At 43.4% G+C, this 57,671-nt stretch carries 56 protein-coding genes, 8 tRNA genes and 1 other annotated feature; of the genes, 43 read left to right on the forward strand and 21 right to left on the reverse strand.

The genetic code is table 11. The annotated features are described in order from the left end of the window. Window positions 1–3 precede the first annotated feature (3 nt). The 8 genes from FFM84_RS00005 (at window position 4) to FFM84_RS00040 (ending at window position 759) form a co-directional block, all read left to right on the forward strand. Window positions 4–76, forward strand: a tRNA-Val gene (locus FFM84_RS00005). Window positions 77–128: 52 nt separating this feature from the next. Next, a tRNA-Phe gene (locus FFM84_RS00010) sits at window positions 129–201 on the forward strand. Window positions 202–206: 5 nt separating this feature from the next. Next, window positions 207–289: transfer RNA gene (locus FFM84_RS00015), tRNA-Tyr, on the forward strand. 8 nt (window positions 290–297) lie between these two features. Beyond that, window positions 298–371, forward strand: a tRNA-Trp gene (locus FFM84_RS00020). A 5-nt stretch (window positions 372–376) separates the two neighbouring features. Continuing rightward, window positions 377–449 (forward strand) — tRNA-His (locus FFM84_RS00025). A 7-nt stretch (window positions 450–456) separates the two neighbouring features. Beyond that, window positions 457–528, forward strand: a tRNA-Gln gene (locus FFM84_RS00030). Between the two features lie 22 nt (window positions 529–550). Then, window positions 551–621: transfer RNA gene (locus tag FFM84_RS00035), tRNA-Cys, on the forward strand. A gap of 53 nt (window positions 622–674) precedes the next feature. Next, a tRNA-Leu gene (locus FFM84_RS00040) sits at window positions 675–759 on the forward strand. A gap of 172 nt (window positions 760–931) precedes the next feature. Here FFM84_RS00040 and FFM84_RS16360 read toward each other — a convergent pair. The 5 genes from FFM84_RS16360 to FFM84_RS00060 all read right to left on the reverse strand — a co-directional run bounded on the left by FFM84_RS16360 (window position 932) and on the right by FFM84_RS00060 (window position 2,950). Then, window positions 932–1,066, reverse strand: coding sequence for a hypothetical protein (locus FFM84_RS16360; protein ID WP_263854330.1), 135 nt, complete (start codon window positions 1,064–1,066; stop codon window positions 932–934). A 159-nt stretch (window positions 1,067–1,225) separates the two neighbouring features. Beyond that, window positions 1,226–1,432: a hypothetical protein gene (locus tag FFM84_RS00045; RefSeq protein WP_130846130.1), complete on the reverse strand. Its 207-nt coding sequence runs from the start codon at window positions 1,430–1,432 to the stop codon at window positions 1,226–1,228. Between the two features lie 152 nt (window positions 1,433–1,584). Next, complete coding sequence (locus tag FFM84_RS00050; protein WP_130846129.1) at window positions 1,585–2,061, reverse strand: hypothetical protein; 477 nt, start codon at window positions 2,059–2,061, stop codon at window positions 1,585–1,587. Between the two features lie 124 nt (window positions 2,062–2,185). After that, on the reverse strand, window positions 2,186–2,545 hold the full coding sequence (locus FFM84_RS00055) for a hypothetical protein (RefSeq protein ID WP_130846128.1): 360 nt from the start codon (window positions 2,543–2,545) through the stop codon (window positions 2,186–2,188). A 90-nt stretch (window positions 2,546–2,635) separates the two neighbouring features. Then, window positions 2,636–2,950, reverse strand: coding sequence for a hypothetical protein (locus tag FFM84_RS00060; RefSeq protein WP_130846127.1), 315 nt, complete (start codon window positions 2,948–2,950; stop codon window positions 2,636–2,638). A gap of 119 nt (window positions 2,951–3,069) precedes the next feature. Between FFM84_RS00060 and FFM84_RS00065 the strand changes: the two genes are divergently transcribed. Further along, window positions 3,070–3,549, forward strand: coding sequence for a hypothetical protein (locus FFM84_RS00065; protein WP_130846126.1), 480 nt, complete (start codon window positions 3,070–3,072; stop codon window positions 3,547–3,549). Between the two features lie 18 nt (window positions 3,550–3,567). On the opposite strand, the gene FFM84_RS00070 is transcribed toward FFM84_RS00065, so the two are convergent. Continuing rightward, a complete protein-coding gene (locus FFM84_RS00070; RefSeq protein ID WP_130846125.1) occupies window positions 3,568–4,089 on the reverse strand; it encodes a GNAT family N-acetyltransferase in 522 nt (173 codons plus the stop codon). 109 nt (window positions 4,090–4,198) lie between these two features. Continuing rightward, complete coding sequence (locus FFM84_RS00075) at window positions 4,199–5,038, reverse strand: metallophosphoesterase family protein (protein ID WP_130846124.1); 840 nt, start codon at window positions 5,036–5,038, stop codon at window positions 4,199–4,201. A 584-nt stretch (window positions 5,039–5,622) separates the two neighbouring features. On the opposite strand from FFM84_RS00075, the gene FFM84_RS00080 reads away from it, so the two are divergent. The 6 genes from FFM84_RS00080 to FFM84_RS00105 are packed head-to-tail and all read left to right on the forward strand — an operon-like array spanning window position 5,623 to window position 11,729. Then, window positions 5,623–7,098 carry an MFS transporter gene (locus FFM84_RS00080; protein WP_130846123.1) on the forward strand — a complete coding sequence of 492 codons (1,476 nt, stop codon included), beginning with the start codon at window positions 5,623–5,625 and terminating at the stop codon, window positions 7,096–7,098. Then, the gene (gene aroC, locus FFM84_RS00085) at window positions 7,091–8,263 is read left to right on the forward strand and encodes a chorismate synthase (protein ID WP_130846122.1); all 1,173 of its coding nucleotides are present in this window, start codon (window positions 7,091–7,093) and stop codon (window positions 8,261–8,263) included. The genes FFM84_RS00080 and aroC overlap by 8 nt, the downstream gene beginning before the upstream one ends. Next, window positions 8,263–8,811, forward strand: coding sequence for an amino acid biosynthesis protein (locus tag FFM84_RS00090; protein ID WP_130846121.1), 549 nt, complete (start codon window positions 8,263–8,265; stop codon window positions 8,809–8,811). The genes aroC and FFM84_RS00090 overlap by 1 nt, the downstream gene beginning before the upstream one ends. Then, window positions 8,799–10,109, forward strand: a complete 1,311-nt coding sequence (aroA, locus tag FFM84_RS00095) for a 3-phosphoshikimate 1-carboxyvinyltransferase (RefSeq protein ID WP_130846120.1) — start codon at window positions 8,799–8,801, stop codon at window positions 10,107–10,109. Before FFM84_RS00090 ends, aroA begins: the two co-directional genes overlap by 13 nt. Beyond that, the gene (locus FFM84_RS00100) at window positions 10,106–11,203 is read left to right on the forward strand and encodes a prephenate dehydrogenase (RefSeq protein WP_130846119.1); all 1,098 of its coding nucleotides are present in this window, start codon (window positions 10,106–10,108) and stop codon (window positions 11,201–11,203) included. Before aroA ends, FFM84_RS00100 begins: the two co-directional genes overlap by 4 nt. Window position 11,204: 1 nt before the next feature. Next, window positions 11,205–11,729, forward strand: coding sequence for a shikimate kinase (locus FFM84_RS00105; RefSeq protein ID WP_130846118.1), 525 nt, complete (start codon window positions 11,205–11,207; stop codon window positions 11,727–11,729). Between the two features lie 415 nt (window positions 11,730–12,144). Here the strand turns inward: FFM84_RS00105 and FFM84_RS00110 are convergent, their stop codons facing one another. Further along, window positions 12,145–12,348, reverse strand: a complete 204-nt coding sequence (locus FFM84_RS00110; protein WP_130846117.1) for a hypothetical protein — start codon at window positions 12,346–12,348, stop codon at window positions 12,145–12,147. A 179-nt stretch (window positions 12,349–12,527) separates the two neighbouring features. Next, window positions 12,528–14,321, reverse strand: coding sequence for a glycerophosphoryl diester phosphodiesterase membrane domain-containing protein (locus FFM84_RS00115; protein WP_130846116.1), 1,794 nt, complete (start codon window positions 14,319–14,321; stop codon window positions 12,528–12,530). Window positions 14,322–14,588: 267 nt separating this feature from the next. Between FFM84_RS00115 and FFM84_RS00120 the strand changes: the two genes are divergently transcribed. Continuing rightward, window positions 14,589–15,983 (forward strand): hypothetical protein, encoded by a 1,395-nt coding sequence (locus FFM84_RS00120; RefSeq protein WP_130846115.1) that lies wholly within the window; start codon window positions 14,589–14,591, stop codon window positions 15,981–15,983. Window positions 15,984–16,442: 459 nt separating this feature from the next. Here the strand turns inward: FFM84_RS00120 and FFM84_RS00125 are convergent, their stop codons facing one another. Together FFM84_RS00125 and hemH are read right to left on the reverse strand one after the other, a co-directional pair. Next, entirely contained in the window at window positions 16,443–17,768 is a 1,326-nt protein-coding gene (locus FFM84_RS00125) for an Nramp family divalent metal transporter (RefSeq protein WP_130846114.1), read from the reverse strand. After that, window positions 17,761–18,714 (reverse strand): ferrochelatase, encoded by a 954-nt coding sequence (gene hemH, locus FFM84_RS00130; protein ID WP_130846113.1) that lies wholly within the window; start codon window positions 18,712–18,714, stop codon window positions 17,761–17,763. The genes FFM84_RS00125 and hemH overlap by 8 nt, the downstream gene beginning before the upstream one ends. 212 nt (window positions 18,715–18,926) lie before the next feature. Here hemH and FFM84_RS00135 point away from each other — a divergent pair, with 212 nt between their 5' ends. After that, window positions 18,927–19,676 (forward strand): sulfite exporter TauE/SafE family protein, encoded by a 750-nt coding sequence (locus tag FFM84_RS00135; RefSeq protein ID WP_130846112.1) that lies wholly within the window; start codon window positions 18,927–18,929, stop codon window positions 19,674–19,676. 81 nt (window positions 19,677–19,757) lie between these two features. Here FFM84_RS00135 and FFM84_RS00140 read toward each other — a convergent pair whose 3' ends face one another. The 3 genes from FFM84_RS00140 to FFM84_RS00150 form a co-directional block, all read right to left on the reverse strand. Next, entirely contained in the window at window positions 19,758–20,582 is an 825-nt protein-coding gene (locus FFM84_RS00140) for a hypothetical protein (protein ID WP_130846111.1), read from the reverse strand. A gap of 120 nt (window positions 20,583–20,702) precedes the next feature. Then, entirely contained in the window at window positions 20,703–22,373 is a 1,671-nt protein-coding gene (locus tag FFM84_RS00145) for an acetolactate synthase large subunit (RefSeq protein WP_130846110.1), read from the reverse strand. Window positions 22,374–22,375: 2 nt separating this feature from the next. Beyond that, window positions 22,376–23,755 (reverse strand): amino acid permease, encoded by a 1,380-nt coding sequence (locus tag FFM84_RS00150; RefSeq protein WP_130846109.1) that lies wholly within the window; start codon window positions 23,753–23,755, stop codon window positions 22,376–22,378. A 106-nt stretch (window positions 23,756–23,861) separates the two neighbouring features. Between FFM84_RS00150 and mmuM the strand changes: the two genes are divergently transcribed. The 3 genes from mmuM to FFM84_RS00165 all read left to right on the forward strand — a co-directional run bounded on the left by mmuM (window position 23,862) and on the right by FFM84_RS00165 (window position 25,955). After that, window positions 23,862–24,788 (forward strand): homocysteine S-methyltransferase, encoded by a 927-nt coding sequence (gene mmuM, locus FFM84_RS00155; RefSeq protein WP_130846108.1) that lies wholly within the window; start codon window positions 23,862–23,864, stop codon window positions 24,786–24,788. 16 nt (window positions 24,789–24,804) lie between these two features. After that, the gene (locus FFM84_RS00160; protein WP_130846107.1) at window positions 24,805–24,990 is read left to right on the forward strand and encodes a hypothetical protein; all 186 of its coding nucleotides are present in this window, start codon (window positions 24,805–24,807) and stop codon (window positions 24,988–24,990) included. A gap of 149 nt (window positions 24,991–25,139) precedes the next feature. Beyond that, window positions 25,140–25,955, forward strand: a complete 816-nt coding sequence (locus FFM84_RS00165; protein WP_130846106.1) for a diacylglycerol/lipid kinase family protein — start codon at window positions 25,140–25,142, stop codon at window positions 25,953–25,955. Between the two features lie 521 nt (window positions 25,956–26,476). On the opposite strand, the gene FFM84_RS00170 is transcribed toward FFM84_RS00165, so the two are convergent. Further along, entirely contained in the window at window positions 26,477–27,196 is a 720-nt protein-coding gene (locus FFM84_RS00170; protein ID WP_130846105.1) for a hypothetical protein, read from the reverse strand. 318 nt (window positions 27,197–27,514) lie between these two features. Here FFM84_RS00170 and metK point away from each other — a divergent pair, with 318 nt between their 5' ends. The 3 genes from metK (at window position 27,515) to FFM84_RS00185 (ending at window position 31,049) form a co-directional block, all read left to right on the forward strand. Continuing rightward, window positions 27,515–28,699 (forward strand): methionine adenosyltransferase, encoded by a 1,185-nt coding sequence (gene metK, locus FFM84_RS00175; RefSeq protein WP_130846104.1) that lies wholly within the window; start codon window positions 27,515–27,517, stop codon window positions 28,697–28,699. A gap of 123 nt (window positions 28,700–28,822) precedes the next feature. Beyond that, window positions 28,823–30,340, forward strand: a complete 1,518-nt coding sequence (locus FFM84_RS00180) for an MDR family MFS transporter (protein WP_130846103.1) — start codon at window positions 28,823–28,825, stop codon at window positions 30,338–30,340. After that, window positions 30,324–31,049 (forward strand): alpha/beta hydrolase, encoded by a 726-nt coding sequence (locus FFM84_RS00185; RefSeq protein WP_130846102.1) that lies wholly within the window; start codon window positions 30,324–30,326, stop codon window positions 31,047–31,049. Before FFM84_RS00180 ends, FFM84_RS00185 begins: the two co-directional genes overlap by 17 nt. Window positions 31,050–31,118: 69 nt before the next feature. Here FFM84_RS00185 and mnmM read toward each other — a convergent pair whose 3' ends face one another. Next, entirely contained in the window at window positions 31,119–31,688 is a 570-nt protein-coding gene (gene mnmM, locus FFM84_RS00190) for a tRNA 5-(aminomethyl)-2-thiouridylate-methyltransferase MnmM (RefSeq protein ID WP_497707022.1), read from the reverse strand. An 11-nt stretch (window positions 31,689–31,699) separates the two neighbouring features. Continuing rightward, complete coding sequence (locus FFM84_RS00195) at window positions 31,700–32,353, reverse strand: phosphatase PAP2 family protein (protein WP_130846100.1); 654 nt, start codon at window positions 32,351–32,353, stop codon at window positions 31,700–31,702. A gap of 131 nt (window positions 32,354–32,484) precedes the next feature. Then, window positions 32,485–32,693 (forward strand) — a binding site (T-box leader). 229 nt (window positions 32,694–32,922) lie between these two features. Between FFM84_RS00195 and leuS the strand changes: the two genes are divergently transcribed. The 5 genes from leuS (at window position 32,923) to FFM84_RS00220 (ending at window position 40,898) form a co-directional block, all read left to right on the forward strand. Further along, on the forward strand, window positions 32,923–35,346 hold the full coding sequence (leuS, locus tag FFM84_RS00200; protein ID WP_130846099.1) for a leucine--tRNA ligase: 2,424 nt from the start codon (window positions 32,923–32,925) through the stop codon (window positions 35,344–35,346). A 154-nt stretch (window positions 35,347–35,500) separates the two neighbouring features. After that, on the forward strand, window positions 35,501–36,250 hold the full coding sequence (locus FFM84_RS00205; protein ID WP_130846098.1) for a hypothetical protein: 750 nt from the start codon (window positions 35,501–35,503) through the stop codon (window positions 36,248–36,250). Window positions 36,251–36,435: 185 nt separating this feature from the next. Then, window positions 36,436–38,106 (forward strand): putative polysaccharide biosynthesis protein, encoded by a 1,671-nt coding sequence (locus tag FFM84_RS00210; protein WP_130846097.1) that lies wholly within the window; start codon window positions 36,436–36,438, stop codon window positions 38,104–38,106. Between the two features lie 7 nt (window positions 38,107–38,113). Beyond that, entirely contained in the window at window positions 38,114–38,848 is a 735-nt protein-coding gene (locus tag FFM84_RS00215; protein ID WP_130846096.1) for a 16S rRNA pseudouridine(516) synthase, read from the forward strand. A 202-nt stretch (window positions 38,849–39,050) separates the two neighbouring features. Further along, on the forward strand, window positions 39,051–40,898 hold the full coding sequence (locus FFM84_RS00220; protein ID WP_130846095.1) for a GGDEF and EAL domain-containing protein: 1,848 nt from the start codon (window positions 39,051–39,053) through the stop codon (window positions 40,896–40,898). Between the two features lie 58 nt (window positions 40,899–40,956). Here the strand turns inward: FFM84_RS00220 and FFM84_RS00225 are convergent, their stop codons facing one another. Next, complete coding sequence (locus FFM84_RS00225; protein ID WP_130846094.1) at window positions 40,957–41,784, reverse strand: NAD(P)H-hydrate dehydratase; 828 nt, start codon at window positions 41,782–41,784, stop codon at window positions 40,957–40,959. Window positions 41,785–41,906: 122 nt separating this feature from the next. Here FFM84_RS00225 and pepV point away from each other — a divergent pair, with 122 nt between their 5' ends. The 7 genes from pepV (at window position 41,907) to FFM84_RS00260 (ending at window position 49,005) form a co-directional block, all read left to right on the forward strand. Beyond that, window positions 41,907–43,310, forward strand: coding sequence for a dipeptidase PepV (gene pepV / locus FFM84_RS00230; protein ID WP_130846093.1), 1,404 nt, complete (start codon window positions 41,907–41,909; stop codon window positions 43,308–43,310). Window positions 43,311–43,333: 23 nt separating this feature from the next. Next, complete coding sequence (locus FFM84_RS00235) at window positions 43,334–43,840, forward strand: universal stress protein (protein ID WP_130846092.1); 507 nt, start codon at window positions 43,334–43,336, stop codon at window positions 43,838–43,840. Window positions 43,841–44,050: 210 nt separating this feature from the next. Beyond that, window positions 44,051–45,160: an ABC transporter ATP-binding protein gene (locus FFM84_RS00240; protein ID WP_130846091.1), complete on the forward strand. Its 1,110-nt coding sequence runs from the start codon at window positions 44,051–44,053 to the stop codon at window positions 45,158–45,160. Beyond that, window positions 45,135–46,103 (forward strand): carbohydrate ABC transporter permease, encoded by a 969-nt coding sequence (locus FFM84_RS00245; RefSeq protein WP_130846090.1) that lies wholly within the window; start codon window positions 45,135–45,137, stop codon window positions 46,101–46,103. Before FFM84_RS00240 ends, FFM84_RS00245 begins: the two co-directional genes overlap by 26 nt. Continuing rightward, entirely contained in the window at window positions 46,103–46,948 is an 846-nt protein-coding gene (locus tag FFM84_RS00250) for a carbohydrate ABC transporter permease (protein WP_130846089.1), read from the forward strand. Before FFM84_RS00245 ends, FFM84_RS00250 begins: the two co-directional genes overlap by 1 nt. Continuing rightward, window positions 46,945–48,297, forward strand: a complete 1,353-nt coding sequence (locus FFM84_RS00255; RefSeq protein ID WP_130846088.1) for an ABC transporter substrate-binding protein — start codon at window positions 46,945–46,947, stop codon at window positions 48,295–48,297. Before FFM84_RS00250 ends, FFM84_RS00255 begins: the two co-directional genes overlap by 4 nt. 21 nt (window positions 48,298–48,318) lie before the next feature. Beyond that, complete coding sequence (locus FFM84_RS00260) at window positions 48,319–49,005, forward strand: glycerophosphodiester phosphodiesterase (RefSeq protein ID WP_130846087.1); 687 nt, start codon at window positions 48,319–48,321, stop codon at window positions 49,003–49,005. Between the two features lie 69 nt (window positions 49,006–49,074). Here the strand turns inward: FFM84_RS00260 and FFM84_RS00265 are convergent, their stop codons facing one another. Continuing rightward, on the reverse strand, window positions 49,075–49,722 hold the full coding sequence (locus tag FFM84_RS00265) for a deoxynucleoside kinase (protein ID WP_130846086.1): 648 nt from the start codon (window positions 49,720–49,722) through the stop codon (window positions 49,075–49,077). A 99-nt stretch (window positions 49,723–49,821) separates the two neighbouring features. Beyond that, entirely contained in the window at window positions 49,822–50,205 is a 384-nt protein-coding gene (gene mscL / locus FFM84_RS00270) for a large-conductance mechanosensitive channel protein MscL (protein WP_130846085.1), read from the reverse strand. A gap of 214 nt (window positions 50,206–50,419) precedes the next feature. Between mscL and FFM84_RS00275 the strand changes: the two genes are divergently transcribed. The 7 genes from FFM84_RS00275 (at window position 50,420) to FFM84_RS00305 (ending at window position 56,084) form a co-directional block, all read left to right on the forward strand. After that, entirely contained in the window at window positions 50,420–51,619 is a 1,200-nt protein-coding gene (locus FFM84_RS00275; RefSeq protein ID WP_130846084.1) for an MFS transporter, read from the forward strand. After that, entirely contained in the window at window positions 51,619–52,329 is a 711-nt protein-coding gene (locus tag FFM84_RS00280; protein WP_130846083.1) for a histidine phosphatase family protein, read from the forward strand. Before FFM84_RS00275 ends, FFM84_RS00280 begins: the two co-directional genes overlap by 1 nt. Further along, window positions 52,326–52,811 (forward strand): hypothetical protein, encoded by a 486-nt coding sequence (locus FFM84_RS00285; protein ID WP_130846082.1) that lies wholly within the window; start codon window positions 52,326–52,328, stop codon window positions 52,809–52,811. Before FFM84_RS00280 ends, FFM84_RS00285 begins: the two co-directional genes overlap by 4 nt. 430 nt (window positions 52,812–53,241) lie before the next feature. Next, window positions 53,242–53,916 (forward strand): hypothetical protein, encoded by a 675-nt coding sequence (locus FFM84_RS00290; RefSeq protein ID WP_130846081.1) that lies wholly within the window; start codon window positions 53,242–53,244, stop codon window positions 53,914–53,916. A 249-nt stretch (window positions 53,917–54,165) separates the two neighbouring features. Then, complete coding sequence (locus FFM84_RS00295) at window positions 54,166–54,675, forward strand: SRPBCC domain-containing protein (protein ID WP_130846080.1); 510 nt, start codon at window positions 54,166–54,168, stop codon at window positions 54,673–54,675. 5 nt (window positions 54,676–54,680) lie between these two features. Then, entirely contained in the window at window positions 54,681–55,514 is an 834-nt protein-coding gene (locus FFM84_RS00300) for an SDR family NAD(P)-dependent oxidoreductase (RefSeq protein WP_130846079.1), read from the forward strand. A gap of 63 nt (window positions 55,515–55,577) precedes the next feature. Further along, on the forward strand, window positions 55,578–56,084 hold the full coding sequence (locus FFM84_RS00305; protein WP_130846078.1) for a MerR family transcriptional regulator: 507 nt from the start codon (window positions 55,578–55,580) through the stop codon (window positions 56,082–56,084). 61 nt (window positions 56,085–56,145) lie between these two features. Here the strand turns inward: FFM84_RS00305 and FFM84_RS00310 are convergent, their stop codons facing one another. Next, the gene (locus FFM84_RS00310; protein ID WP_130846077.1) at window positions 56,146–57,024 is read right to left on the reverse strand and encodes a DMT family transporter; all 879 of its coding nucleotides are present in this window, start codon (window positions 57,022–57,024) and stop codon (window positions 56,146–56,148) included. A gap of 401 nt (window positions 57,025–57,425) precedes the next feature. Here FFM84_RS00310 and FFM84_RS16365 point away from each other — a divergent pair, with 401 nt between their 5' ends. Beyond that, window positions 57,426–57,554, forward strand: coding sequence for a P-loop NTPase family protein (locus FFM84_RS16365; protein ID WP_263854334.1), 129 nt, complete (start codon window positions 57,426–57,428; stop codon window positions 57,552–57,554). The last annotated feature ends 117 nt before the right edge of the window (window positions 57,555–57,671 follow it).

Consider the following 57,671-nt stretch of genomic DNA (forward strand, 5'->3'; position numbering starts at 1 on the left):
CATGGAGGATTAGCTCAGTTGGGAGAGCGTCTGCCTTACAAGCAGAGGGTCACAGGTTCGAGCCCTGTATCCTCCATATACTGATATTACATCAGTAATAGTTTAATATGTTACATCATGAGTGTAATGGCTCGGTAGCTCAGTCGGTAGAGCAATGGATTGAAGCTCCATGTGTCGGCGGTTCGATTCCGTCCCGCGCCATTTATGGAAGGGTAGCGAAGTCTGGCTAAACGCGGCGGACTGTAAATCCGCTCCTTCGGGTTCGGTGGTTCGAATCCACTCCCTTCCATTTTTTATAGGGATATAGTTCAATGGTAGAACAACGGTCTCCAAAACCGTCGATGTGGGTTCAACTCCTACTATCCCTGCCATGATGGCGGTATTGGCGAAGTGGTTAACGCACCGGATTGTGGCTCCGGCACGCGTGGGTTCGATTCCCACATACCGCCCTTTGATTGGGTTATAGCCAAGTGGTAAGGCAATGGACTTTGACTCCATCATGCGCTGGTTCGACCCCAGCTAACCCAATTTGCTTGGGCAATAAAATGATGGCGGTATAGCCAAGTGGTAAGGCAGAGGTCTGCAAAACCTTCATCACCGGTTCAAATCCGGTTACCGCCTTTCCTGTGACGGTTATCATCCTGATCAGTAAGGTTCCAAGTTTTTAATGTTATGCCGGCGTGGCGGAATTGGCAGACGCGCTGGACTCAAAATCCAGTTCCCGTTGAGGGAGTATCGGTTCGACCCCGATCGCCGGTACTAAGAGATTCATCAGAAGCTCTAAGTACCTTGAGAAGTCTTCATATCATTGATATGGAGGCTTTTCTTTTTGCCTACAATCTACATATGACAACAGGATCAAGCCATCAAATGCAGAAAATCCCTCGTGCCCTGGTAAGTAGCAGTGCTTACTAAGGACGAGGGACCTTTTTTAGTTCTCTTTTTCAAGTTCAATCATTTCATCTAACACTTGGCCAGGTGTTTTTTTTAATACTTGTGCAGTTGCTTTTAGAATACGACCAGAAATACTATTGGTGCCACCCTTAGAATCACTAACTCGTTGCAAGGTAGAGGCTCCAACAGCGTCTCTTTGGTAATCTGGTAACGTGTAATCTCGTGTTGGCCTAAGTACTTTTGAAAAATACTCATTAAAAATGGTCTCCTTAATATTACAATTATCGAGTTAGCCATTCTAGTAGTGCAATGCTCAATACGTTATATGATGCTATTTGATTTCAGTCTCGTTTTGGTCATTCAACAGTTGTTGACGGTCAGAAATTAGGGACAAAAAATCTGTCAAGTCATCTTTAGTGGCCTGCTTTTTAATGAAATTGCGAGCAGTAGATCGTGAATTAATGTAGCGCATACGTTCTTTGTGTTCTGTATCCCATTTCTTGTTGGCACGCTTCTTTGCCTCGGTATATTCAGCCATATAAAAAACCTCCTGATTAGTTTACATTATCAAAGATAATTCAAATGATCAAAGTGCTAATTGCGACATAATTAGTATATTTCTTAGTTATGTCGCAATTAGGGTAGCTTTGTTTAAAAATGTGATAAAAAACAGAAAGCTTATTAAGCTAGTCATTTGTATTGATTTTCCATCTGAATCTCACCGGATGTTTCCATGGAATCTGGGGTAGCTTTTAGTGCTTGTTCTTGAGTCATACCATCGTGTTCCATCTTGTAAGCAGCAGGTGACATTCCATATTTATTCAGAAAGCCCGTCAAAGTAGTTGGTTCAGAGTTGGCTGATGATTGAGATTGACTTGCGGCTACTTGTTTACTACTTTGTTGTGCTGCGATTGACGAGCTGGCGGCACTGGCAGAACTTGCTTTATCTTCAGAGTGTTTTTTTGCAATTGAGGACGCTTTGGTCTTGCGCTCAATCTTCGCCTTACTTTCAGATATGGCTTTACTAGAATCTACCGCTTTTTTCTTGTTGTTAGCAACTAAGCTACTGGACTTGGTATTGGCGTTATCTTTACTTTGGGTACTACTGCATCCTACCAGTAAAAGACCGCTTAATAAAATGCCGGCCAGGATTAATCCTTTGTTCAATTGACTCACTCCAAAAAAGTCAGCTTTTAGAGACTTCAGTATTTGGTCGATGGTGCATCTTAAATACATCATAAATAACTAAAAACACGGCGTCTAGCTTAAATATGCTAGATGCCGTGTGTCATTACTTAGTCAACCAACGACTATTCAGTCGGTTCGTCACCCAAAAGTAGTGTTGATTGGTGGTTAAGCCGTGCCCTTTAACAACCCAATGCCAGCTGGCACCACCATTAATTGCCTCAATTGTAGTTCCAGGTTTCAAATAGACCTTAGCTACAAAATGATCCTTATAGGCTGGGGTCATGACCTTAACTTTATAGGCCCAGGTGCCCTTGCGAATCCGGACACGATGAAAATGATACCAATAACGTGAATTGCCGGCTGGTAAGCTAGCAGCGTTTACTATGCTCGGCTGTGCTAAGGCTAGAGTCCCCATACTTAGCATTAAGCTGACTAATCCCAATAATGTTTTATTAATTCGCATCTTAAAACGCCCCCCATACATAAATAACTGGATTTATTATGCGCTATTTTTAAAATAATACAACTGATCAGATTAGGGTACAGTATTGATCTAGTATTTGAACCAGTGTGTGCTATTAGTTCGTGCATAGTAAACAGTACGACCATGGCCTTTGACATGCAGCATATAGCCATCTTTTCCCATATGATAGAATGCCGCCAGCGTAATTGAACGACCACGTTTTAAGTGTAGACGTTTGCCAAGCCGATTATCTGCAAAACAATCACCTTGAATAAACCGATAAACGGTCGTTGGTCGGGTGACGTAGGCATGACGATAGTAGCTGGCCTGTGCGGACAAGGAACCAGCAGGTAATAATAAGCCAAGTGCTAAAACTGCAGTTAAAAGTTGATGCTTGAATTTCAAAATGTTCCCCTCCAAAGTAAAGTGATCTGTAAAAATAATCCTTTTTCAATATACGCTAACCTTGACGCAACGGGAAGGGTATACTAAAAATAAGCTTATTTTGAACGAGGAGCGACGTCATGCCAACAATTCAAAGTTTATACGATCCTAATCGACCAACGTTATTATTATCCTTACATCCAGAAAACACGCAAGCCATCCTGACGCAAACTAAACGATTCGAATATCGCCGACGGTTTTATCAGGACGCTTTTCAGGCTTTCGTTTACACAACTGGGCCAAACGGTGGGGTCGACTTATTTATTCAATGTGAGACACCGATTCGGGGAACTGCCGATGAACTCGCCCAACTTGAACAAGCTGATCCTGAATCATTACGGCAATACTTTGCGGGCTTAGAATCCGGTCTCGCAATTCCAATCAGCAAAGTTGTAGAATTACCCAAACTCAGTTTAGCAACGCTTAAAACGCGTTTCTCGAACTTTGTGGCGCCACGCAGTTATGTCTTTTTAGATCGACCAGCGCGTCAAGCACAATTTGCCTACTTTTTTCAACAACCGGTTAGTCGAATGATGGTCAACGAAAAAAAGCCCCGCTAATTAGCGAGGCTGACGAACTTACTTAATTATTTTTTCATAGACGTAGCAGACGTCATCTTGATGATAAACGCCGACCATTTCGCCAACTTGTTCGAATTTCATTTTACCGATTAAATGTTGCATTGGGAGATTATCCGCATGAGTATCAATCCGAATACTTTTAATTTCAGGATGACGGCGGATGATGTGATCAATAATCTTTTCGAATAATTGCGTGGCGTAGCCGTTACCGGCATGATTAGAATGGATCGCCACACGATGAATTACCATATAAGGTTCAGTGGTATTCAACCATTTGGCATTAGCCGTGTCGTAAGTGGCATCAGGTGATGGTACAACCGCAACGGCGCCGACTGTGGCTTGATCATCGGCGTGGAATAAGTATGCTGAACCATTCATAATATCTTCAGTAATTTGGTTACGGGAAGGGTAATCGCCTTGCCATTGGTTGACCCCGGCTTCGGCTAATTGGTTACGACCATCGCTCAAAATATCGATGATCGTGTCTAAATCATTTAAAGTGGCTTTTTCAAAGTACATGTGACGTAACTCCTCTCTTAAATCCTCAACTTGGCTTGCAAGCTGACTTAAACAGTATACAGAAAATTCGTTAAATTGAAAGAATTTGACCTCAAAACTTAGAATATTTTTATTGTCCGATTTTTCGTAAAATTGCCGCAGCTTGGGCATCTAATTGATATTTGGCATTGTAAGCGGCTACGGCTGATGGATCGTATTGATAAGCGCCAGTTGATAGTGTTTGTTCATAGAATGGCAAGTAGGGCAGCTTGTGGTCACGGGCAATTTGGATGGCCTGTTGCCAATCAAAAGGCACTTGGCGATAATCAATCTGTTGCAAGCCATTTTCATCAATCGTCAATAATAAATACATGGCTTGATGTTGACGTAAGGCCGGTCGCAGCGCAGTTGGTAAGCCGACGGTACCGGCATTTAAGATCAACTGACCATCACTGGAATAGCGCATTAGGGGTTGGTGAGTATGCGCGTAGATGATGACGTCAGGATTACCCGTCGCAGCTTGATCAAAGTTAGCTTGCGGGGCGGTCGGTGCTAGCGTGTGACCACTCGCAAAATTTGGTAAAACATGTTGCAAACGAAAGGTTAAACGGCCAACTTTTTTGGTCACGGTTAAGGGTAAATGCATTAATTGTTCAAAATGCGCCGACGACAATTGTTGGCGATCATAAGCCGTTAAAATGGTCGCCATGACTTGTTTCGGTTTAGTAAAGTTTTCCGGTGTTGCGGTTAAAACTTTCTGATAGTTCTGTTCATGATTGCCTAACACGTAAGCGCTGGGGGCAACGGTTTCTAATAATTGTAAGCAACGTTCAGCTTCAGGACCACGGACAGTAATATCGCCGACTGTCCAATAATCGGTCACTTGTTGGGCTTTAGCATCGGCCAAAACGGCAGTTAGGGCAGTGGCATTGCCATGAATGTCCGACAAGACAGCGATTCTTTGTAACATGTGATAACCTCCAATTAATCCTTAACTAATTATTTACAGACTTAAACATTTCTTCTCGATTTTGTTAACCGGCTGTAACTGGTCTGCAAAGTTTACGCAACTTAACTTTGTTACGCTATTGATTGGAACGAACGAAATATATCAGCACGTATATTCAAGCCAATTCGTTTCAGGCCGTTGTCATCCGAACGATGATAACGGCTTTTATTTTACCGAAAAATACGACAAAACTAAATTAAAATAGAATTAGGGTTGACAGTGCAAAATGAGAATGCTTTAATATAAACATCAACTTAACGGAAAGGAAAGATAATTATGACTCAACTACTCACCACCAACGCGTATTATTTTGGCTTTTATTACTTTAGGTAGCGTTCGTATCAGTTTCTTAGATGCGGACGGTAAACACGTTCGTGTCTAAGGTGAGCAAAGTCATTTTTGTCTTTGACCAGCTAGACACCAGAAGTCTAGCTGGGATAAAATCCAATTATTCCATCGTGGTTTTTTAAGCCAGCTAGATTTCTAAATCTAGCTGGCTTTTTTGTTTTTCTAATTCGTTTTTAATCATCTAAGGAGTGACCGCGATGCAACGTCGAACATTATCTTTAAGTTTATACCTCAATTACTTAGTACACGGGATTGGGCTCATTATTTTGACCCAAAACATGCAAGCCTTAAGCCAACATTGGCAAACGCCAATCGCCACCGTTTCTTACGTGGTTTCTGGGATCGGGGTTGGGCGATTATTAGCCTACTTCTTATTCGGAAAATTATCTGATCGTTATGGCCGAAAGTTATTTATCAATCTAGGGATGGTCAGCTACTTGATCTTCTTCATCGGTATGGCGTTTGTGACCAACATTCAAGTCGCATACGGGTTAGCCATTTTAGCTGGGATTGCCAATTCAGCTTTAGATTCAGGGACATACACAACGTTTATTGAAATGGGTGGCCGTCAAGGGTCAGCTAATGTCTTAATCAAAGCGTTCATGTCCGCTGGTGAATTCATCTTGCCATTGTTCATTGCTAGCTTAGAAAGTACCAATCAATGGTACGGCTGGTCATTCTTACTAGCTGCCGTTATTTTACTCGTTAACTTGGTCTTACTTAATCGGCAAACCTTCCCAGTACGGAATCAAACCGATGCTAGTGATACTGCCCAAACACAACCATTACCAAAATGGCGGCGGGGTGTTGCCAGCGTGAGCTTAGCCGGTTACGGTTACACGTCAATGGCGGTCATGATCTTGTACACCCAATGGATCAGTTTATTTGTCACTAGTGAAATGGGTTACTCACGGGTCTTGGCCCACTTATTGCTATCGCTTTACAGTATCGGGTCCATTACCGGGGTGTTAGTGACCTTCTGGTTGCTACATCGCGGCATGGCTGAAGGTAAATTATTAGTCACGATGAATGCTAGTGCGTTAGTGGCGTTACTCGTGGTTTGCTACACCAACTGGTCATGGCTATCAATTATCGCCTCCTTCATGTTTGGTTTCACCGCTGCTGGTGGGATGATGCAAGTTGGTTTGAACTTATTTATCCGTTTATACCCACGTGCCAAAGGGACGGTTACTGGCATCTTCTTTACATTTGGCAGTATCGCCGCCTTCACGATTCCAATTGTGACTGGCTGGTTATCCAAACAAAGTATTGGCGCAGCGATGCGTTTTGATTTGATCATTGGCTTAGCTGGCGTCATTTGTGTGGCAACCGCGGTTTGGGCTTTACGCGCAACTAAAACGCTTGACCACGAACGCCAACAAATTAACCAGATTGATCAACAAATTATTCACTTACTCAATCAACGTTTTGACACGGTCACCACGATTGGTGAACTCAAACAGGCGGCACAATTACCCGTTTTAGATGCGAGTCGCGAAGCTGTTGTCCTAGATCGCGTGGCGCAAAAGAGTCAAGCGGCAGCCCACACACCATATTTACAAGCTATTTACGAAGCCATTATGGCCAATTCACGAGCTTATCAAACCGCTCGAAAAACGACTGAAACTCAAGTAACGACCACCGCGTCGAAGGAGGAACTATCACATGATTAATTACGTCACTGCAGGAGAATCACACGGTCCACAACTTACTGGGATTTTAACTGGAATTCCCGCTGGTTTAACTTTAGATATTGAGGCGATCAACGCTGGTTTAGCGGCTCGTCAAGGGGGCTTTGGCCGTGGCAATCGCCAACAAATTGAACATGATACGGTGACGGTTACTGGTGGGTTACGACATGGCGTGACACTTGGCTCACCATTAGCATTAACGATTCAAAATCGCGATCATGCGCATTGGTCAGATATTATGAACCCAACGAGTCCGGCGACCCCAGAAAATACCTTGCGACAAGTTACCCGCCCACGTCCGGGCCATGCCGATTTAGTCGGTGGGATGAAATACGGTCATCGTGATTTACGAAACGTTTTGGAACGCTCATCGGCCCGTGAAACGGCGATGCGCGTGGCGATTGGGCAAGTTTGTAAACAACTCTTAGCGCAACTTGGCATTGAACTCGTGGGTTACGTCCAACAAATCGGGTCAATCACCGCCGATGCCACAGAAGCGAGTGTTACGGTCGCTGAATTAAACGATGCCATTACGACCAATGATTTACGAATTACCGATCAAACGAAAGTTGATGAGATTCATGATCTGATTACCGCCACGAAAAAGGCTGGCGATACGTTGGGCGGCGTGATTCGCGTCGTTGCGACCAACGTGCCAGCGGGATTAGGCAGTTACACCAACTGGGACACTAAGTTAGACGGGCAATTAGCCGCCGCAGTGATGGGTGTGAATGCGATGAAAGGTGTCGAAATTGGAGATGGCTTTGCCGCTGCCGGGAGTTATGGAAGCCAAGTGATGGATGAAATCGATTGGCATGCCGAAGACGGTTGGTCACGATTGACGAATCACCTAGGCGGTTTTGAAGGTGGCATGACTAATGGAATGCCAATTATTGTCAAAGCGGCGATGAAGCCGATCCCAACGCTATACAAACCGTTACAAAGTGTTGATATTCAAACGAAAGCGGTCCAAAAAGCCAGTGTTGAACGATCAGATACCACGGCAATTGTGCCAGCGTCGATTGTCGTTGAAAGTGTGGTCGCCATCGAATTGGCGAAGGCCTTAACGGCAACCTTTGATGGTAGTAACTTAGCACGTTTGCAAACGACTATCCAAACTTACCGCGACGAATTGCAGGCCTACTAATGCGGTTGCATACGTTAGGTCCGGCGGTGACCGATAGTTACGCGGCGGCCCAATATTACAACGAAACTGCCTGTGAGGGCCAAGCTGAAATTATCGGGCATCCGAGTTTTGAAACGATTTTAACGCATTTAACAGCCTATGCCGGCGATTGGCTCATTATTCCAGCGGCGTTTCAGTCGCCAAGTTTACAAGCCAGTTGGGGTGATATCCATTACGCGTTACTTAGTCAGATGACCTTGACCACTTGTTTTATGACTGAACTCGATCCATTGGTCGTGGTTGCCCGAACCGATGCTGATAATCGAATCGGGTATACGCACGCCGCGACCGCCCAATTATTAAAACGAACGGTGAGCAATGTGGTCGTTCAAACGGCGGCCAGCAAGTTTTTGGCTTATCAACAATATCAAGAAAATCAAGCCGGCTATGTGTTGACGAATGAAAAAAACGTCACTTTGTCGGCCAACGAAAAAATACTAAAACGGCTCACGCCATCGATGGTGTGGTGCGTTTATCAGATTAAGGATGATGACACATGCAAACATTAACGTCACGCCCCGCCACGGGGTTACAAGGAACATTAACAGTGCCGGGGGATAAAAGTATTTCCCATCGTGGCCTAATGTTAGGGGCAATTAGTATGGGTCAAACGACCTTAACCAACTTTTTACCAGCTGATGATTGTTTATCGACATTAACGGCGCTGCAACAATTAGGTATCGACATTAATCGCGATGACACTACAGTCACGATTCAAGGACGCGGCTTACATGGCTTAACGGCATCGGCTCAACCACTCGATATGGGCAATGCTGGCACCGCGACGCGTTTGATGGCTGGGTTATTAGCCGGACAAACTTTTGACAGTACGCTAGTTGGCGATGCCTCGCTCAGTCAACGACCGATGGCGCGGGTCCAACAGCCGTTAGCGACAATGGGGGCGGAGATTGACTTAACCGATGGGCATTTGCCGATGCATATTCATGGGCGATCACTAATGGCGGCCGATCATTACCCGTTACAAGTCGCCAGTGCCCAAGTCAAAAGTGCCTTAATTTTGGCAGCAATTCAGGCACCAACTGCCAGTACAATTATTGAAAAGTTACCGACCCGCGACCATACAGAACGGCTGTTAAACGCGTTTGGTGGCGATGTTCAAACCGCCGCCGATGGTCGAACGATTACGATTCAACCGCAACCTAAGTTGCAAGGACAAGCGGTGACGGTTCCGGGCGATATGTCATCAGCGGCTTTCTTCATGACTGCTGCCAGCATTGTTCCTGGGTCTAACATACGTTTGACCCAAGTTGGGCTTAACCCTACGCGAACTGGGTTACTCAATGTTTTACAAAGAATGGGTGGCGATGTGACGGTAACTTCGGCAAAAAGTGTTGGTGAACCACTAGGCACGGTAACTGTAAAAGCCGCATCATTAAACCCAATTGATTTAGGGGCCGAAGATATTCCAGCGGTGATTGATGAATTACCATTAGTAGCCTTGTTAGCTGCGACCGCCGATGGGGTGAGCCATATTACAGGGGCCGAAGAACTACGCTTCAAAGAAACAGATCGGATTGCCACCATCGTGACTGAATTGCAGAAATTAGGTGTGGCTATTACCGAACAACCGGATGGCTTCACGATTGATGGTCGTGGTGACTGGCAGCTTCAAACGCCAGTCTTTGACAGTCATGGTGATCATCGAATCGGCATGATGATGGCGGTAGCGGCTTTGCGATTAACTGAAACCACAACGTTAGCTGATGAAGCTGCGATTAATATTTCTTACCCACGATTCTTTACAGATTTACAACACTTACTACCAACGGAGGTGAGCAACGCATGACACAAGTCTTAATCAAAGGGTTCGGCTTAATTGGGAGTTCGCTCGCGTTAGCCATTCGCCAAGCACATCCAGATGTGACAATTGTTGGTCAAGACGTGCAATCAGCCAGTTTAACTTATGCGTTAGATCACCAGCTAATTGATGCAACGGCGACAGAATTAACGACGGCCGCCCCACAAGCGGATGTGATTATTTTAGCGGGGCCCGTCAGTGTGATTTGTGACGACTTAGCGATCTTAGCCACGTTGCCATTAAAACCACAAGTACTCATTACCGATGTTGGGAGTACCAAGCAAACGGTCTTAAAAGCAGCCCGACCGTTGCAACAACGAGGATTTACGTTTGTCGGTGGTCATCCGATGGCCGGCTCACACAAAGCTGGTGTTCAAGCGGGGCGGGCGGATTTGTTTGAAAATGCCTACTATTTCTTAGTTCCCGGTTTAGCGCCGCAAAGTGCCTTGGATAACTTACAGACCTTATTACAAGCTACTCATGTTAAATGGTTAACGGTTACGCCCAAGCAACATGATCGCTTAGTGGCGCAACTGAGTCATTTACCACACATTGTGGCTGCCGCGTTAGTGAATCAAACCCAAGCGGCCTTGGCAGATTCACCATTGGGCCTACGGTTAGCAGCGGGTGGGTTTAAAAGCATTACCCGAATTGCCTCAGCTGATCCCACCATGTGGACCGCCATTTTACAAAACAATGCCGATTTGATTATCCAACAGTTGCAGGCTTATCAAGCTGAATTGGCTGAGATTCAAACGGCGATTGCCGCTCAAGATACGGCGCAATTAACGCAATTCTTTGCGGCTGCGAAAACGACTCGGGATCATTTGGGACCTGAACATCTCGGCAGTTTACCGAACTTTTACGATTTATTCTTAAACATTCCTGATCAAGTCGGGGCACTCGCCGATGTGACGCAACGGTTAGCGGCGGCTGAGTTGAGTTTAGTGAATATTCATATTTTAGAAATTCGCGAAGAAGTCGATGGCGTCTTACAAGTGACGTTTGGTGATGCCGCTACTCGCGATCAAGCCGCAACGTTATTACAAGCAGCGGACTACCAAATTGTTAGGAGAGATTAGGATGCAAGCAATTTTAATTGGATTCATGGGCAGTGGTAAAACGACGGTCGGCCAACTCTTGGCAGCACAAACTGGGACGGAACATGCGGACTTAGATGATTTGATTGTGAGCAGTGCCGGTCAGGCGATTACGACCATTTTTGCGGAAAAAGGGGAAGGTTACTTCCGGCAATTGGAACAACAGACGTTAAGAGCGGCTTTGCAACAACCCGGTATTTTATCCACGGGTGGCGGTACGCCGACAATCGCGGCCAATGCGGCGATTTTAACAGCGAGTGCGGTGCCGGTGATTTTATTAGACGCCAGTGATGAGACGACGCTGCAACGAGTGATGGGCGATGCGAGTCGGCCATTAGTCAATGATTTGGATACGGATGCGTTGTTATCCTTAAAACATCGCCGGGCACCGTTATACGAAGCGACGGCTGATTTAGTGATTTCAACAGACACGTTGACGCCACAACAAATTGTCACGACGATTCAAGACTGGTTAGCGAAGCCCGCACAACAAGTGGCACAAGCTTAGCAATATTAGCTTGAAAACAGATTAAATCCCATGGTAGAACCGAGTCAGGTTCTGCCATGGGATTTGGTCTGTTTTTTTATGATGTGGTGAATGCGGCTTATTCATAGATGTCGTAGGAAAGTTTATCGAAGTCTGGCTCATCGACTGGGTCGGTTATTTTGCCGATTTCGATACTTTCGGTCAGCAACTCGTTGAAATTAGCCGACATAATTTCGTGGTGTTTCCGTTGAAAGTTGGTTAGACTTATCCAGGATGTTTGATCGTCTTCACTAATCACGCCATCGAGCTCCTCAGCTAAGTGTGCAACTAAGTTATAGAAGGCTTTTTGATTGAATGGTAGTTCAAGGGTGAATTCAGAATATACGACGACTACATTTTTGTTGTGTGTTTCATGAATATAAATATATGCTGCATCCTAATGAACCTTGACCTTGTTCCATTCTTTATTGAGGTCTGAAGGCATGATACCAAAGCCAAAGTCTGATAACGCGTTTAAGGCCTCGTTTGAACCCAAATGGTTTACCCAAGGATCAGGAGTTTTAATTTCCCAGATTCTTTGAGCTAATTGTTGGTAATCATCTTGTAGATCATGTTTTTTAATCTTAATAAACGCTCGCAAGCTAATTCCTCCTCGTAAATCTACCTTTATTGACATAGGACTATAGACCGCGGTGGCTGATTTTAAAAGGTTAACTATTCATTAGCGTATTGACCTAATAATTGAATTTAAAACATGATGCTAATACAAAAAGCCAGTCCTGAGTTGGTATTATCTCAACTCAAGGCTGGCTTTAATATTTAATCGTTCGATGTCAAACTAAGCTCATTCATAAAGGTTAACAATAATTTAGCGTAACCAGGATGATCGGTGTTGCTCTTAGCTTCTGCCTGCATTTCATGAAGGTTATCCGTAATGATACCGGTGACGCCCATGAACATCATCTGATCCATTTGATCAGTATCATCGATATCCCAAGCATAGACCGTCTTATGGTGACGATCCGCTTTATCCACGAATTGATCGTTTAGAGTGGTGACTTCCATCGTGTAACCGTTGGCCTTTGTATATGGGAAGGTCAAGTTATAGGGCATGATATAGCTGACAAATTGTTTTGAATCTAATGTTTTTAAGTCGTTCATGACTTTGTAACTCAACGTATGGACTTGCTCATGATTGGCTAGTAATTTCTTGCCATACCACTTGATAAAGTTTTTGGTATCTTGACGTCGATAAGCCGATGACGTCTTGATTTCAACGAGCAATTTTTGATGATGTTTAATGGCCGCGTTGAGATATTGGTCAAAACTTGGAATCTTGGCTTGATGGCCGTTTTCACGGACCGTGATCTTCTGCAATTGCTTCAAGGTAAGTTGGCTAGGCTTTTTATTGATCCCAGCTAAATTTTTGAGGCGCGTATCATGCATGACCACGAATTTATGGTCTTTAGTGACCTGAATATCCATCTCAACGTAGTCCGGCTTTTCACGGCTCGTTTTGATTAACGCTGGAATCGTGTTTTGAACGCCGTTGCCATCATCCACGCCACGATGAGAAATCATGAGTGGTTTAGAAATGGCTAAACCGTTTAAATAAACTAAATTGAAAACCACTAATAATCCACTAACTAACGTTAAACCAATCACCACGCCACTCCGAGTTAACCGCCGTAATCGTGGGGCTTCATTGAAATGTAATTGGTCGGCACTTGGTAAGCTAAGATCTTGGCGGTAACTGGCAATAATCAACATCATAAAAATTGCGGTTGTGTAGCAGATAATGATTTCGGTGATGACTTCCATGATGAATAAATTCACCGTAGCGGCCGCTATCCCAAAATTAGTGGTATCAAAATAAAGCTGTGCTAGGTATAACGCGGCATAGATGACTGTTACTAGCACGGTCACCATCCCTAAAATGATGATTGAATGCCAAAAGTAACGCCAGACCCGATGACGACTCTGCTGCCAACTTTGTTTAACCGCCACACGCCATGGCAATTGATCGATGATCATTAACGGTAGTAACGTCATTAGTCGTAACCCCAGATAACCGACAACTAAGTAGAACACAACGAGTGCCACAGCCATCCATGGTTTTTCTAACAAGAAACTGACAATAAATGCTGGAATCTTGGCTTTATTGAGCAGTGGGGTGGTGAATAGGTAACTCCCAAACGGTAAAATAACAATAAAATAGCCGATAAAAAAGATAAACGTACTAATGGACGTGTCATGCAAACTTTGAATGGTCTCTTGCATGACTGCTCGAACCGTTTTGAGCCGACCATTTAAAATATTGGTAATCCCGAGTAATAAGAACGCAAACTGCCAATAAACTAAAATAATAATGGCCAGTAAGATGACGAGCATGCCAAGCGCCGCTAAGGGATGCTTGACGATGATATTACCGAAATTTGTATAGGATACATAGGCTACGCCTTGGGATTTGAGTAACATTTCCAAAGCCCAATTAAAAAATGGAATTGCTAAATAACTGATGACTAGGTTAGTGCCAAAAATCAAGGCTACATAACTGCCCCAGTGTTGATAAAAGCGGCGGGTGCCAGCCCACCAAAAACGCCATGCCCCCATGGATAAGCCCCCTAAAATTGATTTAGTTATAGTTTAGCATATTCAGGTTAATGACTTCGGAAAAATTTAGTCATGTTAGGCAGGCGAATATTTGGATGATTGCACTAGACCAATACAAAGAAGACGCTGATTGTTTAATCAAGATGCGAATAAACGATGAAACTTTAATGCTGTTTTCATAATTTACTTACATCAGTGATCATGACGGTGTATAACAAAGTTAGGTAGACCAAAACACTAGATGATAGCTAAAGGAGCGTTTTAACTATGAATAAAACTAAACGAAATTTAACCATTGCTTTAACAAGTACCGTATTAGTCGGTGGTGTGGCTGTCGCACCGCAATTATTGCAGCATCAACAACCCAACACAACTGTCCAGGCCGCAACTAAAGCAAAGCCAAGTGGCACCAAGGCCCCTGGATCAACGAGTGGCAGTGGCGCTAAGTTGGCTGGTAAAACAACCGTTACCGGAACGAAAACGCTTAGCAATCAGACCATTAGAGCCACGACTGCGAATCAATCGGCGGTCTACGTCAAAAATGGTGGCAAGTTAACCTTAAACACAAGTAAGTTAACTAAAACGGGTAGCACAAGTAGCACTGATAGTAGTAATTTTTATGGGCAAAATGCCGGATTACTAGTCACCAAAGGCAGTCAAGCAACCGTCAATAAGTTAACTGAGACTACTCAAGCCACTGGTGCCAATGGGATCTTCGCAACTGGTAAGAATGCTAAAGTGACGGTGAAAAATTCAACAATTAAGACAACCAAATCCTCGTCACGTGGTCTTGACGCGACTTATAAGGGTAAAATTACGGCGACAAATACCAATATTTCTACCAAGGGTAGTCATTCAGCCGCGTTAGCGACCGATCGTGGCGGTGGTACGGTTAGCCTGACTAAGGGGACGTTGAAGACTGCCGGTGATGGCTCGCCAGTGATTTATTCTACTGGTGCGATTACGGCTAACAATGTGACTGGGACGGCAACTGGCGCTGAAGCGGCGGATATTGAAGGGTCAAACAGCATCACTGTCAAAAACTCGACTTTAACGGGGACTAAAAACAACGGGGTGATGTTGTATCAAAGCATGTCAGGTGATTCTACCGTTGGGACATCAGTCTTTACGATGACGAATGGACACTTAACGTCTAAAGTTAAGAGTGGTACTAAAGGAACGACCAATCATACTGGTGCGTTATTCTACGTAACGAATACCACGGCTAAAATTAATTTAACCAAGGTGAAATTAACGAATGCCTCGAACACGTTAATTCGATTAGCCAGTGATCGTTGGGGAACTAGTGGCAGCAATGGTGGTAAATTAACCTTTACGGCTAAGCAACAAACACTGAAGGGTAATATTTTAGTGGCTAAAGGTAGCACATTGAAGTTGAACTTAACAAGTGGCAGTAAATTTACCGGTGCCATTAATAGTGCTGACACAGCTGGCAAGACGACCGTGACCTTAAAGGGGAGTAATCAATGGTCAGTAACCAAAAACTCTCATGTGACGGCGTTGATTAGCACGAAGGCGGCTTTGAAGCATATTAAGTCGAATGGACACAATGTTTACTATACTAAGAGCAACAGTGCCAATAAATGGTTAAATGGTAAGACCTATAAGTTAGCTGGTGGTGGCAAGTTGATCGCTGAATAACTATAGTTGGAAAGCTAATTATGGTGATAGAAGTTGTATCGGAACTGGCTTGAGTAAGGCTAAATGAGCCACCTGCGCCAGTCAGTGATTCTGCCGACTGTGGGGACCGGTTCCAGCCAAAATGCGGGCTTCCACCTCGCTTTTAAGCCTAGCTAAAACCGCTAGTCTCAAAAGTCGTCCACATCGTAAGTCCGGGAAAACCACCCAGACTAACGATGTTTTCACGGTCGGCGCCATCACTGGCTGGCTTCGGTTATATTGCGAATACCAATCGCTACCATAACCGAGAGTACCTCCAAATTGAGCCTAGCCGTGGGAGCACTTAGCGATTTAGACTTAGAGTCTGGCGCTTTTGAAACACGTGCTTGGTGGATCAAAACGATGATTCAGATTTTAGCCGGATTAGTCAATAAAATCCTGATGAAACGCATTACTGCGGATCATCAGGATTTTTTTGGGTCAAATTAACTGCCAGATTAAGTTTAAATTTAATAAAGTAATGATTGTGGTTAAACCGTAGCCTAACCAAGTGACGATTGGGCGATTAACGTGAGTGCCCATCAGCCGAGAATTACTAGTTAGTGCCACCATTGGGTATAGCGTAAAAGGAAGGGCGATGCTCAAGGCGACCTGGGCATAAATAATTAAATTTTCAAAAGCTTGATCGGTAAACCCAACTGCCCAGCCAATGATGAAAATCGGAATTAAAGTGACCAGTCGAGTTAACAGCCGTCGTTGCCACAAAGGAAGTCGAATGTGTAAGTAGCCTTCCATCACGATTTGTCCAGCTAAGGTGCTGGTGATTGACGAAATTAGCCCAGTAATGAGTAAGGCAAAGGCGAACAAGGTGCTCATAAGCGGACTAGCTAAATGACCGACAATGGCGGGAGTCTTCAAGCCGCTGAAGACCGCTGCTAAACTAGCTAACTGATGATCGGTATGAAAGAACAAGGTACCACCAAGAATAAGTAATAATGCGTTGATAATAAAGGCAGCGATTAAATGGACCGTAGAATCCCACTTGGCAAAGCGTAACGCTTCATTGACTTGGGCGGGATTATGTTGATCATAGCGTCGACTCTGGGCCAACGAAGAATGCAAATACAAATTATGTGGCATGATCGTGGCACCTAAAATGCCTAAACTCAATACTAATGCAGCGTGATTCTTAAAAATCAAGCTAGTAGGGATGAGGCCAGTTAAGATGGCACCTGTTTGTGGTTGTGCACGGCCAACTTCAAGACCAAAGATGATGCCAACTGTTAGGATAGCCGCTAAAACAATGAATTCAATGCGACGAATGCCAAAGCGTAAGAAAACTAGTACAACTAAAACATCGGCAATCGTTAACAAAATGCCGGCAACAAGTGGCAAGTTGAATAGGAGTTTCAAGGCCACGGCAGTTCCAATGACCCCAGTCATGTCCGTTGCCATCATCGCAATTTCGTTCAATAACCATAAGCTGTACCGGACTGGTCGTGGCAACGTGACCGCGATGGCCTGAGCTAAATCTTGGCGTGCAATCACGCCCAATTTAATGGCGAGTGTTTGCATAAACATGGCCACAATAATGGCCATCAGTAAAACCGCTAATAAATGATAGCGAAACTGGCTGCCGCCGGCTAATGAGGTTAACCAATTACCTGGGTCCATATAACCAACGGCGACTAGCGCCCCTGGGCCACTGTAAGCTAAGAATTTTTGCCAAAAAGCCGATTGCGTCACATCTGGAACCGGCACACTTTGATTGATTTCCGATAAACTTTTTTGCGTCTCTTTAAGCATGGGTCGTCACCGCCAATTGTTGGCTTGCTAAATGGGCTAAGAATTGACTGAAAGTGGTGTCATCGTTCATCGGTGGGACGAGATCTAAGCGGTCACCACCGCTGGTCTTAAACGTTTGGTAGTTTTGGACGTAGTCTTCTTCCAAGGTTTCCAAACAATCGACAACAAATGATGGCGTGGCAATCAACACGTTTCGTTTGCCCATTTCAACGAGTGACATGAGTTCATTTTTTAAATATGGTTTTAACCATGGCATCGGGCCAAACTTTGATTGATAGGCGGTCATCACTTTGGCGCGTGCCGTGGGACTTAATCGTTCACAAATGGCTTGCGTGGTTGCGTCACACTGTTGTTGGTAAGGATCGCCGTGATGAACCATGGCCGTTGGAATACTATGGTAACTCATAATAATTGCATCGTAGTGGTGTTGATCGTAGCATCTTTGAATCTGATCAGCTAACAAGTCTTGGTAGATCGGTTGATCGTAAAAATGGGTGATAAATTTAAACGAAATCCCGGTCGCTTGGGCCTGTTGTTGAATACCAGCGTGAGTACTTTGGGTATACTGTGGGAAGAGCGGTAAGACCACGATATCAGTGTCGCCTCGTGCGTGCATCGCCGTCATGGTTTGATCGATGGCGGGGTCACCGTAAGTCATCGCTAACTGAACATCCCAGGTTGGTAACTCGGCTTGCACGAGTCGCTGAATCGCCTGTGAATTGACAATTAACGGGGAACCTTGTGGCAACCAACTGTCGCGATAAAACGTGGCTGAACGCCAAGCCCGCATTGGCAAGATAATCCCTCGTAAAAGTGGCTGCCAAATAGCTGGTGGCATTTCAATGACATTTTGATCACTTAGAAACGTTTTTAAATATGTTTTGACATCCTGAGTCTGCGGTGAGGCTGGGGAACCGAGATTAACTAATAATAAACCAGGTTGCATAGTCAACACTTCCTTATTTAAAGGTTCAAATTTATCTTCGCACAAACATTCGGCAAAAAGTAGTTAAAACGATTGATTTATAGCGATTATCACTTGATAAATAGTGCACGAGTTGGTGAGTTCACTTAATTTGAAAAGTTAACGATGGTAAAAGTAGGGCAGCAAGCTTACACTGAAAAGATAGAGAGTGAGTGAGGATTATCAATACGTTAATGATGAGTTTATTACTGTTAGTTGTGGGAACTGTTGCTGGGATTGTCAGCACGGTGGGCGGTCTAGCGTCGCTAGTGTCTTACCCAGCCCTATTGGCGTTAGGGCTACCGCCAGTAACGGCCAATGTCACAAATACGGCGGGATTAGTTTTTACGGGAGTCGGTTCGGCGGTCGCGTCACGGCGAGAATTGAAAGGCCATGGTCGCGATTTGATTATGTTACTGCCCTTGACGATTGTTGGGTGTATTGTGGGATCAATTTTATTATTTGTGATTCCAGCAGCGACCTTTCAAAAAGTGGTGCCGTTTTTTATTCTAGCGGCGGGTATTTTAGTGTTGATCCCTCGGCATATTCAAGTGAGAACGAGCGGTGAACCTGCCACTTTTTCTTGGCGAACATTGGGTGCTTGGATCGGTGTTGTGTTAGTTGGGGTTTATAGTGGTTATTTTGGTGCAGCTGGTGGGGTGTTGATGTTATCGATGCTTTCTGTAATTAGCACGGCATCTTTTGCGGAATACAATGCCCAGAAAAATTTAACAATGGGTGCGGTTAATTGTGTCTCAGCGGTCATGTATGCCTTTCAGACCACGATTCCGTGGCATTTAGTTTGGCCACTTGGAATTGGGTTTTTAGTCGGTGGCTTAGTAGGTCCACAAATTGTGCGCTGGTTACCCGATCGGTTGACGAAGATTGTTATTGGGATTGGCGCGTTAGTTTTGGCTGGGAGTTTGTTTATGCAGGCTTATTAATCGAAAGTGGTTATGACTGCCGCCAGTGGTTGAACGTATTTTCATCACGGCCAGCCATCAGCCAAATTAATTTTTATTTAGCTAAGAAAGAGCACTAATTAGTGTTTTTAAAGTGCCAATCCGAGTCTGAATCGCTTCAATTTGACGTTGGATTGATGGAAATGGTATCTGTTTGTTTAATTGTTCTAGTTTAGTACGGCTAGCATTTAACTTCTGTTCTAATTCGGTAGCAAGTGATTTGAATTCAGTCGAGTTTGTTTGAGCGGCTGCAAATTGTGCCGCTACTAGCTGTGAAGTATATTTTTGAATTTCTTGAACAGTTTGGTCACATTCATTGGTTAATTCAATAAATTTAGCGTAGTCGGAACTGTTTAGAATAGTTTCTAATTCACTTTGATACTCACTAAGTTCAGCTTGATAACCGGCAATTTTAGTCGCCAATGCTTGTTGTTTAGCTGTTTCGGCGGATACGATAGGGGTAGTGGTATCAGTATTATTGCTGGTCGAAGTCGGTTGATTAGCAGTGGTTGATTTAGTGATAGGTTGTTCCTTAGTAACCGACTGTGTCATCTTTTTGGCAATTTTGGCGTGTTTAAACGTACGGGTACGATAACCTGCTTTAGTTGCTTTAATAGTAAAGGCCAAATTTTGATAGCTCTTTCTAGTTTTCAGTTTGAAAGTCCCTTTACGGGTAGTTTTGGTTTTGGTAACTAATTTTTGATTGGCATTGAACATTTTAATGGTTGCCTGCTTAGTTGTTTGTCCTGAAACTTCGTGTTTGGTCACCCTAATCTTTGTGATCGCAGCGACCATTTTTTGCTTGGCTTGACCTGTGATATTAGCGGTGTTTAATGCTAATCCTAGGATAGCCAATGTGGTCATTACCCACAGTAATATTCTTTTCATAATCAAAAACTCCTTTTATAATTTCCCCCTCTAAATAGAGTATCCGATAACGGGTTTAATTTCCACGAAAAAAACGTGATTTGAATGATTAACAGTCCATTCAAATCACGTTTCTAATGATTACAATCGAATCGTTGTATTGCCTAACTTTTCAATTAACTTCATATTTTCGCGGTAATCAACGGGAACGGTAATAATGTGTACACCCGTTTTAGCAGCAACGGCGGCTTTGAGAATCGGTTCAAATTCATCAGCTTTAGTAACTCGATAGCCTTTAGCGCCAAAGCTTTCTGCGTATTTAACGAAATCAGGATTGCTGAAATCAACTTCATCGTGATGTTGTAATTCCATGTCCATCTTCCATTTGATCAAGCCATATGAAGCGTCTTCCCAAATGACGATCACGAGATGTAAGTGATTACGCATCGCAGTTTCGATTTCTTGGGAGTTCATCATGAAACTCCCATCACCCATGACCGCCACAATTGTACGATCGGGGTAAGCCAACTTAGCACCAATGGCCCCAGGTAAGGTCCATGACATTGTCGATAATCCATTATCGATTAGGCACGTATTAGGTAGATAAGTTTGATACAATCGGGCCATCCACATTTTAACCGCACCTGTATCCACAAGCACGATCGCGTCATCGGCTAAAGCTTCGCGGGTATCGTTGACCACTTTTTGCGGCAACATTGGGAAAGCCTCACTAGCGGCACCCATTGCCAATTCTTTTTGGATCATCTGCCGAATCATTGGTTTACGGTTATCGAATTGGATTTCTTGCGCTTTCAACGCACTAATCAATGCCGCTAAGCTAGGGCGAATATTGGCAATGATGTTCAAAGTCACGTCATAATGACTATCTGTATCTTGGCGGAACATGTTGATATGAATGATCTTTTTGTCACCACGAGGATTGATCTTTTTCGGATCAAATTGTTGAATCGAAAAGCCAATCGCAATGATTAAATCAGCATCGTCAAAAGCAAAGTTTTCGTAATCTTTACGCATAAAGCCAACGACACCTAAGGCATGTTTATGCCGATCTGAAATGACCCCTTTACTCATAAAAGTGGTGGCGACTGGAATATTAAGCAACTCACTCAACTCACGGACATATTGTTCGGCGTGCTTCCAAGTGACCCCATCACCGGCTAAAATGACTGGATGTTTGGCAGCGGCAATTAATTCCACCGCTTTTGCAATATCACTGGCTGTAGGTTGCGTGACTGAGATTGGGGCAATAGGTAATGGTTGGCTATCTGGATCAGCTGAGGCCATTTCCACATCTTGTGGGACTGACAAGTAAGTTGCACCGGGTTTGTCACGTTTTGAAATGGAGAATGCTTTTCGGACCATTTCGGGTACCGCGCGTGGTGTGAGAACCATGTTGGCGTATTGGGTCACCGGTTTGAACATGGCAACTAAATCAATTACTTGATGGGATTCTTTGTGCAATCGATTTAAGCCACCTTGCGCACTAATAGCAACGAGTGGGGTGGATTGGGTTTCAGCATCAGCGACGCCTAGCAGCAAATTAATTGCACCGGGACCTAAAGTGGCGACGCACACACCGGGATTCCCCGTTAGTCGACCATAGACGCTAGCCATAAACGATGCCCCTTGTTCATGACGCGTTAAAATGAATTCAATTTGAGTTGATTGTTTAATTGCATCTACCAGATGAATATTTTCTTCACCAGGAATGCCGAAGACGTATTTGACGCCTTCATTTTCTAGACATTCTACTAATAGTTGCGCAGTATTACGAGACATTGTTGTCGACATGCTTAGACTTCCTTACGTTGTTTAAATTTTTGACTAAGATAATAACCGAGATAACAAATGACCACAAACGGCACGGTATAATATAGCGCAATTCGCTGGTTAGGATCAAACCAAATCAACAAACACGATAAGCCGCTTAAGATAAAGGCTAGCCATGGGACGACCGGGTAACCAGGCGTTCGATAAACCAAGTCTTTCGGATCGTTGCCAGCTTTGAGATAAGCTTTACGAAAGTTGATTTCAGATAAGGCAATCGCCATCCAAACGATAACGACTGCTAAACCGGAGATTGACACCAGCACTAAATAAACTGAACCGGCCGCATAAACACTAGACAGCAATGCTAAAATCCCGCCGAGCATACTGGTTGCGAGCGCAATCAGTGGGACGTCACGTTTAGTGGTACGTTTGAATACTTTGGGCAAGGTGCCTTCGTTAGCTAATGACCACAACATCCGAGTTGACGCATATAGCCCAGAATTTGCGGCCGACATGATCGCGGTTAAGACGACAAAATTCATCAAATCGGCTGCGTATGGGATACCAATTTCGTTAAAGACTAGCACGAATGGACTTTGGGTGACGCCGGCTTGTTTATAAGGAATTAATGCCGCCATCACGAACATACTCCCCACAAAGAAGATAATGAGACGCCAAAGCGTCGTCCGAATGGCAGTCGGAATGGTGTGGGCCGGATCTTTAGTTTCGCCGGCGGTAATACCGATCAGCTCAGTGCCAGAAAAGGCGAAGTTAACCGTGAGCATTGTGGTGAAGACGCCACCAAAACCATTTGGAAACCAGCCATTTTTCGTATAATTGCTTAAAAATGGCGCGTGATCATGGCCTTGTAAGTGAAAGACGCCGACCATTGCTAGGCCGCCAAGAATAATAAAGGCAATAATGGCGACTACTTTGATGCTGGCAAACCAGAATTCAGCTTCCGCGAACCAACGAACCGAAAGCGCGTTGATGGTAAAAATGACGACCATGAACAGTAAGCTCCAGATCCAAGTCGGGACGTGGGGAAACCAATGTTGCATAATCAGGCCGGCCGCGGTAAATTCCGAACCAAGCGCAATGGTCCAAGTGAGCCAATATAAAATCGCCACGGTAAAACCAGTTCCGGGGCCAATATACTTTTTGGCGTAGACATGAAAAGCGCCGGTATAGGGCATAGCCACAGCTAACTCGCCGAGACATAACATAACCAAGTACACCAAAATGGCGCCGATGGTATAGGCAATTAAAGTCCCAATTGGGCCGGCTTCATGAATGGTGTAACCGGAACTTAAAAAGAGACCGGTACCGATGACACCGCCAAGGGAGATCATCAACACGTGCCGGGATTCCATTTGGCGGTTTAAATGGGTTTGTTTAGACATAAATATGAACGGCCTTTCTGGTGTTTTTGAATTAATTAGAATAAAATGAGTAAATCGTCAATGCAATTAGAATAACATAAGTTTAGGGTAGAAAGGAACTTGATTCATGTCAGTTAATGAAATTAAACGCTTACTTGCCCATGGCCCAATCGTCAGTGATGGTGCCATGGCAACCGAACTAGAAAAACGGGGTGTCGCGACCGATAGTGCGTTGTGGTCGGCCACCGCGATGCTAGATCAACCAGAAGCAATTACGGCTGTTCATCAGAGCTATTTTGCGGCCGGTGCTCAAATTGCCACTACCAACACGTATCAAGCAAATGTGCCCGCGTTTGTTCAAGCTGGAATTGAAGCCCCAGTGGCACGCCAATTGATTCAAAAAGCGGTCACCTTAGCCCAAACGGCCCGTGATACGACTGCGCCGGCTGGCTTGGTGGCGGGAAGTATCGGCCCATATGGGGCTTATTTGGCCGATGGTAGTGAATATACCGGTCATTATCAATTAGATGATGTGGCGTATCAAGAATTTCACCGTGAACGGCTCCAACTCGTCACTGAAGCTGGTGTGGATTTGTTGGCCTTAGAAACGATGCCAAATTTTGCGGAAGTACAGGCTTTAGTTAAGTTAGTGACGATTGATTTTGCGGATACGCCTTACTGGGTCAGTTTCAGTATTGAAGATCCCAACACGTTATGTGATGGGACGTCATTAGCTGAGGCGGCAAAATGGGTCGCACAACAACCAAATGTCGTGGCAGTTGGCGTTAACTGTACGCGGTTAGAAAATATTGAACCAGCCTTAAAAACATTACGACAAGCAGTTGAGATCCCATTAATCGTTTATCCAAATTCAGGAGATCAATATGATCCCGTGACAAAGACCTGGCAACCAACAGCGGCATCTGAGCAGTCGTATGCGGATTGGGTGCCTAGTTGGTTAGCGGCCGGCGCCCAAATTATTGGCGGTTGTTGTCGAACCACACCAGCCGATATCGCTGCGGCAGCACAAGTGATAAAAGCTAGCCACAATTAAACTGGAGGACAACGGCATGATTTTCTTAGGATTAGCAATTCTGATTTTGATGGTATTAAGTTGGGGGCTATTTACCTTAGTTTGGCGTTGCCGGTCTAATTGGGGTTGGTTGATACTTTGGGGAACCTTAGCAATTGGCTTAACGTTAATTAGTGCCGCTTGGCTATACGTGATCATCGGCATTGCTTTAACGGCTGATTAATACTGAGTACCGTGTTGAATGGCGCTAATATGCCAATCAGCACGGTACTTTTGTGTTGTTGGTTTAATCGTCTGAGCGAATCACTGGTGTTGCACCAATAAAAGCTTATGATAAACATAACGATATTATAAGATAAGGGGACGGTGACGATGCATTACGGGATATTTTATAACGCCCAAGCAGGGAGTGGTCAGGCCGCAACGGTGGCCAAACAATTAGCGTCACAACTAAAAAAGCATCAGCATACGAGTGAGTATTTAGTGGCGACGAGTGCCAAGCGGGCAATTCAGACCGTTAGTCAGGCAGTTCCAGCACTAGATTGTTTGGTGATTATTGGTGGTGATGGCACGCTGAATGTCGGATTAACGGGAATGTTGCAGGCTAAACATGCGATACCGTTAGGCGTGATTCCGATGGGGACGGTGAATAATTTTGCCAAGCGATATCAGATTCCACAAGATCCAAATGAAGCCATCGACGTGATCGTGACGGCGGCAAATCAACGTCAAGTGGGTATTGCGCTGGTCAATGATCAGCAAGTAGTGGTCAGTTCGCTCACGGTCGGCCATTTAGCAACAATTGCGAATGATGTTCATCAACGTGATAAGCAACGTTGGGGACGCTTAATCTACTTAGGTAAGTTGATTCAACATTTTGGCAAGCGACATTTAATGAAGATCCGCTATCAGCTAGACCAACAAGCGCCGAAAGTACGAACGACGCGGCAAGCGTTATTGACGACGACAAAATCAATTGGTGGTTTGCCTTATAAACGATCGGTTGCCGGAAAGATGAATTTGACCATTGTTGGTCGCTGGCGTTGGCGTCAATTTGAATTGCGGCAAGTACGCCTGCTTCCGGTTGACAAGCAAACGGTGACGACGCGCATTGACGGTGATGTCGGTCCTAAGTTGCCGATCAATATCCGGTATGCGCCAGATTGGTTAACACTCTTGATTCCATAAAAAATGCGTGACCTTAGCAAAAATGACTAAGGCCACGCATTTTAAGTGTTAATAGACTAAAGGTCGAATGTTGTTTTTTAACAATAACCGTTGATTAAAAATAGATTGCTTTGCCACCTGCCGTTCGCCCACCTTGAGCCGAAACGCTGTGGGCGGACCGGTTCAGCCGAAAAGTGGTCTGAACCATCGTTTTGAACCACCAAACCCGTGTTTCAAAAGCGCCAAGCTCTAAACGATAAATCGCTAAGAGCTTCCCACGGCTGGGCTCAATGTGGGCTCACTCTCGGTTATATTAGTGATTACTAGATTAGTGTCCACGATATAACCGGAGTCAGCCAGTGATAGCGCCGGCCGTGAAACCATCGTTAGTCCGGATGGCTTTCCCGGGCTTAAAAGCGAGGTTGAAGCCTGCACTTTGGCTGGAACCGGTCCCCACAGCCGGCAGAATCACTGGCTGGCGTAGGTGACTAATTTAGTCTAACTCAAAACGTTTCTGTTAAAGATTCACTCACGACTTTTAGTTAATAGAGTAAAAACATTAACACGAATTGAACGAGGGTATTGATGAACAAGTGTTGACGCAAACGACCAAATGCCTGTTGTGAAAACCATATGGCAATAGTGATCACAATTGCTAAAATGGTTTGCCACGTCATGGGTTGTAAGAAGATGGTGACAACTAAAACGAAGCCCATAATTGCTGAAATTAACTGATTAATTTGACGCTTTTGGCTAAACGTTGGCACATATAAAAAGCCGTAACTAGCTGCTAGTGGAGCTAACTTCCATAAGAACGTCGTGGATAAATATTGATTCTGTAAATAGAAGACTGCCACTGGAATGGTAAAGGTCATGACGATACTGAAAACAACCAGACCGAAGTAATTTTGCATACCGAATCTTGGAATGGCCATGATAAATAGCCAAGCACTAGCGGTTAGCAGTAAATATAATAGCTCAGACTCTTGGGCGATGATATTGGTGAAAGCCAAGGCAATGGCAATCCCAATCGCAATCAAACTCCATTGAGTCGGAATTTGGCGATCTAAAATAATGAAAACAGCAGCTGTAATCGCGACAGTATACCCAATTAAAGGCAATTGGGTGGTCGAAAAGGTCGCTGTTTGGAAGGAACGACCGTAATCAAGTGCCGCCCACCAACAGATAATACTTTGTAAGATTACATACAACACCAACTGCACATAATCCCGATTTAGTTTTAATTTTCCAATTCGAAGCATCGACTCAACATCTTTCATAAGTTAATGTTTTAATCCTACCGATAAGCTGTCGTGGGGTCAATAATTAGGTCAGATTCTTTAAAAAATTTGATGATTGTGTTAGAGTAATACAGTTATGAGCAGTTCCCGAAAGGATAAGAGGCACGCCTCAACTATGCTGAAACGTGCACTCACAAACTGGTGGCTGTGCCTAGCTACGCTTAGCAATTACTGCCAAACCCGCAGTCATTACCAAGCTAGGCTATGCGCGCCACCAAAACGTTTGTGAGCACACTCTTAGATGCCTTGTAACCGAAATATCTAAGGGGGAATTTTAAAGTGAGTGAAAGACACCTATTTACATCTGAATCAGTTTCTGAGGGCCATCCCGATAAAATCGCGGATCAAATCAGTGATTCAATTTTAGATGCTATGTTGGAACAAGACCCAGAAGCACGAGTTGCCGTTGAAACATCAGTGACAACTGGGTTAGTGCTGGTCTTCGGTGAAGTATCAACCAAGGCCTATGTAGATATTCAAAAAGTAGTTCGTAATACCATCAAATCAATTGGGTATACGGACGGCCAATACGGTTTTGACGGTGACAACTGTGCCGTTCTGGTTTCGTTGGACGAACAATCACCTGATATCGCGCAAGGGGTCGATGATTCCTTGGAAACTCGTGAAGGTGACGGGGACCCATTGGACCAAATCGGCGCCGGTGATCAAGGGATGATGTTTGGCTATGCCATCAACGAAACCCCTGAATTAATGCCACTACCAATCTCATTGAGCCATCGCTTAATGCAAAAGATTGCCGCTTTACGTAAGGATGGGACCATTAAATGGTTACGTCCAGATGCCAAGGCACAAGTTACGGTTGAATATGATGAACAAAATCAACCACAACGCGTAGATACGGTTGTGTTATCAACGCAACATGATCCTGATGTTGACTTGGAAACGATCCGCCAAACGGTGATTGACCAAGTTATCAAGGCCGTTATTCCAGCTGACTTGTTGGATGATAAAACCAAGTATTTGGTTAACCCAACTGGTCGTTTTGTTATCGGTGGTCCTCAAGGGGACGCTGGTTTGACTGGTCGGAAAGTCATCGTGGATACTTACGGTGGTTTTGCCCATCATGGTGGTGGAGCCTTCTCTGGTAAGGATGCTACTAAGGTTGACCGTTCAGCAAGTTATGCGGCCCGTTACATCGCGAAAAACGTGGTGGCAGCTGGGTTAGCAGACCAAGTTGAAGTTCAATTGGCTTATGCTATTGGGGTTGCTGAACCTGTATCGATCGCGGTGGATACTGCCGGTACTGGTAAGGTTAGCGATGAAGCTTTGATTAGTGCTATTCGCAAACATTTTGATTTACGCCCAGCTGGGATTATTAAGATGTTAGACTTACAACGCCCAATTTATCGTAAAACAGCGGCTTATGGTCATTTTGGCCGAACTGATGTGGACCTTCCTTGGGAACATACTGATAAAGCAGCGGCTTTGAAAGCTGAATTTTAAATAAAAAACGGTGACGATGCCAACGGATCGTGCCGGTCTGTAGGTACTCGACGCTAAAAGCGACCTCTCTTTGAGGTTGCTTTTTTATTATGGCAAGAAATAAAAAAGTGAGGGAATTGTTTTATGCAACAACGAAAAACCAACGTTTTGGCAGTTACAATAGCCATTTACGTGGCGACGTTTATGAGTGCAATCGAAGGGACGATCGTGTCAACGGCGTTACCGACAATTGTCGGAGATTTACATGGGGTCTCGTTAATGAACTGGGTCTTTTCGATATATTTATTGACGAACGCAATGATGACGCCGATTTATGGGAAATTGACCGATTTAATTGGCCGTAAGCCGGTGATGCAAGCGGGGTTAATTATTTTTATCATTGGGTCCATGATGAGTGGACTATCGAACTCGATGCCGGTTTTGATTTTCTGGCGGGCCATTCAAGGAATTGGTGCTGGGGCGTTGATGCCAGTTTCGATGACAATTATTGCGGATATTTATTCGTTTGAACGCCGGGCTAAAGTTTTAGGCTTTAACAGTTCGGCCTGGGGAATTGCGTCCGTTTTAGCGCCATTAATTGGGGGCTTGATTGTCGATAAATTAAGCTGGCACTGGATCTTCTTCATCAATGTGCCAGTTGGCCTGATTACGTTAATTTTATTCCAAGTTTATTTACGTGAACCTAAACGTCACAGTGATGTGAAGGTTGATTATTTAGGTAGTTTTTGGTTAATGCTATTTTTACTTGGCCTAATGTTAAGCTTCCAATTATTAGGCAATACGACGATCAACTGGGCAATGGTCATTTTAGCTTGGGTTGTGAGTGTCTTGAGTCTCTGGCTATTTATTCGGCGTGAAGGTCGGACGAGTGAACCGGTTATTTCACTAGACTTATTTAAAAATCGGACTTTCGTGATTCAAAATGCCGTGGCCGCGTTAATTAGCGGGTTTCTAATGGCCGTGGAAGTTTACATTCCAACTTGGACACAAGGTATTTTAGGGGTACCTGCATCTTTAGCTGGCTTTGCGGTCACACCTAGTTCGTTAATGTGGATTATTGGATCGTTTGTGACTGGTCGGTTATTGGCTAAATGGGCACCACGCCGGATTATCTATTTGAGTCTGGCCTTTATCGCGGTGACTGGTCTTTGTTTAGCACTCATCCCGGTATCGACACCGTTTGCCTGGTTCTTCTTAATTACCGCTGTTGGTGGGGTTGGTTTCGGGATTGTGATCACCGCAACGACCGTGACCTCACAACACTTAGTCTCACCAAAAACGGTGGGGGTCGCGACTTCATTTAATACGTTGAGCCGGACTATCGGCCAAACGTTGATGATTTCAATCTTTGGGATTGCACTCAATGTTGGCATGAATCAAGGTATTCAGACCCATGCCGGCACTAACATGGCGATGATGAATAAATTAATTAACCCACAAACGGCAACTGAATTGCCGACTAAATTGTTACCAACATTGCGTGGTATTTTATATAACGGGTTACATGGAGTTTACTTGATTGGGCTAGGCTTGCTAGTCTTAGCCGTAATTGTGAATAGTCTAGATCGTGGTCCACAATTAACAGCGGCGCAACATGCGGCTAAATTGCAACGGGGGTCAGCCCATGAAACGACGGACTAAAGTTTTATGGTCACTGTTAGTTGTCATTTTACTAGCTTTAGGGATTGGTTACGGTACGGTTAAGTCTAAGATTCATCAGCCAAGCGTCGCAGCCACCACAGCATTAAAGACGGCGACTAGGACGACTAGCAAGTATACGTTTTTTAAAGGTGACGGTAAGCACAAGCAACCTGCGGTGATCTTTTATCCGGGTGCGTTGGTGGAACCAGGTAGCTACAGTATTTGGGCGCATCAATTAGCGCAAAAAGGGTATAACGTGTACGTGATGCATTTTCCATTAGACTTAGCGGTGTTAGCTGGCAATCAGGCTAATGCAGTACCGACTAAAGTGCGGCACAACTATGTGATTGGCGGTCATTCGTTAGGCGGGGTGATGGCGAGTCGCTATGCGGCTAAACACACCAGTGGTCTTAAAGGTGTCTTTTATCTAGCAAGTTATCCTGATAAAAAGGGCCGACTAGATCAAACTAATGTGAAAGGCTTGTCAGTAACTGGCAGTCGTGATGGTGTGCTGAACTGGTCAAGTTATCGCAAGAGTAAGACTTATCTGCCAAAATCAACGCAGTTTGTCACATTGAAAGGTGGTAATCACGGTGGCTTTGGGAGTTATGGGCATCAAAAAGGCGATCGTCAAGCAACGATTAGTCAGGCTAAGCAACAACGATTGATTAGCACAACCTTGGCTAAGTGGTTAGCACAACTCAACTAAATTATGACAAGACTTAAAAAGACCTAGACGCCGATTGATTAGCGTTTAGGCCTTTTTGAGTCTTGTCGATTAGCGCTTTTGAATGGCTAACAGATAAGGCGGTGTATGAACTTGATTGATGAAGCCATACTGTAAAACTTGAAACTGATGTTGATCTAACTGAGTCATATGATCCAGCACCGCTTGGGCCTCTTTGTCGCCACCGGGATGTCCCGCGTAAACGAGTAAAATAATGACCCCGTTAGTCGCCAAACGAGCTTCTAAAGCTTGAATCGCGGCTAGGGTGGTCGTCGGTTTGGTAATAATCGTTTTGTCGCCACCAGGTAAATACCCGAGATTAAAAATGGCACATTTAACAGTGGTGGCTTCAGGTAAAACTTGAGCGACAGTTTCATGTCCGGCATGAGTTAATGTGACTTGATGATCTAGCCGTTCAGCCTGGAGCGCTTGTTGTGTATGCTCAATGGCTGTTTTTTGAATATCAAAGCCATAAACATGACCACTCGGGCCAACTAATTTGGCAAGATAAACCGTGTCATGGCCGTTACCAACAGTGGCATCGACTACGGTATCACCTGGATCGACACTTTGATTGATAAGCGTATGACTGAACGCTAGTGCAGAACTAAGTTGAATGATCGTTCACTCCTTTATTGATGTTGCGGTTTTAACGGGCCGGTTCGATAACCAGTCGTCAAACGGGTACTTAAATATAATAAACAACTCCCCAACATGAAGCCGCCCAAGGTATCACTAGGGTAGTGAACACCAACGATGATTCGGCTCATCATCATTAATAGAATTAAAATGAGACCAATGCCCAGTAACCACCATTTGGTAGTTGATTTGGGATATAGTGTCCAACCGATAACAATTAAACTCCCAATCAGCATTGTGGTTGATGTCGAATGCCCACTAGGATAACTGAAACCACCGATTTGAACGAGCCGCCAGGCAGTGGGGCGCGGGCGTTCAATGATTTGTTTGACAAAGTAATTCCCGTAACCGCCTAAAATCCAAGTGTTAATCCATAGAAACAAGGTTGCACGGGGCTGACGAAAAAGCCATAATGCCCCACCTAGAATTAGGGTGATGATGGTAATACTATGTGGATTGCCAAGTTTGGTGTAGCCGACCATCAATTGTTGAAACCACTGTGGACTATGGTGAAGTGGTAAGGCAATCGATTGATCAAATAAGTGGATAATACCGGCTGATTGGGCTACTAAGACGGTCCAAATGAGCCACAAAATGAATAGACCCAGCATCCAAGTATCGGATGCGCGCCATTTAGCGTGTGTCATCGCCTCTCCTCCGTTCAAATTAATCTCCGACTATTATAGCATTCAATGATTTTGGCGGGCAAATAATCGCAAAGAATCCCGAGCAATGCTTGAATAATCCGGTGGGGTTTGCTACCATGATAACTAATAACTTTGCGACTCTGACAAGGACTAGTAGTCGGCGATGATTTTCAGAAACCCCGTGGTTGTTGCAAACGGGGATTCATGGCCAACGAACTCACCTTCGAGTCTTCCGGCTGAAACAAGTAGGTTCGGACGTGGTTTCGCGTTAAGATTCCCAAGAAGCCACGATTATCGTGGAATCATAGGTGGTACCGCGGAACCTCGTTTCGTCCTATAAGCGCTTTTTGCTTATAGGCGTTTTTTTGTCTAGAGTGTGAAGGACAACGGGTTGCGGTTGAGCATTGCCTAGCTAAAGCCTGGATGCGGATTTTGCATTTAGGCTTTAGCGTAGCAAGCGGAAACCGTAGTTGTCCTGAACATGTTTCAAAAAAGCAGTCGACACTAGTCCAAAGTTAAGGTCAACATTGCTAGCTACATAGCAGGCACAAGAAAGGGGTACTTTATTCATGGCATACAACCATCACGTCATTGAACATAAATGGCAGCATTACTGGAAGGTCAATAAGACTTTCAAAACATTAGACGGCACCGATAAGCCTAAATATTACGCATTGGACATGTTCCCTTATCCATCTGGTCAAGGGTTACACGTTGGGCATCCTGAAGGGTACACTGCGACAGATATCATGTCTCGTTTGAAACGGATGCAAGGTTACAATGTATTACATCCAATGGGGTGGGATGCGTTTGGCCTTCCCGCTGAACAATATGCGTTAAAGACCGGGCATAACCCCAAAGACTTTACCGCTAAAAATATTAAAAACTTTAAACGCCAAATTCGCTCACTTGGGTTCTCATATGACTGGGATCGCGAAGTTAACACCACTGATCCTAGCTTCTACAAGTGGACCCAATGGATTTTTGAGCAATTATACAAAAAAGGATTAGCTTACGAATCTGAAACGTTGGTTAACTGGGCCCCTGATATGATGGGTGGGACCGTGGTTTCTAACGAAGAAGTGATTGACGGTAAGACTGAACGAGGCGGCTTCCCAGTTTATCGAGTGCCAATGAAACAATGGAGCTTGAAGATTACGGCGTATGCTGATCGTTTGATCGATGACTTAGATGACATCGACTGGCCTGAAAGCATTAAAGAACAACAACGTAACTGGATCGGTCGGTCAATCGGGGCAGCTATTCGCTTTAAGGTTGCCGGTGCTGAAGATCATCAAATCGAAGTCTTCTCAACGCGTCCAGATACGTTGTTTGGGGCTAGCTACTTAGTGTTGGCACCTGAACATGACTTAGTTGAAAAATTAACCACACCAGAACAAGCTGAAGTGGTTAAGGCTTATAAAGAAAAGATTTCAACCAAGTCTGACTTGGAACGGACTGATTTGAATAAAGACAAGACTGGGGTCTTCACTGGGAGTTACGTCATTAACCCCGTTAATGGTGAAAAACTACCAATCTGGATTGCCGATTACGTTTTAGCTTCTTATGGGACTGGGGCCGTAATGGGTGTGCCTGCTCATGATGGTCGGGACTTTGAATTTGCCCACAAGTTTGATTTGCCAATCAAACCAGTAATTGCTGGTGACAACGATTATGACAAGCAAGTCTACACCGAAGATGGCGAACATATTAACTCTGGTTTCTTGGATGGCATGGCAACTAAACCGGCTGTTGACAAGATGGTTGACTGGTTAGTTGAACATGGTGCTGGTGAAAAGAAGGTTAACTACCGTTTACGGGACTGGATCTTCTCACGTCAACGTTATTGGGGTGAACCTATTCCCGTTATTCATTGGGAAGATGGCGAAACCACATTAGTGCCTGAAGACGAATTACCATTGCGTTTACCAGCGACTAAGAACTTGGAACCATCCGGGACTGGTGAAAGCCCATTAGCCAATATTGACGATTGGGTCAATGTGGTTGATGAAAACGGTCGTAAAGGGAAACGTGAAACCAACACGATGCCACAATGGGCTGGGAGTTCATGGTACTTCTTACGTTACGTTGATCCTCGCAACAGTGAAGCTTTAGCCGACTACAAGAAGTTGAAGTATTGGTCACCAGTTGACTTATACGTCGGTGGGGCGGAACATGCCGTCTTACATTTACTTTATGCCCGTTTCTGGCACAAGTTCTTGTATGACTTAGGCGTTGTACCTAATAAGGAACCTTTCCAGAAGTTAGTTAACCAAGGGATGATCTTGGGTGACAACCACGAAAAGATGTCGAAATCACGTGGGAATGTGGTTAACCCCGATGACATCGTGGACCAATATGGTGCCGATACGTTACGGCTCTATGAAATGTTCATGGGACCATTGGAAGCGTCAATTCCTTGGAGTACCGAAGGCTTGCATGGTGCTAACAAGTGGATCGAACGGGTTTGGCGTTTAATCATTGACGAAAATAACCACGTTCGTGATCGCGTCACAACTTTCAATGATGGTAAGTTGGACAAGATCTACAACGAAACGGTTAAAAAAGTCACCGAAGACTACGAAGCGATGCGCTTTAATATTGCCATCTCTCAAATGATGGTCTTCGTGAACGAAGCTTACAAGGTAGATGACTTACCAGTTGTTTATATTGAAGGCTTAGTGAAATTATTAGCCCCAATCACGCCACATTTATCTGAAGAATTATGGTCATTATTAGGCCATGAACACACGATTTCTTACGCAAGTTTCCCAACTTATGATGAAAGTAAGTTAGTGGAAGATACCGTTCAAATCGTGCTTCAAGTTAACGGTAAAGTCCGCTCACATGCGGAAGTTGCGGTTGATATGGGTAAAGAAGACTTAGAAAAATTAGCCTTAGCTGATGAAAAGGTCCAAGAATTTATCGAAGGCAAGACGGTCCGTAAAGTGATCGCCTTACCTGGTAAATTGGTCAATATCGTCGCTAACTAAATTAGCTTGATAACGAGCGTCTGCAATCTACTGGATTGTGGGCGCTTTTTTTGTGAGCTTAGCCACATTGTAAAGGTGTTAAGACTTATTTAAACGTTGTTGCGCAGTTTATAATGATATGATTAGGTTATCAAAAGGTTAATGAGGTGTAAGAATGAGGAAATGGATTAAATGGCTATTAGTGGGGTGCTTACTCCTTTTGCTTGGGGTAGGAGCAGTCTATGAGCATGCGCAACAAGGGACCTCAGCCCAGGCTAAGACGAAAGCATTACCCAAGAATGAAGGTAAAGTTATTGTTTATTATCGGTATGGTAAAAAGGGCAGTTCACACAAATCGGTTTATGAGACAAAGACATTAACTGGAAAAGTTGGGACGACTTATCACACATATGCTGCTGACCTGTTGAACAATTATAATTGGATGGTGTTGCATAGTCATTCTAAAAATGTAACGGGTACCTATACTCATAAAAAAACAACTAAAGTTTATTACGATTATTGGGATGTGGTTGAAAAGAATTATGAGTTTAAACATGGCGCGGATTTGTTACTAGAATTAACTGCTGATCATCGAATTGGTGGTTTTGATCGTAACTTGCAAGATGGTGTTGAAATGGTGGCACAACGACCAAGTTTTAAGCAATCATATTATGAAGTTACCTATTCTGAGCGTGGGGATACGAGTGGTGAGGGTAAAAATGATAGTGGTCTGAAAGAATTCAGGTATCGATTAGGCACAACTCATCGCTACAAAGATCCTAGAAATGGCAACATTTATACGCTGGTCATTACGAAAAAAGGTGGCATTACTTTCCATGCAGTTGCCACTAAGGGTAGCACGATGGATGAATTGGTCAAGGTCAATGCACGTGGTAAATTAGTTAAAGCGGAGATTAAAAAATAAGATAGTTATTTGGCAGGAATCCTGACGGTTGTTAGGATTCTTTTTGATAATCTGTGGTCATTCGGAAATAGTGGGGTTGATTAAGGTTCGTTTAAACTCGTGAGTTAACTCAGAATTAAATTGCAAGTTATCAAGATTTCCTCTAGAATAGTTAAGATTGAACTAAGAAAGTGGGTTAAGCAAACATGTCTGAGGAATCGCAAGCAAATCAGCCACAAGGTGGACACGTTAATTCGGAAGCTGACGCGCATCAAAAGATGGTGCGGGGCTCAGCTTGGATGACAGCCGGGAGCCTCTTTTCACGGATTCTCGGGGCTATTTACATTATCCCCTGGGTCATGTGGCTCGGTAGTGCCTCTGCACAAGGGAATGCCCTCTATGCAAAGGGGTATAATATTTATAGTTTCTTCCTGTTAGTGGCGATTGGTGGGATTCCGTCAGCCATTTCAAAACAGGTTTCGGAATATAATGCGATGAATGAATACGGTGTCGGTCAGCGTTTATTTAAACGGGGCTTACTCCTGACAACGGCCATGGGGATTGTCGCGGGGTGCATTTTATGGTTTGGTGCGCAACCGATTGGGGCCGTGTTTGGTGGTAGCGATCCACATATGATTCCCGTCTTACGGGCGTTAGCGATTGCATTAGTGATTATTCCATCGATGTCGTTAACTCGGGGGTTCTTCCAAGGTTATCAAGAGATGGCGCCTTCAGCGGTGTCTCAATTTGTTGAACAAGTCTTTCGAGTGGTTTATATGTTGGCCGCAACTTATTTTATCATGCGGGTGCAACGTGGTGATTGGGTTAATGCAATTACCCAATCGACTTTTGCGGCTTTTATTGGGGCGGCCGCGAGTTTCTTACTACTCGGTTGGCACTATTATCGCAAACAACCGGAATTAAATCGATTGGCGGCACAAAGTAACGATCATTTAGTGATCCCAGTTTGGCAGCTCTTTAAAGATATTATTATTCAAGCGATTCCGTTTATCGTGATTGATACGGCTACAACGGTCTTTAACTTGTTTGATCAAGCGACATTCCAACCGATTATGGAACATGTTTTCCATATGAATGTGTCAACGATTAATACGTTGTATGCCTTATTTGCGTTTAACTCTAACAAACTGGTCATGATTATCGTCTCATTGGCCTCCGCGATTGCCATTACCGTGGTCCCATTACTTTCAGAATCATTAGCGGCCCATAATTTAAGACAAATTCGTAAGCAATTAGAAGATGCCTTGATTTTGTTCCTCTTCATCATGATTCCCGGTTCTTTAGGCATGGCGGCAGTAGCTTATCCATTAAACACACTCTTTTATGGTTACGATGAATTGGGTGCGTTGATTTTACAGATTTCCGCGTTCACCGCCATTATCTTAGGCTTGTTTACGGTGACATCGGCCTTAATGCAAGGCTTATCGCGTAATCGTGACGTGATTAGGTTCTATTTGATCGGGTTGATTGTCAAATTAATTATTCAAGTCCCGTGTGTCATCTTCTTATCAGCTGCAGGGCCATTAGTGGCGACTGCTGTTGGGATGGCTGTTGCCAGCTTCATGATTCTGTATGATCTTGAGGTCAATTTTGGTGTTCGGTATGCTAAATTGTTACCAAAAATCAATCGAATTTTGATTTATTCTATTTTGACCTACTTGGCGGCGACTTTAGTGGTCCATGGGTTAAACTTGATTTTAAATGAACAAAGTAAGTTGCAAGCATTAGTGATCGTGATTGTTGCCGTGGCTGCTGGTGGCGCAGTTTATGCGTACTTTGCCTTGAAGTCACACTTAGCTGACTTAATGATTGGCAGTCGAGCAGCCAGTTTACGGCGAAAACTACGGATTAAGTAGGTGAATTATGCGAATTGATAAATTTTTACATGCGATGCGCATTGGGACGCGGACTCAGGTGCGTCGGTTAATTAAAGATGGCCATATTAGTGCGAACGGCGAGCGGGTTTTATCAGGCAAACAACAAGTTAACCCGGTGAACGATGCCGTGTTTTTAGATGATGAACAAGTACGCTATCAACAATATTTTTACTATGTCATGAATAAGCCGGTTGGGGCAATTACGGCGACAACTGATGCGACCGATAAGACAGTGCTCGATTTGTTTAACAAAACGGATTATCGTGATGATCTGTTTCCGGTTGGTCGCTTAGATAAAGATACAGAAGGTATTCTGTTAATTACTAATGACGGCGGCTTGTCGCACGCGCTAGTTTCGCCAGCGCACCATGTCACCAAGGTCTATGAGGCCGAAGTCACCGGTGAAATTACGGCTGATCAAGTGGCTGGGTTTAATGACGGCTTAACACTAAAAGACGGCACCGAATTGCAACCAGCCCAGGCTGAGATTGTGGCGTTCCATGAAATTGAAAACTTTACCACGATTCGGATGATGATCCATGAAGGCAAGTATCATCAAGTTAAACGGATGATCGGGACTTTGGGTGAACGAGTCGTGCAATTGAAACGGATTAAATTTGGCTCATTGACGTTGCCAGTTGGCTTGTTAGCGGGAAATTATCGAGCATTGACCGATGACGAATTAGTCGCATTAAAGGCTGATGCTGGACAAACTGAATAAGATGATGTCAGTTACAAGACCGGGTTTTCAGAAGCGACATATTCTGAAAACCTTGTTTTTTTAGGCTCTTTTTTCTTATTGATGGCACAATTGTTTCAGATTTGTCTTTTTTTTGAAATGAAATAATGCTATTATAAACAAATAATACTTATGAACACTATTATTATTTACTTACTATTTGTAGCATTACTGGAGGGATTTGATGACGACGCAACAGCTATCCTTAGATTTACCGGTCTTCTTGATTCGGATTGTCATTGTGAGTTTTTTTAGTATTGGGTTTATCCAATTTTTTCAAAGAATTTGGAATGATGTTTTTGATAAGCCTAACCCCGTACGAACCACTTACTGGGGGAAACGGCTGCTGTTAACGGTACTGACAGTTGTTCTGGGTACCTTGATTCACTTGGATGCGATGTGGTTTATTCATAATGATTCGGCCATTATTTATCACAATTGGGCGTTGTTTGTCCTGATTTTGCCGTTATTATTTGATGGCTTTTCAAAATTAGAATTGGGTATTCAGATAGCAGCGTTAGTTAGTATCTGGGTCATGCATCATGATCCTAACCTCTTTGAGCCAGCTATTTTAATCGCTTTTGTGGTCTATATTTTACTGATTATATTACTAAAACGTTTCCGCCACGAAATTATGCGTAACTGGTGGCTGGGGGTTTTAGGTGCGAGTGTACTATCCGCGTTATTTTGGTTCACCGTGCCGGTACATTCCATGGGGATGCATGTGACGGTTGAGTGGGCGTTACAGGCAGTCATTCTCTATACCTTAATGGTGGCGTTTGTTTTAGGGTATTGGATTCGCCAGTATCGTGAAGATCAACATCGACGGCGATTAGAACGCCTGGCAGACTATGAGCGTGGCGTTGAGCATAATAGCTATGCCGATCACCAACAAGAATTGCAAACGATTTTTTCAACTGCCCAAGCAAATGAAAGCAAGTTGAGCTTTGCGACGTTTGATTTGGATAATCTAAAGGCCATTAATGATCGTTTTGGGCGACTAGCTGGTAATGCGGTCTTACTAGGCGTCGCTGAACTGATGAAACAATTGTTGGCTGACTCAAAAGTGGACTATCAACTTTTCTTAACCAGTGGTGAGGAGTACAACGTGATTTTCCCGGGTCGTAGTGCCCATGACGTTTTACCAATTGTCAGCGCCTGTTGGCAAGGTATTCGTAAGAGCGAGTTTGCTTACGAAGATCGGTTTATCACTGTAACAACCTCGGTCGGGGTAACAGAGGTACGTCAAGACGATACCACCATTAATAGTCTTTATAAGCGGGCCGATGATGCGTTATTGAAGAGTAAACAAGCTGGAAAAGACACAATTACGATTGACGGTGAGATTGTGGTTGAAAATCGTCATGAAAAAGATTTATCTGAATATTGTTATTTTTCACAAGGGGTCTATGATGTTCAAGATGACCAATTACCGATGTATTATCATGAATTGTTGTTGAGAACTTACGACGCTACTCAAAAGCGTTGGATCTTACCAGACTATTTTGAAATTCCTGTCTGGATGCAAATCACGTTGCTCAAAGAACTGATGGCGCATACGTCAATTCAACGGTTTAACTTGAATTTAACGGCGGCTCAGTTTAATGATATTGAAGTTGCTCAGGCATTGACTCAGTTCGCCAATAGTTCAGAAGGGCCAGAGCAGTTATCGATCGAAATCACAGATTTAAAGGACTCACAAACAACACGCCGAATTAGTGCCTTGTATCGGTCCGTCAATATGAAAATTTTGATTGATGATGTCGGTAGTGATAATTCGTTTGAATTGGTTAGTGGTGCATTGCCATATGTGAATGGCATCAAATTTGCAATGCAAAACTTGCGCCAAAGTACGAGTGAAGATGAATTGGCAGAACGTGTGGCTTTTTGGTTTAAGATTGCGCAAAAGAACCAGTTGAACTTTATTTTAGAAGGGGTCGAGACCGAAGCCGAATTAGCCATGGCGAAATCATTAGGCATTCCGTATGTGCAAGGCTATTTCTTTGGTAAGCCAGCACCAGTTAAAAGTTAGTCGTAGTGTTTGAAAAAAGGCGGTAGAAAATCCGATGATTTTCTACCGACTTTTTGAGTCATTTTTGACTATAACGGTGTAAATATTGTGGAATTAATGGCGTGATCTGATGTGGTAAGACAACGTATTTTTTTTGTGCGAGATCATCGGCAATCTGGCTATGAACGTAGACGGCACTTAAAATGGCCTTGGTAAAATCAGTGAATTGGGCACTAAAACCACCGACCATTCCGGCGAGTGTATCACCCATGCCACCGGTTGCCATCGCGGGTGTCCCGGCAATATTTTGCCAACTACTTATTCCTTGATAAATCGTTGTTTGATGACTCTTTACAACTGCGGTGACGCCGAGTTGCTGAGCCGCAGCTAAATTAGCAGTAGGTGTTTGGTCGACAATCGCTAGACCACTGAGTCGTTGCCATTCCATTTGATGCGGTGTGACAACAATTGAGCCTGCGGGTAACGGCTGTGAGTGGGTGGCTAGTAATGTAATCGCCGAGCCGTCAATCACGAGTCGCTGGGTGGCCGTTAATTCGGTTAAAACAGTTGTAAGTAGTTTTTTTGCTAAATCATCGGTACCCAATCCCGGGCCAATCACAATAACGGTCGCGGATTTAAGTTGTTGTTTAACAAAAGTGAGGTCAGTGTAGTCAACGACCATTGCTTCTGGTAATTGGGCATGAAGACTCGTGAAATTTTCAGGGTCAGTGGCAACCGTAACGAGGCCCGCACCACTATAAACTGCGGCAGTGGCGGCCATGATGATGGCGCCACCAAAATTTTGATTACCACCAATGAGCAGTAAGCGGCCATAAGTGCCTTTATGTGAGTCAGCTGGTCGTGGTGTAATCGTTTGTGCCACTAGGGCTGAGGTAATAGGTTTCATCGTTAAGCTTCCTTTCGTACTTTACGCTTAGTATAGCAGACTTGATAACGGTTGCTTAAGATTATTAACTTAGCGCAACCTATGCTAAAATTAACTTATAATAGAATTGGGAGGCACCAAAGATGACAATTGATTGGTCAACAGAAGCAGCTAAACGGCAAGATGATTACTTAGCCGACTTAACCACCATGTTACGCGTACCTAGTTTTCGCGATGATAGTCAGGCCACTGACGATGCACCATTGGGACCAGGACCTAAAAAAGCCTTGGAAACGTTCTTAGCTATCGCTAAACGTGATGGCTTTAAGACGAAAAATATCGACAACTTGGTCGGTTATGCGGAATATGGCGAAGGCGATGAAACGCTAGCCGTGTTAGCGCATGTGGATACGATGCCAGCTGGTAATGGTTGGGATACTGATCCATTTGAACCAACGATTAAAGATGGTAAGTTATATGCGCGGGGCGCATCTGATGATAAGGGACCTGGGATGGCTGCTTATTATGGGTTGAAGATGGTTAAAGACTTAGGCCTCAAATTAAACAAAAAAGTGCGTTTTATTGTCGGTACTGATGAAGAAAGTAACTGGACTGGGATGAAACGGTATTTTGAAGTTGAACCAGCGCCAACATTAGGCTTTTCACCCGATGCTGAATTTCCGTTAATTAATGGTGAAAAAGGGAACGTTAGTTTACAAGTTCATTTTGGCAACACTGATACGGGTGACTTTAACCTCGTTTCCTTTGAGTCTGGATTACGAGAAAACATGGTTCCTCGTGAAGCTGTTGCGGTCGTTTCAACAGATAACAATGAACAACTTGCGGCAGACTTTACGGCTTACTTGGATGAACAACCGGTTATTGGTGAATTAACGGTCGTCGATGCGGGCGTTCGCTTAGAAGTGATTGGGAAAGCTGCTCATGGGATGGAACCACGTAATGGGATTAATGCCGGGACTTATTTGGCTGATTTTCTACAACGTTATGCCTTTGCTGGCGATGCTAAAAACTTCTTAGGCTTTATTGCTGAAAAGTTACATGTGGATTCACGAGTTGAACACCTTGGCTTAGCCTTTACTGATGACGTAATGGGCGATTTGACGATGAATGTTGGTTTATTACACTTTGATCATCAAAACGGTGGCGACTTAACGTTGAATTTCCGTTATCCAAAGGGGATCGAACCAGCAACTTTAACTAAGGGTGTCAAAGCCGAATTACCAGCTGGCGCAACGGTTAGCCAAGGTGACTTCATGGTGCCACATTACGTTGACCCTGAAGATCCAATTGTGAAGGACTTAATGGACGTCTATCGTCGTCAAACAGGCGATGTTGACTCACAACCTGAAATCGTTGGTGGTGGGACATACGGTCGAATGATGGCACGTGGAGTGGCCTTTGGTGCCTTGTTCCCACATACTGAAGATACGATGCACCAAGCCAATGAATTCCAACCAGTTGCTGATTTAATGGCAGCGATGTCTATCTATGGGGAATCCATTGCTGTGTTAGCGACTGACAAGTAAGACCTTTTAAGGAGGGGATTGCCATGACAAATTACCAACAGATTCTGGTTGGCATCGATACATCACCGCAATCACAATTGGCGTTAGATAAAGCCATTGCGATTGCCCGTCAAAATCAAGCTGCTTTGGATATTGTGACTGTGATTAATACGGAAAAGTTTATCGGTATTACCCAAGGACCCATGGGATTTGGTGCGGCAACGCCCCAATTATTGCAGGAACTAACAAATAAACTGAAAGCAAATTTAGCGCGAGCACGTAAACAAGCGGTGGCGGCTGGCGTTGAACTGGTCCAAGTGCATTTGCATACAGGCAACTCCAAGTTGTTATTAGCGACCGAGTTACCGGCACTGTATGGAACGGATTTGATTATTGTGGGTGCAACGGGTTTGAATGCTGTATCACAATTCTTAATTGGATCCAACGCCACGTATGTTATGCGTAAAGCGAGTTGTGATACGTTGATTGTACGGACTGATTTACAACATCAGTTAGTGACACCACCGAAACGCTCACAGCGTAAAATTTAATGGTTTAGTTGAACCGACTAGCTGGAAATCCCCAGTTAGTCGGTTTTTTTGTGCTTTCATGAAAACTGAAATGAAAAAATGCGACCTTTTTACATAACTAATACTTAATCTTTACATCAAAACGACAATTTTGAAACGTCATCTGGCATGCTTTAGACAGTGATTGTGACGACAAATCACAAATTAAAACTATGAGGGAGTTAGGCATTTATGGGAATTGAGTTGCAGGGAATAACGAAGACGTATGACAGCAAGCAGGCACCAGTTTTGAGTGATATTAACGCTGAGATTCAAGACGGGGAATTATTTGTGATTGTTGGACCATCCGGTTGTGGGAAAAGTACCTTGCTGCGAATGATCGCAGGGATTATTCCCATTTCTGCTGGCGTATTAAAAATCAATGGGCAGGTAATGAATGGGGTCTCACCTAAGGATCGTAATTTGTCGATGGTTTTTCAAAGTTACGCCTTGTATCCCTTTCTAACCGTTGCTGACAATGTGGCGTTTGGCTTAAAAGCTCGCAAGATGGCACCTGCCGAAATTGAACAACGGGTTAACGATGCATTGAGCATGGTGGATTTAACTGAATACCGTGATCGTAAGCCGCGGGCGTTGTCGGGGGGACAACGGCAACGCGTGGCATTAGCCCGGGCAATCGCCAGTGATTCCAAAATTTGTTTGATGGATGAGCCACTATCAAACTTGGATGCACAATTACGTGTACAAATGCGTGCAGAAATTCGCGAACTTCAACGTAAACTTAATTTAACCTTGATCTATGTGACCCATGACCAAACGGAAGCGATGACGATGGCTGATCATGTGATGGTCTTACATGACCAACAAGTACAACAAATTGCTTCGCCGCTGACTATTTATAATCAACCAGCCAATTCATTTGTGGCTCAGTTCTTTGGCACGCCCCAAATCAATTTGTTAACGGCTAATACGGCGGGAACTCAGGCTTCACCTCGATTAACAATGACTAATGAATTGCAACTTGACTTAGATAAGCCATTAGCTGCTGGGACGTATACGGTTGGTATCCGCCCAAATGCCTTGAGCTGTCGCCCAGTTGCTGATGATGATGGCAATGCGACGGTCATTAATGTGGAAACTTTAGGTGATCAAACCATTATTGAAGCAGTCTTGGATGATGACACCGAAGTAAGAATTGTTGAAGCGGGTCAAGTTCATGTGGCCTTGGCACAACGAGTGTTGGTTACGGCCTTAGGACCAGCCTTTATCTTTGATGAAACTGACACCTTAATTGCTGAGAAAAGGGGGTTACAAGATGCTCGAGTCGTTGCCGTCAACTAAAAAAACACAACCAACGTCATCACATGAGCCCCAAGCACAACCGCAAGTAAAATCGCCAGTGGCTAGCTTTGAATTGCGAAAGAATGACAAATATTATGCATGGTTATTTTTAGGACCCTCATTATTGTTATTGAGTATTTTTGTGTTCTATCCTATGCTACGGACATTGTATCTAAGTCTATTTTTGACGGATAATTTTGGTGAACCAACCGTGTTTGTTGGCCTACAGAATTATCTTCATCTACTAAAATCGGCCCCCTATTTGGCTAGTTTAAAAGCAACAACGACTTACGTGGTTGGTGTCGCTAGTCTAACGATTGTCTTTGGCCTTTTATTAGCTGCGATGGCCAACCAAAAATTGCGTGGAATCGAATTTTTCCGGACAATTTTTACAGCAACTATGGGTGTGTCCGTATCTGTTTCAGCGATTTTTTGGTTATTCATGTTTAATCCCACTATTGGGGTTCTCAACCAAGTGATTATGTTCTTTGGTCATCAACCGATTGCCTGGCTAACAACACCAGGATGGGCGATGGTAGCGGTGATTGTGACGAGCGTTTGGATGCATTTAGGGTTTACCTTCCTGCTATTCTTTGGCGCGTTACAATCTGTGCCTAAGAGCTTGTATGATGCGGCGGATGTGGCTGGAGCCTCATCACGATACCAATTCTGGCATATTACGTTACCGATGATCTCGCCAACGATGTTTTTTGTGGCCGTCATTACGTTGATCTCAGCTTTTAAGAGTTTTGGTTTAATTGATCTGATGACTGCTGGTGGTCCCACAAATGCGACGAATTTATTAGTTTATCGAATTTATAAAGATGCGTTTATGAACGGTAATTATGCACAAGCCAGTACGGAATCCATTATCTTGGCGATTATTATCGCTTTGATTACGTTAATTCAATTTAAGTTATTAGCAAAGCGGGTGAACTACTAATGGAAAATGCCACGATGAACCGAGCCATGTTTAAACGGCGTTTGGGAAAGACGGCGAAATATACCATGCTATTGATTTTAGCGTTAATTATTATTTTCCCGTTTGTCCTTGGCCTTTGGACAAGCTTTTTACCCTCAATGGATATCGCTAAAGGGGCGCTTTGGAGTTCCCATTTATCGTTGAATAATTATGTTGCAGCCTTTACGCAAACTAAAATCTTGCAATATTTGCTGAATAGTCTAATTATTTCGACACTAGTGATGTTTGCCCATGTCTTTTTCTGTTCACTGGGCGCCTATGCGTTTGTTTTTCTAAAATTCAAATACCGTGATCAATTATTTTATGCGGTTCTAGCAACAATGATGCTCCCATTCGAAGCTGAAGTGATTCCTAACTTTGTGACGGTCAAATGTCTGGGCCTACTTAATCACTATTCGGTGATGGTCATTCCATTTTTAACCTCAGCTTTCGGGATCTTTATGTTGCGGCAAGCCTTTTTACAAATTCCACGAGATCTGAAAGAAGCGGCTGACGTCGATGGCTTGAATCATTGGCAGTTCTACTGGCGGGTTACGCTACCGTACGCAAAAATTAGTCTGTTTACGTTGGCAGCTTATAGCTTTTTAGGTAGTTGGAACCAATATCTCTGGCCGATGCTCACGACCTTTAGTGATCATTTGCGGCCAGTTCAAGATGGGTTACGTCAGTTACAATCAGAAGAAACGTTTAATGATTGGGACATGATTCAAGCCAGTGCCGCGATTGTCGTAATCCCAACGTTAATTGTGTTATTTATTGGCCAACATTACTTTAAGTCTGGGTTAAATGAGGGAGCTGTCAAATGACAAAATTAACAAACAGCTTAAAAAGATATTGGCAAGTTGTTGGTCTGGCTGTCATTGTGATCTTAGGTTTTAGTGTTTTTGGTTATGCGCGAACCCAAGTCCATGCTGCCAGTGGTCGGACGAAGATCGTCTTTTGGCACGAAATGAAGGGGCCCGGTCAAAAACAACTGAATAGCTTTATTACGGCTTTTAATAAGTCGCAAACCAAGTATGAAGTTGTCCCACAATTTCAAGGCAGTTATAACGCGGTGATTCAAAAGATTATGAATACGCATGGGACAACTGCATCACCAGCAGTCTTCCAATCAATGGATATCTCAAGTAGTCAAATGTATCACAGTGGGTATACGGTACCGGTACAAAAATTCATTGACCGTGACAATTATGATATTAGCCAAATTTCCTCAGTTGCCCGTGGGGTTGCCACTCGTAACAATAAATTATTGGCGATGCCATTCAATACGTCACAAACCACACTCTTTTATAATGCTGGTTTGTTGAAAAAGTATGGGATTAAACCATTACCTGTGAGCCCAAGCTATAGCGATATTTCACGTGTGTCAAGTCAACTTTATCAAAAATCCAACCATAAGATTAAAGGGATGAGTGTCGAAGCTTATTCATGGTTATTTGAACAATTCTTATCAAATGCCAATGAAGAATTTGCAAACCATCATGATGGTCACGTTGGTATTGCTGATAAAGTTAAGTTTACTGGGCCGGTTGCAATCGAATCTATGAAATGGTTACAAGGTCGAGTTAAAGCTGGTGATTTCATGAATTATGGTAATTCTAAGAATGAAATGGCGGCCTTTTTATCTGGCAAACTAGGCCTGTTTATGCAAACCTCTGCTGATACGAGTCTATTAATTAAAGGCCTAGGTAAAGATCTAGGTGTGACCTATTACCCGCATCCAGATGGGGTTAAGCCAAATGGTATTTCTGTTGGAGGTGCCTCAATGTGGATTGCTAATGATAAATCGGCAACCGTTCAAGAAGGGGCCTGGCAATTCATTAAGTTCTTAGTGAGTGCGCAAACGCAAGCTAAATGGGAAAAGGCGACTGGGTACTTGGCCATTAATAATAAAGCAACTCAGGAGCCAGTTTTGAAGCAACTCTATGCGAAGTACCCAATGACAAAGATTCCAGGAGATCAATTGAAGAGTGCCAAAGCTAATTACACCAACTCGGGTATCTTTGTTGATGGGGTTGTTGCGGCGCGAGCATTGATTGAAAATGCCATGCAACAAATTTATGCGGGCAAAGATGTTAAGCAGTCGTTGCAAACGGCTGAAAATTCGTACAACAAAGTGTTAAAATCAACTAACCGGGCTAATGGCCACGGCTAAACGGAAAGAGTTGAAATGAGAATGACAAGTCAATCATTAATTTATGGTCATCGTGGTGTACCAGTTAAGTTTCCTGAAAATTCATTGGCTGGTTTCGCGTATGCGATTAGTCAGGGCATTGATGGATTAGAATTCGATGTCCATTTAACTAAGGATCAAGTTCCGGTTATTATGCACGATGAGAAGATTGATCGAACAACGGATGGTCAGGGCGCGATTGCTGATTATACGTATGCTGAAATTCGTCAATTTCATCTAAAAAATGGTGAGCCAGTGCCCACATTAGCTGAGTTGCTAGCTTTAGTGAGTGGTGAACCTGTTCATCTGAACCTAGAATTTAAAACAGATAAACACTATTATCAAAATATTGAACGGATTGTCTTACACATGATCCATGAGACAGATCTGGTTTACCCAGTCGTGTTCTCTTCGTTTAATCTTAAAAGTTTGCAACGAGGACGAGCATTAGATCCAAACCAAAAGTATGCGTTTCTATCGTCAGCTAAAATTGGCGATCCAGAAGGTTTTGCAGCCGCTGAGCATCTAGAAGGATTACACTTAGAGCACTATCAAGCGATGCATGATGTTGCTGAACGTGTCTGGACCGTTGATGACCCAGCCGAAATGCGGCAATTGTTTGATAAACAGGTGAGTGGTGTGATTACCGATGATTTTGAGTTAGCACAGGATATTCGCGCAGCCGTTTAAAGTCGATCGTAACCCATCAAAAAAGCCATTACTAAGCTGTTTTAGCTTGGTAATGGCTTTTTTTGTCTGTTAGACGTTGGCTGGTTTACGGACCTTAGCTAATTCGGCATCGATTTGTGCCAAGACAGCTTGTTGGTTGTCAACTTTTTCCAAGTCATATTGTTGTAAGTCAATCTTCATCTTTGGACTAGCGTCGTATTCGTCGAACCACTTCCGATAAGCGGTCCACATCTTGTAGTAATAAGATTCCAATTCAGGATTGTTATCAAATTGTTCGTAATCACGACCACGTTTCTTGATCCGATATAAGATTGTTTCAAAGTCAGTTTCTGAATAAACCATCAAATCTGGTGCCTTTTTAGGTAATTCAGTTAGTTCCGTCATCATGTTATCGAGCAATTGAAGATAAACATTTAATTCTGTATCTGAAATATTACCTTCGGCGTTGTTTTCTTTAGTGAAGAGGGCATCTTCATAAATTGAACGGTCGAGGACGTTGTTGTCATCGGCTAATGCCTTCTTGATCATTGCAAAACGCTTGTTAAGGAAATAGATTTGTAATAGGAAACCATAGTTCTTGGGATCCGAATAGTATAGTGGCAACACCGGATTGTCGCCAACGGGTTCGTAGAAAGCTTTAGTTCCAAGGTGATCGGCGATTAAACCAGTTAACGTGGTTTTGCCGACCCCAATCATTCCTGCTGTTATTATCACCATGATAGCCCCTCTTTATAGAAAATTGCACAATATATTGTATCAAAAAAAGAAGCCCAATACTATATAGACTTTTGGCTAAAACTTTGCTTCAGGTCACTTTTATTGCTTTTTGGCCTGTTCTTTCAATAAGTCACGAATTTCACTTAAATATTGTTCAGACAAGTCTGGTGTTGGTTCCTCTTCAACTTCAGGTTCTTTACGAACGATCTTATTAATCACTTTCACCAGCAAAAAGACGACAATTGCAATGATGAAAAAGTTGATAATTGAATTGATAAAAGCCCCATATTTAAACGTGGCGTCACCAATCGAAACTTTCAAGTTAGACAGGTCAATCTGACCGAGAAAGATCCCAATTAATGGATTGATTAAATTGTTGGTCAAAGATTTAACGATGCCAGTGAAAGCTGACCCAATAATAACCCCAACGGCTAAGTCAATGACATTACCCCGCGCAATAAAAGTTTTAAATTCTTCAATCATAGTGTATAACTCCCTTCGTTTTTTACCTTAATTAGCATAGCAAAAAGTGATTGGAGCGGCAACCAAAAGGCCCATCGAGATTTGACGTGATGATTTTGATGGTTTAAGTGACGTTAGTTTTGTTGGTTGACGAACGGTGCAAGTGTTGATCATCTCAAGCCGGTTTCTTGTCACCTATAATGAAATTAAATCGTAATAAGTGTGGTGAGGGGAAATGATCAAGACTCAACATAAACAACTGATTTATTTCATTATATTAATGGGTGTCGTGAATTTATTTGCTGATATGACACATGAGGGTGCCCGCAGTATTTATGGCGCGTATTTGAGTTTTCAAGGTTTAACTGCAGCACAGATTGGTTTTGTCACGGGTGTCGGTGAGTTTATTGGTTATGGGTTACGCCTTATTTCGGGAAATATTGTGGATCGAACCCAGCGATACTGGCCCGCAATGACGATTGGTTTTGTGATCAATGTTTTGTCGGTACCAGCGCTAGTCTTTTGTAATCGTCAAGGATGGCTATTGGCTTGTGTTCTGATTATTAGTGAACGCGCAGGTCGTGCCATTCGGTTACCGGCTAATAATACGATGCTTTCTTTTGCCGGTTCACAAATGGGCAATGGTCGTGCTTTTGCATTAGAGGAGTTTTTGGATTCAATCGGCTCATTTCTGGGACCGGTGTATTTATATCTCATCATGACTTTGGGTGTTACCGCAACAACAAACTATCAGGCGTTATTTGCGTGGCTTATTGTACCAGCGATATTAACATTAGTCGCCTTGATGTTTGCGCATCAGCAGTTTCCACGTCCAGAAAAATTTGAACCTGATAAGGTGACGACCGGTCAGACTAAGATCGATGGCAATACTTGGTTGTACGTCATCGGCATTGTGAGTTTTGCGTTAGGATTCATGGATTTTCCAATTATAACGATGCATATTCAGCGACTAAATTTGGTTAGCAATATAAACTTGCCACTCTTGTATGCACTAGCCATGATTATCGGGGCGATAGCGACACTGGTCTTTGGTGGTGCTTATGATCGTTGGGGGATTAAGGTGCTAAGTTGGTCGACATTATTAGCAGCACCCTTCAGTGGGTTTATTTTCCTATCACATCATCTTTCAGTCATCTTAATTGGCATTGTGTTATGGGGAATCGGCATGGGGGCACAGGAATCTTTAATGGAGGCGATTGTTGGTGCAATGGTCGCCCGTCGTCAGCGCGCGCGTGCATTTGGCTTTTTCGATATGGTTTTTGGAATTGCGTGGTTTATCGGTAGTTGGTTATTAGGACTATTATATGATTGGTCATTGCCAATCATGGTTATTTGTTCAGTGGCACTGCAGCTAGTGGCAGCGAGTTGCTATTTAATCATTAATTGGCGAACAACAAAAATGGGGGCAGCATAATGAAAAAAATCACAGTGAATTTTATTCGGCATGGGGAAACTTATTTTAATGTATTCGATCGTTTTCAGGGCTGGTCGGATACGCCGTTGACAGCGCACGGTCATGCGCAAGCACAAGCAATCGGGGCGGTTGTTTCATCGCTGAAAGTTGATCACTTGTATGCGAGTGATATGACTCGTGCCCGAGAAACGGCGGCCGATATTTGTCAGGCTAATCATTGGGACGTGGCAAAAACAGTAACTTGTTTACCAAGTTTGCGAGAACATTTTTATGGTTGTTTTGAAGGCCAACCTCAGGCGGAAACTTGGCGTCAAATTGCACAAGTACATGGCCTACATAACTATTCAGAGCTTGTTCAGACCTATTCGGTGGATCAGGCTCAAGATTTTTTGAGTCAGCAGGATGCAAGTGGCTTTGCTGAAACGAGTGCTGATTTCTGGAACCGCTTTTTGGAAGGTGTTCAGACCATTATGAAGGCAACGCCAGATAATGGGGAAGTTCTGGTTGTCTCACATAGTTCGGTCATACGGGCCCTAGTTGGTCGTTATGCGCCACAACGATTAAATCCGATTACACCTGAAAATGGTAAACTCACTCGAATTTGTGTTTCTAAGCCATTTAATAAACCAATTGATTTTCGCGTCTTAGCTTACAATTGTACGACCATAAATGCAGCCAATAGTATTGGTACCGGGAGGCGACTAATATGATTGATACATTAATTATTTATGGAAGTGCCGAGAATACTGGTTTTGAGCAGTCGATTCTAACTTACTTTACGAGGGGACTATCTTTAAAAGGCCATCGTTTCCAAATTGTGCGTCTTGATGATCAAACGAGTTATCAAGCAGCTTGTATCGCTAATTATCAGGAAATTGTCTTCATTTGTGCGTTAGAGCATGGCTTGCCGGCAAAAACATTGCAAGTTGGACTTATGAGACTAGTCACATTGATTCAAAACGAATCCGTAGCTGATATAGCAAATCCCGCTGAAGCATTAGTAATTACGTATTCGCCAGAATCGACTTGGGCGATCAAACGACATTATGGTAATTTGATGCGACAGCCGCAGTTAACGCAGCTATTTACAGCATTAAAAATAAAAAAACAACGTTGGCTTAACTTAGGTAAGATTGAAGCTAAAAGTCAACGACAGAAGTCGCTGTTTTTGGAAGGGTTTTTGTTACCTTGAGGTCTGTTTCCTGATGATTAGCTATGTTGGACAGGTTAGTTGACGTTCTTACCGTTAATTCCGTTGACTAACACGGCATGTAAAAAGTGATTAAACGTTGTTTTTAAAATCAGCTTTTTTTCAAAAAATCCAAGAAAATAACAATTAGTTAGAACTGACTGTTAGACTGACAAATGATTAATTTTTATACATTATCAATAGAATGTGATGTAGCCGATGTTTTGACACTTCATTGTGAGGCAACGATTGCTGCAATTGATGAGATGCTTGCAATGGGTGTTAGGAATAATGAACTAGTAAGAACTTATTAGCCGATTAATGATATGACGTAAATGACATTAATATTACGATTATGTTACATAATCAATTGTTGACACATAACTGTAATAAAAGTATGATAAATGACATATTGAGATGGGGGTATTTACCAATGAAAAAAACACTAACTTTATTAACCGTAGTCGCATTAGCCTTACCATTAGCGATGGCAACCGTCCCCGCGAATGCACAAAGCATGACGGTCGCTGCCAATACACAAATTAAGCATATTACGTATACAATTGTTAGTCATAAGACGTTTAAAACCGCTAAAAATTATCATACGAACAGTCTGAAATCAACGGTTTATCAAGGACTGATTGCGGCTGATCAACCAACGATTAACTTAACGGCTAAAAGTCATTTAAAGGCTTATACAACCTATAAAGTCACGCAACAAGTCAAAGTCAAATTAACTAGTAAAAAACAAGCTAGTTTAAGTTACATTAAGGGTCACGGCTGGGTACGCACAGATACGTTAAGTGCTGGTAAATTAACAGCTACTAAATACATCATTTTATCAAGTAGCTTCTATAAGACAGCTAAAACTTATCATACCAAAGATGCGAAGCCAGTCGTTTATCAAGCAAGCATTGCGGCTGACCGACCAACCATGACTTTAAAGGCGAAGCGTAATCTAAAATCTTCAACCACCTACAAAGTGACAAAACAGGTTAAACTTAAAGCAACAACGAGCAAGAAAAATCGGACTTTTGTCTATGTTAAAGGTCAAGGGTGGGTCTTAAAGAGTAGTTTAACAGCAGGTCAGTTCAAACGTGCTGATTAATTAGGTCGAGATTTAAAGAAGCACAACATAGTGGGGACGTGTTGTAATCATTAAAACCAGCCTAGTTGCTAATCGCAACTAGGCTGATTTTTTTTGTAGCTTTGCTTAAGACTTGCTTCATAAGATTTGGCGATTGTGACTTTTTTAAGACGTTTAATCTTTATCCTTGACCTGGAGTCGGCTCCAGGTTTTATGCTGTGAAACAGTTACTAATTAACTTATCACAACAATTCTAGGAGGAATTAACTTATGAAATCTATCAATTGGCCAAGTCGTTATTTACCTGGGAACACCGATAATTTTGTTTCCAATGAAGTGATCGTTAAAAATCTGACGGTTGAACAAGTTTGGGCGTACCTTGTCGATACGAGTAAGTGGGAAGGCTATTATGACAATGCCGCTAATATTGTTTTAACCGATCAATCAACGTCTGATTTGCAACAAGGTGAACGGTTCCACTTTGATACGTTTGGTTTTCCAATCGAAGCGCAAGTTATGGAACTGGTGGAACCACAAGACAATCAAATTGCCCGAATCAGTTGGCATGGGTGGCAAGATGGCGATGAAAACACGGCGCTAGATGTTTATCACGCTTTCTTGTTAGAAGCGTTACCAGGTAATCGAGTACGCGTGTTAACCCAAGAATCACAACTTGGCAAACCAGCCGCTGATATGGCTAATGAAACCCCTAATCCAATGCTAAATGGACATCAAGCTTGGTTGGATGGTCTGGTCAATGCTGCTCGGAAAGGAGCCTAACGTCAATGACAAAAACATGGTTAGTTACGGGTACTTCTAGTGGCTTTGGTCGAGAATTAGCCACTTTATTAGCACAACAAACCGATGTTAACTTAATCGCAACTGCTCGGAAAATGAGCGATCTAGACTATTTGGATAACTTTGATCACGGACAAATTGCGAAAGCCCTATTGGATGTGACCAATGTGGATCAAATTGCGACTATCGTGAACCTGGCGCAAGACCGTTTCGGCGGTCTTGACGTTTTAGTTAATAATGCTGGTTTAGGCTACTTTGCAACGATTGAAGAAAGTGATGATGCGGCGGTGCGGCACATGTTTGACGTCAATGTATTTGGTTTAGCGGCGATGACTAAGGCTGTTTTACCAATTATGCGGCGGCAAAAGTCCGGGACCATTGTGAATTTATCATCGGCATTAGGGCTGGTCACGCTACCAACGATGGGTTATTATAGTGCCACGAAGTTTGCGGTAGAAGGTTATTCAGAAGCTTTACAACAGGAAGTTGCTGACTTAGGGATCGATGTGATGATCGTGGAACCGAGTGGTGCGCGGACGAATTGGGCGGGTAAGTCTTCACAAAAAGACGTCCCAACGATCGCGGATTATGCCCAGTTTAAAGATCAAGTTGCTGGGACCAATGCGAGTGCCGGCAGTGAACCTGGTGATCCTGAAGTGATTGCCCAGCTTATTTTTGAACAAGTGACAGCTGTCACGCCAACACCTAAACATTTACCATTAGGTCACTTTGCTTCGGCCGGGTCGCAAGCGCATTTAACGACCCTTTTAGCTGAAATCAAAGCGTTAAGCTCCTTATCGGACAGTGCCGATCACGCCTAGCTTGCTACCTAGAGCCTTTTAGCGTAAGCTCAAGGACAAGCTTATGAAAGTGAGGGTAACGTGATGGTTTATAGTATTGGTCAAGTTGCCAAAAAGTTAGGTGTCAGTATTGATACGCTGCGTTATTATGATAAATCAGGGTTGTTGCCATTTGTGAAACGCAATGCAGCCGGCCGTCGTGAATTCACGGCTAATGATTTGCATTTGATGCAGACAATTATGTGTTTGAAAAATGCCGGGGTGCCGGTCAACGAAATCGCTACGTTTGTGCAGTTGCGACTACGAGGCGATACGAGTCTGGATGAACGGTACCAACTGCTGATTGAGCATGAAAAAAATCTTAAAACCAAGATTTTGGACTTGCAGGAAACCTTGGCGTATTTACAATATAAAAAATGGTATTACGAAACGGCAGTCGCTGCTGGCACGGAAACAATTCACTTTGTGCCAGGCACGAATGAGGTTGATCCAGACCTAGCCCGGCAATACCAACAACATCTAATGGCAATTGGTGATACGACGACATTAGCATTATTTAATGAGGTCGTCGATGTACCAGCGAAGAATTAACAAAAACGGGTATCTCAGCTTATCATGCTGAGGTACCCGTTTTTTACTAAATAAAGGCTGATTAATCGTTAAAACGAATTGTCATCCAAACGCTACTAATGATTAAAAGGCAGCCAATGAAAAATCCCCAAGTGATGGTCTCTCCTAAGCATAGCCAACCAAGTAAGGTACCCGCAATTGGTTGGAGTAAAAAGAATAATCCCGAACGGCTCGCCTCGATAAGCTGTAGTCCCTGATTCCACATTATAAAGGCTACAGCAGTTGAAATGCATCCCAGATATAATAAGCAACCAATAACTATTGGATTAGCAAAATTAATCGACATTAAAGTCTGGCGTTGAACCAGGATAACTGGTGATAGCACTATTAATGCCACTAAGGTTGCGAATAAAGTGATTTGTAGGCTGCTATATTGTGGTGAGACTTTTTTGACAAGAACTGACATTAAGGCCCAGGTTACGGCGGCCACAAGCAGTGATAATATGCCTAAAAATATATTTTTGCCTTGAAAGTGGATGCCAATAATCATAATGACACCAACGGTTGCCATCATCACCGATAGGATTTTTAGGTGAGTGAGGCGTTCATGGAGAATTGCCCAGGCAAAGATAATCATGAAAGTCGGTGTTGATGAGGTAACAACGGCCCCGGTTTGAGCGGTGGATAGCCAAGTCCCAGTCTCTTGAGCAACAATCGAAATGGTATTACCAATCAAACCGATAAGTATTAATAGGTATAGATCATGTTTTGTAAAGTGCCAATGTTCATGACGCAACCATGAAGTAAGTCCTAGAATAACTGCAGCAATTAAATAGCGTAGCCAAACCAGTTGGATCGGTGGAATTATTGTGACAACTACTTTAACAACGACAAACATCCCACCCCAGATAATAGCGGCCGTACTGAGCAATAGTGTCCCTAATAGTGTTTTTGATTTCATAGTTAATGTTCCTCCGCATGTGATTTTAAATAACAAGCAAATCATCAGCGGACTAACCGCTGACTAACGGTTAGCTGGAACATCACATTCATTTAATGGTGAAAAGATCAATGGTGACACTTCCTCTCGGTGTGTTGGTTCTGATAAAAACTTAGTATAACATGTAGGGATATTCGTTGCGAGTGCCAACATGTAGGGTCAGTAGCGATGGTCATTAGATCATTGGGTGTTGGCTTTTTTAGTATCGTGACTGATGACTTAGTTAGTTAACCGTTACTTTTTGGATTGTGCGACAAATTGGTAAAAGTAAGTTGTTTCAATGCGTCATGACCGGATAATTGATATTAATTGACTTATAATCAACGCAAAGCTTTGATTCAGTCAATATGAGGGGGATTGGCATGACACAGCCGATTTTAGTCGTTAAACAGTTGACTAAAAATTATAAGCATCAAGTTGTCCTACACAATGTGAGTTTTAACTGTACGCAGGGGCATATCATTGGCTTAAATGGAATCCGATTAATCTGATGAACTTTTCATCTCAATTAGCTGTACCATCAATAGAGTAAAATGACGCAATTGTCGAATGTTCAGTTGTTTTGGGGAAATATTATCTATATCGTGATTTTTCTGGCATTGGATTTA

The organism is Lactiplantibacillus mudanjiangensis (assembly GCF_005405385.1).
Taxonomy (GTDB): domain Bacteria; phylum Bacillota; class Bacilli; order Lactobacillales; family Lactobacillaceae; genus Lactiplantibacillus; species Lactiplantibacillus mudanjiangensis.

Coding starts and splice junctions, on each gene's coding strand:
- mmuM (WP_130846108.1), top strand. CDS start 23,862: ATGTCAGTTAATGAAATTAAACGCTTACTTGCCCATGGCCCAATCGTC.
- pepV (WP_130846093.1), top strand. CDS start 41,907: ATGACAATTGATTGGTCAACAGAAGCAGCTAAACGGCAAGATGATTAC.
- FFM84_RS00090 (WP_130846121.1), top strand. CDS start 8,263: ATGCGGTTGCATACGTTAGGTCCGGCGGTGACCGATAGTTACGCGGCG.
- FFM84_RS00145 (WP_130846110.1), bottom strand. CDS start 22,373: ATGTCGACAACAATGTCTCGTAATACTGCGCAACTATTAGTAGAATGT.
- FFM84_RS00215 (WP_130846096.1), top strand. CDS start 38,114: ATGCGAATTGATAAATTTTTACATGCGATGCGCATTGGGACGCGGACT.
- FFM84_RS00220 (WP_130846095.1), top strand. CDS start 39,051: ATGACGACGCAACAGCTATCCTTAGATTTACCGGTCTTCTTGATTCGG.
- FFM84_RS00235 (WP_130846092.1), top strand. CDS start 43,334: ATGACAAATTACCAACAGATTCTGGTTGGCATCGATACATCACCGCAA.
- FFM84_RS00280 (WP_130846083.1), top strand. CDS start 51,619: ATGAAAAAAATCACAGTGAATTTTATTCGGCATGGGGAAACTTATTTT.
- FFM84_RS00140 (WP_130846111.1), bottom strand. CDS start 20,582: ATGAAAAGAATATTACTGTGGGTAATGACCACATTGGCTATCCTAGGA.
- FFM84_RS00105 (WP_130846118.1), top strand. CDS start 11,205: ATGCAAGCAATTTTAATTGGATTCATGGGCAGTGGTAAAACGACGGTC.
- FFM84_RS00150 (WP_130846109.1), bottom strand. CDS start 23,755: ATGTCTAAACAAACCCATTTAAACCGCCAAATGGAATCCCGGCACGTG.
- FFM84_RS00100 (WP_130846119.1), top strand. CDS start 10,106: ATGACACAAGTCTTAATCAAAGGGTTCGGCTTAATTGGGAGTTCGCTC.
- FFM84_RS00195 (WP_130846100.1), bottom strand. CDS start 32,353: ATGACACACGCTAAATGGCGCGCATCCGATACTTGGATGCTGGGTCTA.
- FFM84_RS00160 (WP_130846107.1), top strand. CDS start 24,805: ATGATTTTCTTAGGATTAGCAATTCTGATTTTGATGGTATTAAGTTGG.
- FFM84_RS00165 (WP_130846106.1), top strand. CDS start 25,140: ATGCATTACGGGATATTTTATAACGCCCAAGCAGGGAGTGGTCAGGCC.
- FFM84_RS00255 (WP_130846088.1), top strand. CDS start 46,945: ATGACAAAATTAACAAACAGCTTAAAAAGATATTGGCAAGTTGTTGGT.
- FFM84_RS00210 (WP_130846097.1), top strand. CDS start 36,436: ATGTCTGAGGAATCGCAAGCAAATCAGCCACAAGGTGGACACGTTAAT.
- FFM84_RS00260 (WP_130846087.1), top strand. CDS start 48,319: ATGACAAGTCAATCATTAATTTATGGTCATCGTGGTGTACCAGTTAAG.
- FFM84_RS00055 (WP_130846128.1), bottom strand. CDS start 2,545: ATGCGAATTAATAAAACATTATTGGGATTAGTCAGCTTAATGCTAAGT.
- hemH (WP_130846113.1), bottom strand. CDS start 18,714: ATGCAACCTGGTTTATTATTAGTTAATCTCGGTTCCCCAGCCTCACCG.
- FFM84_RS00120 (WP_130846115.1), top strand. CDS start 14,589: ATGAATAAAACTAAACGAAATTTAACCATTGCTTTAACAAGTACCGTA.
- FFM84_RS00080 (WP_130846123.1), top strand. CDS start 5,623: ATGCAACGTCGAACATTATCTTTAAGTTTATACCTCAATTACTTAGTA.
- FFM84_RS00305 (WP_130846078.1), top strand. CDS start 55,578: ATGGTTTATAGTATTGGTCAAGTTGCCAAAAAGTTAGGTGTCAGTATT.
- leuS (WP_130846099.1), top strand. CDS start 32,923: ATGGCATACAACCATCACGTCATTGAACATAAATGGCAGCATTACTGG.
- FFM84_RS00285 (WP_130846082.1), top strand. CDS start 52,326: ATGATTGATACATTAATTATTTATGGAAGTGCCGAGAATACTGGTTTT.
- FFM84_RS00290 (WP_130846081.1), top strand. CDS start 53,242: ATGAAAAAAACACTAACTTTATTAACCGTAGTCGCATTAGCCTTACCA.
- FFM84_RS00295 (WP_130846080.1), top strand. CDS start 54,166: ATGAAATCTATCAATTGGCCAAGTCGTTATTTACCTGGGAACACCGAT.
- FFM84_RS00135 (WP_130846112.1), top strand. CDS start 18,927: ATGATGAGTTTATTACTGTTAGTTGTGGGAACTGTTGCTGGGATTGTC.
- FFM84_RS00065 (WP_130846126.1), top strand. CDS start 3,070: ATGCCAACAATTCAAAGTTTATACGATCCTAATCGACCAACGTTATTA.
- FFM84_RS00300 (WP_130846079.1), top strand. CDS start 54,681: ATGACAAAAACATGGTTAGTTACGGGTACTTCTAGTGGCTTTGGTCGA.
- FFM84_RS00205 (WP_130846098.1), top strand. CDS start 35,501: ATGAGGAAATGGATTAAATGGCTATTAGTGGGGTGCTTACTCCTTTTG.
- FFM84_RS00170 (WP_130846105.1), bottom strand. CDS start 27,196: ATGCTTCGAATTGGAAAATTAAAACTAAATCGGGATTATGTGCAGTTG.
- FFM84_RS00245 (WP_130846090.1), top strand. CDS start 45,135: ATGCTCGAGTCGTTGCCGTCAACTAAAAAAACACAACCAACGTCATCA.
- aroC (WP_130846122.1), top strand. CDS start 7,091: ATGATTAATTACGTCACTGCAGGAGAATCACACGGTCCACAACTTACT.
- FFM84_RS00045 (WP_130846130.1), bottom strand. CDS start 1,432: ATGGCTGAATATACCGAGGCAAAGAAGCGTGCCAACAAGAAATGGGAT.
- FFM84_RS00070 (WP_130846125.1), bottom strand. CDS start 4,089: ATGTACTTTGAAAAAGCCACTTTAAATGATTTAGACACGATCATCGAT.
- FFM84_RS00240 (WP_130846091.1), top strand. CDS start 44,051: ATGGGAATTGAGTTGCAGGGAATAACGAAGACGTATGACAGCAAGCAG.
- FFM84_RS00180 (WP_130846103.1), top strand. CDS start 28,823: ATGCAACAACGAAAAACCAACGTTTTGGCAGTTACAATAGCCATTTAC.
- mscL (WP_130846085.1), bottom strand. CDS start 50,205: ATGATTGAAGAATTTAAAACTTTTATTGCGCGGGGTAATGTCATTGAC.
- FFM84_RS00115 (WP_130846116.1), bottom strand. CDS start 14,321: ATGGGGGCATGGCGTTTTTGGTGGGCTGGCACCCGCCGCTTTTATCAA.
- FFM84_RS16365 (WP_263854334.1), top strand. CDS start 57,426: ATGACACAGCCGATTTTAGTCGTTAAACAGTTGACTAAAAATTATAAG.
- FFM84_RS00250 (WP_130846089.1), top strand. CDS start 46,103: ATGGAAAATGCCACGATGAACCGAGCCATGTTTAAACGGCGTTTGGGA.
- FFM84_RS00225 (WP_130846094.1), bottom strand. CDS start 41,784: ATGAAACCTATTACCTCAGCCCTAGTGGCACAAACGATTACACCACGA.
- FFM84_RS00075 (WP_130846124.1), bottom strand. CDS start 5,038: ATGTTACAAAGAATCGCTGTCTTGTCGGACATTCATGGCAATGCCACT.
- FFM84_RS00275 (WP_130846084.1), top strand. CDS start 50,420: ATGATCAAGACTCAACATAAACAACTGATTTATTTCATTATATTAATG.
- FFM84_RS00310 (WP_130846077.1), bottom strand. CDS start 57,024: ATGAAATCAAAAACACTATTAGGGACACTATTGCTCAGTACGGCCGCT.
- FFM84_RS00265 (WP_130846086.1), bottom strand. CDS start 49,722: ATGGTGATAATAACAGCAGGAATGATTGGGGTCGGCAAAACCACGTTA.
- FFM84_RS00125 (WP_130846114.1), bottom strand. CDS start 17,768: ATGCTTAAAGAGACGCAAAAAAGTTTATCGGAAATCAATCAAAGTGTG.
- aroA (WP_130846120.1), top strand. CDS start 8,799: ATGCAAACATTAACGTCACGCCCCGCCACGGGGTTACAAGGAACATTA.
- FFM84_RS00185 (WP_130846102.1), top strand. CDS start 30,324: ATGAAACGACGGACTAAAGTTTTATGGTCACTGTTAGTTGTCATTTTA.